This is a genomic window from Listeria cornellensis FSL F6-0969 (assembly GCF_000525855.1).
Lineage (GTDB): Bacteria > Bacillota > Bacilli > Lactobacillales > Listeriaceae > Listeria_A > Listeria_A cornellensis.
Window position 1 is genome coordinate 57,672 of sequence record NZ_AODE01000014.1, and the last position, 57,671, is coordinate 115,342.

Genomic DNA, 57,671 nt, shown 5'->3' on the forward strand with positions numbered 1-57,671 from the left:
ATGGATAAACATCGGCGTAATGAAACGCCACCATTCTCCTGCAAATATGAGTGGATTAAACTTAGCTCCCCACCTGACAAGGTTAAAGGTGTTCGTGCTCGTACCACCCGTGAATGTCATGATTAAAAATACAGCTATTTGGATTGCAAGCAAAACATATGTTACGTAGGGCTTTTCTTTACGGGCCTGCACCTGTTCATCGCTTACTTTTGTAGTGATGTAATTGATGACAACGCTACGCTCATTAGTAATGGTACTTTCGTCTAGTTCAGTCGGAACTTGGAATGTCTCGGCTGGTATGTTGAGGTCCGTTTCCAATTTTTTTAATTGCTCATCCGCATTTTCTGCATCGATTAATATATTGTTCAGGCTTATCTTCTCGTTTTCTGATTGTAGCGGTTTATCGAACCATTCTGAAGTATCCCCAACTGGCTTAAAGGGTGTGATGTACATATTGACTAGAGGTAATTTCAAACGTCCCATTTGCTTGCGTAAATCTTCGCATACACGCATTACTTGCTCAATATCTCGCTCAACGACACTAGACCAACTGAGCTCCTTCATCTGAATTCGAATAACTGGTCGCTTCTTTTGGGCTGGATTATCTAGCCATAGTTCTTGTTTCTTTTCATGAAGGTGGATGAGTCGATATCCTTCTTCAATTAGAAAATAGCTAGTTAAGCGCCAAAAAATATACTGTTCTTGGAGGCTCAAAAAATTCCCTGCTTTCTTTTTAAAATCCTATTTATAAGTACTACTATACGCAAAAAAGCGAACATTGTAAATCAATCTCCGCCAATTTTTTGCTATTATTTCAGATTATTTTCAATCACTAGTTTTTGAACGGGTAAATCGTGGGGTTCTGGCTTAAAAGCAGTTGTTATTTGCTCGGGATAACAGAGCGAAAGAGTACCCCCCTGATAGTCCTCTAAGTAGCGATCGTAAAAGCCGCCGCCAAAACCGATTCGATAGCCGTCTGTGCGGAATAAAACGCCTGGGACGATTAATAGGTCTATTTTTGTTTTCGGAAGAACGGGAGCGCTTTCTAAAGGCTCATAAAGACCCAATGCTTTTTTACAGAGTTCATCACCATCTTCGTAGACTCGAAATTGCATTGTTTTTGTCTTGTTATGTGTCTCGGGTATCGATACAATTTTTCCGTCTTGCCAAGCTCGCTTGATGATTGCTTGCGTTGCTATTTCTGGAAAGCGTGCAATTGTGATACCTATTGTCGTTGCGTTTTGCCATATTGCTTCTTGAAATAATTGTTCTGCGATAGCTTGTGAGCGTTGTTCGTATGTAGCTTTATCCATTTTATTCAATTGGGCTAGTATTTGTTCGCGTAGCATTGCTTTCGTTGCCATCTCGTTTCCCCCTTGACTTAGAATCTTTTCCATAAAAAAAGCAACAGGTGAAAATCCTGCTGCTTACTTAGTTTCGCGGTGCAAAGTGACACGGCGCAATCTTGGACAATATTTTTTTAGTTCAATACGTTCCGGGTTTTCACGTTTGTTTTTAGTAGTGATATAATTGCGATCGCCGCACTCCGTGCATTCTAAAGTGATATTAACACGCATTCTATTTCCCTCCAAACTATAATCAAACTGAATTATTTATCAGACCTGTATTATAATATCATTTTTAAGGGCTTTACGCAAGGATTCCTAAGCTTTTCTTTTTATTTTGTTTACAATATTCATTTTTGACTATGTTTTTGGCGTAATTTATGCTATAAATAGAAGTAGAGTTTAGGGAAAAGAGGTGTTATTAACACAATGACTGTTCTAATCATAATTCTTCTTGCCTGTTCTGTCGTCCTATTCTTGCTTTCATTTATGCAAAAAGGAAATAGCAAACAGATAGAAAGTGAGATGGAGGAAATCGCGTCTCAATTAATGCAAGAGAACTTCGAATTAAAAAAAACGTGTGTCTACTCTAGAAAATACATTGAAAATCGATGCTGACACTGTCACTCCTGTTCGCACATCCAGTAAAAAACTCCGTGACTTAAGAAAAAAAACAAATTATTACTTTGTATACGTCTGGTGTCACTATAGAGGAAATCGTTACACAATCGGAACTTTCAGAAGACCAAGTAAATGAAATAATTGCGGAATACGTAGCTCATTAAAATGGAGATATCACAAGGGAGGAAATAATACAATGAAACAATCACTTCGCATGCTGGCGCTAGGTTTCTTGATTTCAGCAGTGCTCTTGCTTGTCTTTGATACGTTCTTCTCATCAAGCGCACAAGCAGAAAAATCAGCGGAACCAAAAACCACAACGTCAACGAAAGCAGATGACAGCAAGAATTACCAAAAGAAATATGAAGACCTACTTGCATCTCAAGAATTAGCGAAATCACAAGCTGCAGAAGCTCAAAAAGCAGTAGCGGCTAAGAAAAAAGCAGAAGAAGAAAAAGCCAAACAAGTCAAGAAATTCACACTTGTTATCAAAAAAGGTGATCCTTCTTCTAAAGCAGGTAACGAGTTACAGTTTGCTGGCATCATCAAGTCCGGTGCTGAATTCGACAAGTTCCTACGTACGAACAACTATGAGAAGTATGTACGTGACGGTAGCTATCCTGTAGATAGTAACATGACTTCCGATCAAATCGCAAAAATCATTACGCATAAAAACTAATGCAAACAGGAAAGCTACTACCATTGCTTTCCTGTTTTTTGTTGGCTAAAGCGCCTAGTTATGTTATAATGGAGCGGAATTCCCATTATGAAAGGATGATGAATTATGGATATTGTAACAATTTCGAACACTAACAACAATCACATTTTGGGAGCGTTTGATTCGATTTAAAGCTCCCCTATTTTAAAGGAGCGAAAACATTGACTATTAATAATTATGGATTTACAGATTTTTTTTGAGGCGCAAACGTTGCAGGAAGGACTTATTCCCGCGCGTGTGACAGCTGTTTTTAAAGATTTTTTCAAGGTTGTATCCGGAGATGGCGAGCATTTGGCTAAGTTGAAATATGTTGCTTTTATGGGTGCGATGAATACGGAGCTTCCTGCGGTTGGTGATTTTGTGGCGTTGGAAAGTTATCCGCAAGATACGTCTCTCATTCATGGTGTGCTGGACCGGAAGACGGTGTTTAAGCGCAGTGACCCTGCTGGTGGCGAGCAATTAGTGGCCGCGAATTTTGATTATGTTTTTATTGTTAGCTCGCTGAATCATGATTTTAACATCAATCGGTTGGAGCGTTATTTAACGATTGCTTGGGATAGTGGCGCGAAACCTGTTGTTATTTTGACCAAGGCGGATCTTAGTGAAAATATAGCACAAATCGTTACGGAGATTGAACTTGTTGCTTACGGAGTACCGGTTTTTGCGGTGGATAATTTATCAAAAAGTGGTTTTGACACGATTGAGGCCTTTTTGGATCCTGGTGAAACGATTGTGTTGCTCGGTTCATCTGGTGTTGGGAAATCTTCTTTTATCAATGCCCTATCTGGAAAAACGTTGATGAAGACGAGTGGGATTCGGGAAGATGATTCGAAAGGTAAGCACACGACCACGCATCGTGAATTGCACTTGTTGCCAACCGGATTACTAGTGATTGATACGCCTGGGATGCGCGAACTTGGAATCGGGCAAGCGAATGATGGGCTTGGGGAAACGTTCCAAGATATCGAGTTGCTAGCTAATGATTGCAAATTCCGAAATTGCCAGCATGGTACCGAGCCAGGGTGCGCCGTACAAGCTGCTTTAACGGACGGTAGTCTATCGGAGGCTCATTATGCTAATTGGATTAAATTAAAGCGAGAACTGGCTTATTTTGAGCGTAAAAACGATCCTGTCTTGCAGCGTGCAGAGAAACAGAAATGGAAAGCTGTTCATAAGTCTTTGGAGACACAGTATAAGTCTAATTTAAAAGCAAGAAAAAAATAGTCTGATGATGATCCTGCTGGAAACGGCGGGATTTTTATTTGCGCAAAAAAACACCTACCGATGATGCTGGCAGGTGCTTCAATTACTTATTTCTTATCGTTGTTGTATGGCTTTTTGTAACCTTCTTTGCGTGGTGCGCGGTTTGCTTGCTCTGTATCGCCTTCTTTTTTCTCAATCAAAGCTTTACGAGATACGTTTACGCGACCGTGATCGTCAATTTCTGTTACTTTAACTTTCACGATATCACCCATTTTCAGGATGTCTTCCACTTTCCCAACGCGTTCGTGCGCTAGTTCAGAAATGTGAATCAAGCCATCTTTACCTTTGAACAATTCAACAAAAGCTCCGAATTTCTCAATACGACGAACTTTACCATCGTAGATTTCGCCAACTTGTACTTCGCGGACGATTTCTTCAATCATTGCTTTCGCTTTTTCAATCATAGCATCATCTTGAGAGGCGATGAAAACTGTACCGTCTTGTTCGATATCAATTTTAACCGTCGTTTCATCGATGATTTGGTTGATTTGTTTCCCACCAGGTCCGATAACATCCTTGATTTTATCAGGTTTGATGTTGATTGTGACGATCTTAGGCGCATATTCTGACAGCGTTTCGCGAGGTGTGTTGATTGTCGCTTCTAGATGTTCTAGAATGTGCAGACGGCCTGCTTTTGCTTGTGTTAAAGCTTCTTCTAAAATTTGGCGGCTAAGGCCATCGATTTTGATATCCATTTGTAAGGCAGTAATTCCGTCACGTGTTCCAGCTACTTTGAAATCCATGTCGCCGAAGTGATCTTCCATACCTTGAATATCGGAAAGAATCGTGTAGTCATCGCCAAGTTTGACAAGGCCCATTGCGATACCTGCAACCGGTGCTTTAATTGGCACACCTGCATCCATCATCGCAAGCGTCGAACCACAGATACTTGCTTGTGAGCTTGAACCGTTTGACTCTAAAACTTCAGATACAAGGCGAATCGTGTACGGGAAATCTTCTTCGCTTGGAATAACTTGTTGCAACGCGCGTTCGCCTAGTGCTCCGTGACCGATTTCACGTCGACCTGGTGCGCGACGAGGCCCTGTTTCCCCAACACTGAATTGTGGGAAGTTGTAATGATGCATGAAGCGTTTTGAATCTTCTAAGCCTAAACCGTCAATGATTTGGTGTTCGCGAAGTGGCGCTAATGTACATACGCTGAGCGCTTGCGTTTGCCCACGCGTGAATAGTCCTGAACCATGGACGCGCGGCAAGATACCAACCTCAGAGGATAGCGGACGAATTTCGTCTACTTTACGACCATCTGGACGGATTTTATCTTGGGAAATCAAGCGACGCATTTCATTTTTTTCAAGCATTTCTAGAATATGTTTTACTTCTGGCAGAACTTCTGCCGCATTTTCTAGTTCTTTCACTTCATATTCTGCAACAACCGTTTCTTTTAACACGTTAATGTTTTCTTCGCGTGCTAATTTCTCTTCGGTTTTAATTGCTACTTTCATATCTGCTTCTGCGCGGGCCGTTACTTCTGCAACAAGCTCTGCGTTTGGCACGAATAATTCGATTTCCATTTTTGCCTTACCAACTGCGGCAACGATTTCTTCTTGGAATGCGATTAAGCGTTTGATTTCCTCGTGGCCGAACATGATAGCTTCTAACATCGCTTCTTCAGGCACTTCTTTCGCCCCTGCTTCAACCATGTTGATTGCTTCTTTTGTTCCAGCAACCGTCAAGCTAATATCGCTCAATTCTTGTTGTTCAATAGTTGGATTGATGATGTACTCACCGTTCACACGACCGACATCAACCCCTGCAATTGGGCCTTCAAAAGGAATGTCCGAGATAGAAAGTGAAATTGAAGAACCAAGCATCGCAGCCATTTCTGGTGAGCAATCTTGATCTACACTAAGTACGGTCGATGTGATTTGAACATCATTACGATATCCTTCTGCAAAAAGCGGACGGATTGGACGGTCAATCAGACGCGCCGTTAATGTGGCACGGTCACTTGGACGACCTTCTCGTTTTAAGAAACCGCCTGGCACTTTACCAACGGCATACATTTTTTCTTCATAGTTCACAGTCAGTGGGAAAAAGTCACCTGGTCTTGGTTTACGTGATCCAACAGCTGCTGTTAAAACCACTGTATCCCCGTAACGAATCAGTGCTGCACCATTTGCTTGTTTTGCCATTTGACCAACTTCGATTGCTAGCTCTTTGCCTGCCCACGTGGATTTAAATACTTGTTTTTCAGTCATATTTCGATCTCCTTTTAGTTAGGAGCGTCCACTACCAAATAGAAACTTTACCATGCATAATTCTTCACGCACGCCTGAATTGGTATTCAGACACGCATGAATCCAAAAACCAACCATCTCTCTCATCGAGCCGAGAAGCACTCATCTGCGTCGTTGAAGTCTGCGCGCTGATGCTCTTCTACACGAAAGCGTTTCGCATAACTTCTCACATGGTCGAGGACACTACCCTCTCCCTGTTTTCAGTCAACATACCTCAAGTATGCTCCGCGTCTGTGCTCCACTTCGCCTAGCATCTGAGCGCTTCTCGGCTCGATAAGGCTTGGCGTCTGCGAAGACAGTGACTTTTAGTGAAATCATGTTTTTTTTATGTAAATGGCACGTTTTTGGATTCATGCGATAAAGCTTCTTTCTACCTTCTTAGGTAGCGGGACACTTCTTGTTTATTTTTTTTCAAAAAAAAAACGGGACAAAAATATCCCGTTTTCCTTGTGTTTATCGACGTAAACCTAAACGTCCGATAAGTTCGCGGTAACGTGCAACATCTTTCTTACGTAGGTAAGTTAAAAGGTTACGACGATGACCGACCATTTTCATCAAACCACGATAAGAATGGTGATCCTTCTTGTGCTCGCGAACGTGTTCATTCAAACTGTTGATTTCTGCAGTAAGAACAGCGATTTGAACTTCTGGTGAACCAGTGTCCGTATCATGTACACGATATTCAGCGATAATTTCATTTTTACGCTCTTGTGTCAATGCCATTTCTTACACACCTCCTTCTTTTCTAATCCCCACATACTGAGCCAAGCGTTGGTGACTCGCAAAAAGCCAAGTAAGGGTTCTATTTCGTACAGAGTTAAAGATACACTATTTTCGGTCAAAAAGCAAGAGATAGCCTAACTTTTTATGCGAAATATGCTCTCGTATCTGCTTCGTCTTGCTTCAATTGTTCAATCAAACCTTCTACACCATTAAATTTCAACTCTGGCCGGAAATAATGGAACCATTCGATTTCAATTTCCTCGCCATATATTTCTTGGTGGAAATCTAAAATATAGACTTCTATCGACATTGCTTGGTCATCCTTGAAGGTAATATTATACCCAATACTTGCCATGCCTAAATGTATTTCTCCGTTTACTTTAAATTTGACCGCATAAACGCCTAATTTGGGAATGAGGAAACCGTCATCAACTGCAATGTTCGCCGTCGGAAAACCGATTGTACGGCCACGTTTGTCACCATGGATAACGGTTCCTGTAAGCGTGTACGGATAGCCTAGCAGTTGGTTTGCCTCGTCTAGTTGACCTTCCGAAATATATTTCCGAATGTTAGTAGAGCTCACCTTATCATGCAAATCTTCTAGCTTCTGAACAATCGTTACGTCAAATTGCCCATCCGCATAGTTGGCGAGATCCGACATTTTACCAGCGCCCTGACGTCCGTAAGAATAATCGAAGCCGGCAACAACATGCTTCGCGTTTAGACCGACCAGATAATTTGCGACGAAATTTTCTGGGCTCAGATTCGAAAATGCCGTAGTAAAACGAACGATGTATAAAATATCAACGCCTAGCGCGGCCATCTTACGTTTTTTCTCTTCTAGCGGTGTCAAATATTTGACTTGTTTTCGCATTTGGCTTAGAACAACGGATGGATGTGGATCGAAAGTTAAGACCGCAGTTTTTATGCCGCGTTTTCCAGCTTCTTTTTTAGCTGTGTTGATGACTTCTTGATGCCCTCGGTGCAATCCATCGAAAAAACCAAGCGCTATCACTTTAGGATCGCGATCGATATGTTCTGGTGGATGATGCAAAAAATACGTTTCCATGAAATCCCCTTCTCTTCGCACTATGTTTTGCCCTGCTACTTTAAGGGTAAAATATAACGCGCAATCAATACGGAGTTACGAGGAGTTACCTTGTTTGACAAGAGGTAGCTTCTTTTCGTTTACCGTTTTTAGTTTAGTTTACCTTCACGTAGTTCAATCACTTTTTCTGGTTTCCAAAAATCGCGACGTTCTGGATGCTGTACATAGATGGCTGTTAATTTATTTTTATAGAGCAAGGCTACGCGTCCTTGGTTGCGTTCTTTGATGAACTGTTCTGGTAGTACAACGCCGTTTAGCACTTTCTCATGAATGAGTTCTGAAATGCCTTGTTGCGGCATGTCCGATAAGCCGTCTTCTAACGGATACAGGAAGCTCGCGCCTTCTTCTTTTGCTTGTAATGCTTCAATTTCGGATAACGTGAAGCATTGTTCTTCTGTGAAAATACCGCTTTGTGTGCGTTTTAGTTCTGACATATGTGCGGGATATCCTAGTTTTTCACCAATCATGACAGCGAGTGTGCGAATGTAAGTTCCTTTGCCACATTTAATTCGTATGTGAAATGTATTGTTATCTGGACTTATTGGTACGTAAGGCTTCAAGAGTTCAATTGTATAAATATTCACCGTACGTTTCGGACGTTCAATCTCTATGCCTTCTCTTGCATATTCATACAATTTGCGGCCATTTACCTTCACTGCAGAGTACATCGGCGGAATTTGCTCGATTTCCCCAACAAAAGATTTTGCAGCTTTTTCAACATCAATTGGCAAAATGGTTTCAGTGATATCTTTTTCAGCAACTACTTCTCCGCTCGCGTCTTCGGTCGTTGTGGCACTGCCTAGCGTAACCGTAGCTTCGTAAGTTTTACCTTCATCCGTAATATATTCGGCGAGTTTTGTTGCGCGACCAATACAAATCGGCAAAACACCTTCGACATCCGGATCAAGCGTTCCTGTATGTCCAACTTTTTTTTGTTTGGAGAATTTTTGCGCAATTTGAATACGCAGTCATGGCTCGTCATGCCTTTTTCTTTCCACAAGGGGATAATTCCGTCCATCTCGTAAATCACTCCTTTTCCTACACAACAGAATCTGTATCATAACCCAAATAAATCGGCGGCAAGCGCTCGCATTCAGGGGATTTTATGGGCTTCCGGTTCTTACATACATTAGTATGCTCCGCTTCCGGCTCCCACAAAATCCCCTGAATACAAACGCTTTCGCTCGATTTGTGTAAAGCAAAACTCTCGTCCTACCCAAATAATAGAATGGGCGATTTGTTTATGCCTTGAATTTTGTCCAAATTTCTTGCCTTGTTTATTATTCGTTATCGTTTAGACCACGTAATAGGTCGTCTATATGATTGCCGTAAGCTACAGAATGATCTATTTCGAAAAATAGTTCTGGTACTTTACGCAACCGAATGCGACTACCGATTTCGGAGCGAATAAAACCATGTGCTTTTTCCAAGGCAGCGAGGGCGTCTTGTTGCCCTTTTTCTTCGCCTAAAACGGAAACAAACACGGTTGCTTGTTGTAAATCACCTGTCACATCAACACCTGTAACGGTAATAAAACCAATGCGAGGATCTCTTAATTTACGGTTAAGGATGTCGCCAAGCTCTTTTTTTCATTTGCTCTGCTACACGATTAGCTCTAAGATTCATATTTTCACCTCATTTTACAAACTTTCCATTGTTGTTTTGCCGCGTTCCCACTCTGGAAATGAATCGAGAAATGCGAGAACAGTATCTGCTACTTTTTCGGCTTGTTCGTGGGATTCGGAGACGACAGCGAATCCGATTAAGGCTCGCTGCCATTTGTCTTGGAATCCAATTTCAGCAATGGAGATATTAAATTTTTGGCCGGCACGTGTTAGGACGCGCTTTATGATGGCTCGTTTTTCTTTTAGTGTCTGCGGGGTCTGCAAAAACCACTCGGACTCGACGTAACGAATCATTTACGTTCAATTTCCTCCATGATGTAAGCTTCAATCACGTCGTCTTCTTTAATATCGTTAAATTTATCAATCGTAATACCACATTCGAAGCCTTTTGCTACTTCTTTTGCGTCATCTTTAAAGCGTTTCAGCGTACCGATTTCGCCTTCGAAAACAACGATGCCGTCGCGGATAACACGAACGCCACTGTCACGTGTGATTTTGCCGTCTGTAACGTAACAACCCGCGATTGTTCCAACTTTGGATACGCTGATTGTTTGACGTACTTGGGCTTGACCGATAATTTTTTCTTGGAATTCTGGATCGAGCATCCCTTTCATCGCAGCTTCGATTTCGTCGATAGCTTTATAGATAACGCGATGTAAACGGATATCAACGCCTTCATTTTCAGCGCCTTCACGTGCTTGTGTTGTTGGGCGAACGTTGAATCCGATGACGATGGCGTTTGATGCAGAAGCCAAGGTAATATCAGATTCGTTGATAGCACCAACGGACGTGTGAATAATTTTAACGTTAACGCCTTCTACTTCAATTTTACGTAGGGATGCAGCCAAGGCTTCCACTGATCCTTGTACGTCGGCTTTGATGATAACGTTAACTTCTTTCATTTCGCCGGCTTTCATGTGTTCGAATAGATTTTCTAGACTCACACGGTTTGTCGCAGAACGTTGGGCTACAACAGCACGACTTGAACGAGCTTCCCCAACGGCGCGGGCTGTTTTTTCATCTTCAAAGACCACGAAACGGTCGCCAGCTTGTGGTACATCGCTAAGTCCAGTGATTTCAACCGGTGTACTTGGCCCAACTTTCTTCACGCGGCGTCCGATATCATTGACCATCGCACGAACACGTCCAAAGGTATGACCGACAACGATTGGATCGCCGACTTTCAGTGTACCATCTTGTACTAGAAGTGTCGCAACGGAACCGCGACCTTTATCTAGTTCTGCCTCGATAACGCTACCAATAGCTAGACGATCTGGGTTTGCTTTCAATTCTTCTACTTCGGAAACAAGGAGAATCATTTCAAGCAACGTGTCCAGTCCTTCGCCAAATTTCGCTGAGATTGGTACGAAAATCGTATCGCCGCCCCATGCTTCAGGAACTAATTCGTACTCGGTTAATTCTTGCATCACGCGATCTGCATTGGCTTGCGGTTTATCGATTTTGTTTACAGCAACAATGATTGGAACTTCCGCCGCTTTCGCATGGTTGATCGCCTCAATTGTTTGTGGCATAACGCCATCATCTGCTGCTACCACAAGAATGGTGATATCGGTAATTTTGGCACCACGCGCACGCATTGTTGTAAAGGCTGCGTGACCAGGTGTATCTAGGAATGTGATTTTTTTTGTTGTGTACTTCAAGTTGGTAGGCACCGATATGTTGTGTGATTCCGCCAGCTTCACCAAGTGTTACCTTCGTGTTACGCAGGGAATCAAGTAGCGTTGTTTTACCATGATCGACGTGACCCATGATGGTTACAACAGCTGGACGCTCGACTTCTTTACCTTTATCTTCTTCCGTTGCTTCTTCAAAATAAACATCTAAATCTGTGATATCGATTTTGATTTCTTCTTCTACTTCTACGCCGTACTCGCCACAGACAAGTTCAATTGCTTCTTTGTCCAAGCCTTGGTTAATCGTTGCTACGACGCCGAGTAGGAATAGTTTTTTGATGATTTCAGATGGCTCGCGGTATAATTTACGCGCTAATTCGCCAACGGTAAGTGATTCCGAGAAAACGATTTTTTCTGGAAGCTCTTTTGGCTTCGGCGGTGTTGGTGGTACGGTACTGTGATTGCGTTTTCCTTTGTATTTAGTGTTGTTTTTGCGACCGCGGTTTTGATTGTTGCGATTGCCACCTTGATTACGGTTTCCTCCGCCTTGTGCGTTGCCGCCAGGTCGGTTTGATCCACCGCTATTGTTTGGACGATTTTGTCCGCCTTGTGTTGTTCCACCAGCTGGTTTATTTCCACTTGCTGCTGGTTTCGCTGCGCCTTGTGAGGTTGGTTTATTGGTATTATTAGTTGGTTTGGATTGATTCGATTTATCATTCATATTTGGTTTATTAGACCCCTTACTTTGACCTGCTTCGTTTGATGCTTTAGGTTGGCTGCTTGGCGCGGCAGATTCTTTTTTCGGTCCAAGCAATGTTTTGTCGAGTTGTCTTAATGCATTGTCGTTAATAGTAGACATATGGTTGGCGACTTCAACGCCTAATTCTTGTAATGTCTCGATCACTTTTTTACTAGGTAATTGGTGTTCTTTTGCGTATTCATATACACGAACTTTACTCATGTGACACACCTCCGTTAAGATTTCACCCGAGTAATTCCGTTAGTTTTGCCGCAAATCCTTTATCCATTACCGCGATAATGGCTCTTGCATCTTTGCCGATCGCACCGCCTAGCTGTTCACGGGTGCCGGCTTTCACAAGCGGGACATCGTAATACTGGCATTTGTTACGGATTGTTTTCTCGGTTTTTTCTGATATATCTTCTGAAATGATGACTAGTCGTGCTTTTTGACGCCTCACTTCTTTTAAAACTAGTTCTTCGCCAGTCACGAGTTTGCGAGCGCTATAAGCGATTCCGAGTAAGGAATAGGCTTTGTTATGATCCATGATTTGCTCCTTCGATTGTCTTTACATAATCAATGAGTTGATCGTAAAAACCGTCTTGTTCTGGCATCTTCATCTGATGAAAAATACTGTTTTTCTTTTTGGCTTTTTCAGCGACCTTGCTGTCTATGACAATGTAAAAACCACGACCTGGCGCTTTTCCGCTAGGATCTATCGTCAGTACACCGTCTTTAGAATAGGCAATACGTAAAAGTTCGCCTTTTGGTTTGCGCTCGCCGGTTACAATACATTTTCTTAAAGGAATTTTCTTGTTACGCATCCGCATTGGTCACTCCTTTATTCTTCGTCTTCAGCGATTTCATCGGCCATGTCGATATCTACGCGCTCGATGACTGGGCCATCAGGGCGTGGATAAATACCAGCTTCTGTCGCCACGGTTTCGCTCTTAATATCAATTTTCCAGCCAGTTAATTTAGCGGCAAGACGCGCATTTTGACCACGTTTACCAATAGCTAGGGAAAGTTGATAATCTGGCACGATAACCGTTGTTGCTTGTTCGGCTTCATTGACGATAACGTCGAGTACCTTGGACGGGCTTAACGCATTTGCAACGAATGTAAACGGATCAGCTGACCATTCCACGATATCAATTTTTTCACCTTTTAGTTCGTTCACGATGGCTTGTACGCGGGCACCTTTTGGACCTACACAAGAACCAACTGGATCAACTTCTGGATTTTCTGTGTATACAGAGATTTTAGAACGATCTCCGGCTTCACGAGCAACAGATTTAATTTCTACAATGCCTTCATAGATTTCTGGAACTTCCATTTCAAAAAGTCGTTTTAAAAGACCTGGATGTGTGCGAGAAACATAGATTTGAGGTCCTTTGGTCGTTTTCTCGACTTTCGTCAAGTATACTTTGATACGATCATGGGCGCGGTATGTCTCATTTGGCATTTGCTCATTTTGCGATAGGATTGCTTCGATTTTACCAAGGTTCACATAAATAAAACGAGAATCTTGGCGTTCTACAATACCCGTCATAATGTCATCTTCGCGATCGATAAACTCGTCGTAAATGATGCCTCGTTCTGCTTCACGAACACGTTGCGTCACGACTTGTTTCGCTGTTTGTGCTGCGATTCGGCCGAAATCTTTTGGCGTTACTTCGAGTTCCACAATATCGCCGACTTTAAAAGTTGCGTTGATTTTGTGGGCTTCTTCCACAGAGATTTCTAAGCGGGAGTCAAATACTTGATCTACCACATCTTTGCGCGCTAACACATGCATCGTGCCCTTATCTAAGTTTAAATCTACTCGTACATTTTGTGCTTGGTTGAAATTTCGCTTGTAAGCAGAGACCAGTGCCGCCTCAATCGCTTCAATAATCACATCACGTGAAATTCCTTTATCATGTTCTAAAACATGAAGAGCATCTAATAGTTCTGAGCTCATTCTTTTTTCAGCTCCTTTAATTTACCGCTTTTAAAATTTAATCGCTAGTCTTGCTTTGGCCACTTTGTCTTTCGGAATTTCACAGACAATTTTACGTGTCTTATCCAAAATTTCAACAGTTAGCGCCTCGCCATCGTACTTCGTGAGTGTTCCTTCCCACATTTTACGGTCCGCGATTGGCTCGTAGCTTGTGATGTGGACCCATTTGTCAATAGCTGCTTCAAAATCTTTTTCCTTTTTTAATGGTCGTTCTGCGCCTGGTGATGATACTTCCAGAAAGTAATTTTGTGTAATCGGGTCATTTTTGTCCAAGATTTCACTTAGTTTCTCGCTAACCAAGGCACATTCATCGATATCAATGCCGCCTTCTTTATCTAAAAATACCCTCAAATACCAGTGCTTTCCTTCTTTTTCAAACGCTAAATCGACCAGTTCTAGTTGAAGTTCGGTTGTGATTGGCAACACGATTTCTTCGACTTGTTCAAGAACTTTACTCATTTTAGCCTCCTTTAATATATCTGACAAAGCTAGTATTGCCAGTGGTTTACGACAATCTAACCCTGCAAAGTTGCAAAAGGAAAGAGTGGGCATCGGCCCACTCTTGGTTGAGTTATCGTAATTTCATTATTAACTATAACACAAACATTCTTCCTTCGCAAACATTAGGCCCTGTGTTGCCTTGTGTAGAGCCATATCCTCAGAATAAAGAGAGTTGATTTTGATCTGGTAAGCCTTCTAAACAACCTTGATCATCCATATATTGAATGATGGTTTTCGAGACTTTTCCGCGTTGTTGCAAGTCTTCTTTTGATAAAAATTCGCCATCTTTACGCGCGGCTACAATTGCTTTCGCAACGTTGGTTCCAAGACTCGGAATCGCATTAAACGGCGGAATTAGCTGGTCACCTTCAATGATAAATTCGTCTGCGCTTGATTTATATAGGTCTACTTTTTGGAAAGAAAATCCGCGAGCTAGCATCTCGTTTGAAATCTCGAGAACCGTCAGTAAACTTTTTTCTTTCATCGATGCTTCGAGCCCTTTGGCGTTTATTTCTTGCATCTTCGCTTTTGTCGCTTCTTTTCCGTTGACCATCGCTGTCAGGTCAAAATCATCGGCACGAACAGTGAAATAGGTCGCATAGAAGAACAAAGGATGGTGTACTTTGAAATAAGCAATCCGAACGGCCATGAGTACATAGGCCGCGGCATGGGCTTTCGGGAACATGTACTTGATTTTTTTACACGAATCGATGTACCAATTCGGCACTTTATTTTCAATCATCGCGGCTTCCATTTCTTCGGTCAAGCCTTTCCCCTTACGCACAGACTCCATGATTTGGAAGGCAAGCGAGCTGTCGAGGCCCTGGTAGATAAGGAAAACCATGATATCATCACGACAACCAATAACTTCAGCGAGTGAGCAAATGTTGTTTTTGATAAGCTCCTCCGCATTTCCAAGCCAGACGTCGGTTCCGTGGGATAATCCAGAGATTTGAACAAGCTCAGAGAATGTTGTCGGTTTGGTTTGCTCAAGCATTTGACGTACAAAACGAGTTCCGAACTCTGGGATGCCGAGTGTGCCGGTTTTTGAATCGATATCTGCTGGTTTTACTCCGAGTGATTCTGTAGAACCGAACAGCTTCATCACTTCTTTGTCATCGGTCGGGATTGTTTTTGGATCGATACCGCTTAGGTCCTGAAGCATCCGAATTGCGGTCGGATCATCGTGTCCGAGTATATCGAGTTTTAATACATTATCGTGAATCGAGTGGAAATCAAAATGGGTTGTTTTCCATTCTGAATCCGTCGCGTCAGCTGGAAACTGGATTGGCGAGAAATCGTAGACGTCCATATAATCCGGGATAACGATAATCCCCCCTGGATGCTGACCAGTCGTTCTTTTTACGCCAGTACAGCCTTGCACGAGACGATCAATCTCCGCCCCGCGAATCGTCATATTCATGTCCCGCTCATAATTCCGCACATAACCGAACGCCGTCTTCTCAGCGACCGTACCAATCGTTCCAGCACGATATACATAATCCTCACCGAAAAGCTCCTTCGTGTAGGCATGGGCAATTGGCTGATACTCCCCAGAAAAGTTCAAATCGATATCGGGAACTTTATCTCCTTTAAAGCCAAGGAACGTTTCAAAAGGAATATCCTGACCTTCTTTCGTGAGCGCCGCCCCACATTCTGGACATTCTTTATCCGGCAAATCAAATCCGGAACCAACTGAACCATCATCGAAAAACTCGGAATGCTTACACTTCGAACAAACATAATGCGGTGGTAACGGGTTTACCTCGGTGATTTCCGTCATGGTAGCAACTAAGGAAGAACCAACCGAACCACGCGAACCTACGAGATAGCCTTCGTTGAGCGATTTTTTCACGAGTTTGTGTGAGATTAAATAAATAACCGCGAAACCGTGACCAATAATACTTTTCAGCTCTTTTTCAAGACGCGCTTCGACGATTTCTGGTAGCTCATCGCCGTAAATGCTACGTGCCATCGTATAGCTCATATTGCGGACTTCATCTTCGGCACCTTCGATTTTAGGCGTATACAGATCGTCTTTGATTGGTTTTAGATTTTCCACCCAATCCGCCACGAGATTGGAGTTTGTGACAACGATTTCTTTCGCTTTTTCAGCACCTAAAAAGGCAAATTCGGCAAGCATTTCATCGGTTGAACGGAAATGAACGTCTGGAAGTGACGCACGGTTCAGCGGATTTGCCCCTCCTTGTGAATGAATCAAGATTTTACGATAGATTTTATCGTTTGGATTCAAATAATGTACATTTCCAGTCGCCACAACAGGTTTGCCGATTTTTTCACCGACTTTCACTAAGTTACCGATAATTTCTTCGAGCGCTTTTTCATCACGAACTAGTTCTCTTTCGATAAGTGGCGCGTAGACTGGCTTCGGCTGTACTTCGATAAAATCATAAAAGGCAGCAACCCGCTCCGCATCTTCCATTCCTTTTTGCATCATCGCTTCAAAAATTTCGCCCTGATTGCAGGCTGAACCAACGATGAGCCCTTCGCGAAGTTTATTAAGCTCCGATCTAGGAATTCTAGGAACACGGAAAAAATAATTGATTTGCGACATCGACACGAGTTTGAATAAATTTTTCAGTCCGACATCGGTTTTCGCATAAATTGTAGCATGGAATGGACGCGCACGCTTATAGGCATCGCCTTCTCCCATGTAATTATTGAATTGGTCATGAAAGTCGATATCGCGCATTTCCTTCGCGTCTTTAATCAACTTCCAACCAAGATAAGCCGTCGCCTCTGCATCAAAAATAGCTCTGTGATGCTGTTCCAGGATAATATTGAATTTCTTCGTTAACGTATTCAAACGGTGATTTTTAAAATGGGGATAGAGAAAACGTGCCAATTCTAGCGTATCAATAACCGAGTTCTCTGCTTTTTCAATGCCGACTTTTCCGTAAGCCGTGTTGATAAAGCCCATATCAAAAGAGGCATTATGCGCAATCAGAATCGCGTCGCCAGACCAATCTTTGAAGTTTTGCAACACGACTTCGATTGGATCCGAGCCTTTCACCATATCATCCGTGATGCCCGTCAAGTTGATTGTCGTCGCGGATAATGGATGGCCTGGATCAATGAAGGCCTCGAATTTATCGATGATTTCGCCGTCTTTCATCATGACGCCAGCGAGCTCGATAATCGTGTCATACACGGCGGATAACCCTGTAGTCTCGACGTCAAACACGACATAGGTTGCATCTTTCAAACCCGTGTGGCGCTCATTATAAGCGATTGGTACACCATCATCGATCAAATTCGCCTCAATCCCGTACAGAATTTTGACACCATTTTTCTTACCGGCACCATAAGCTTCGGGGAAAGATTGCGCCACTGCATGATCCGTAATCGCGATCGCTGGATGACCCCAATCAGCCGCTTGTTTCACGAGATCCGCTACAGATGACGTCGCATCCATCTGACTCATCGGCGTATGCATATGAAGCTCTACACGCTTTTCCTCCGCCGTATCTAAACGCTTCACGCCCGCAATCTCATTCACATCTTGCGCCATCATGATCAAATCACGGACAAACGTATCCATCTGCACACTACCACGAACGCGGACCCACATGCCTTTTTTCATATTCTGGAACATGGCAGCATCGTCGTTATCGCGCGAGAACATCTTGATAATAATCGAACTCGTATAATCCGTAATCTTGAATTGTAACAAGCTCCGGCCACTGCGCAACTCCCGAATTTCCGATGCAAAAACATAACCTTCTACCGTAATGCGGCGTTCTTCGTCATAAATATCGCCAAGAGGCTTGCGTTCCTCATCATCCTTGATTTTATATCCAATTTGGAATGGTCCGGATGGTGCTGGTCCACCGCCACCTTCGCCATTCGCCTGCTGCTCCGCCCGTTTTTGCATCACCTGCACAGCTTCTAAGGCCTTCGCCTGATCCTCTTTTTCCTTCGCCTCCACAAAAGCCTTATAATGCTCTGTTTCCGACTGATCCAACAAGTTCGTGCGCAACACCATCGTCGGAAATCCTTTTTCACGTAGCTCTCAGCAATCGCCGGTTGAAAACGCTGGGCAATCGTCGTTTGCTCCATCTCATTATGTACACGAATCTCCATAAAATTTGGCGCAATAAACGTCGGCTTCTGCTCAATTAACAACTGCCCGATCATCGGTGACTGCTTCGCGAACGGTGTAATCGTATCGTTCCAATAGTCCTCCACTAAACGCTCGGTCACTGTCTCGTCCCGAACATGAATCCGCATCGTTGTCTGTGCTATCTGTTGAAACGCTTGATTCATCCCCACACGCATCATCTGAAACAATTCAAACGGCAAAATTTGAGCGACATCCAAATGGAATTCCCATATCTTATTCGCTTTATCTACAACCAATTTCTCGATTTTCCCATCTTTCGTAAAATCTTGAAATACGGCATCATTTCCTAATCCAATTTGCTGCAACAAAATTTGGAATCGTTCTTGTTTTTCTACATCTGTAATAGACAATCTCGACAACTCCTTTTCGTGACTTAACAAAAAAACGTCTTCCCAGTTTGAAATACAACACCTGACTGTATTTCACTCGTAAGACGGCTTCATTTTCAACTCTAGTATTTGGAATAATCCACTTAATCCAGATTTTACAAAATCAGGTGAATGCGAACGCTTGTCGCCGATTCACCTGATTCACTTGCTATACGTTACGCGTTTTCACCTAATAAAATCGGCAGTGTATTCATTAGTTCATCTTTTCGAACTTCGATCATTTCACCAGTTTTACGAATTTTCACTTCCACAATGCCTTCTGCTGCTTTCTTGCCAACTGTAACACGCATTGGTAATCCAATCAAATCGGCATCGGCAAATTTCACGCCCGCGCGTTCAGAACGGTCATCTAGTAAAACAGAGAATCCCATTTCTTGTAAAGAAGCATAGAGTTCTTCGGCAAACGTGACTTGCTCTTCACTCTTCATATTGACAGGAATTAAATGCAGATCAAGCGGGCTAATGCTACGATCCCAAACAAGGCCAGACTCATCGGCTTGTTGTTCGGCAATCGCTGAAAGCAAACGAGAAACGCCAATACCATAACAGCCCATGATAAACGGATTGCTGCGACCATTTTCATCTAAGAATGTCGCGTCCATCGCTTCACTATATTTTGTTCCCAGTTTAAAGATATGGCCCACTTCAATACCTTCCGCGAACTTGATTACGCCATGTCCATCCGGAGATAAATCACCCTCTTGAATCAGACGCAAATCAAAATACGTATGCACGTTGAAATCACGTTTTGGCTGCGCGTTAATCAAGTGATAGCCTTCTTCATTTGCACCAATCACTGCGTTCACAACATCTTGTACATCATTATCCGCAAAAATACGAACGTGTTCTGGTACGCCAATTGGACCTAGCGAACCAAATCCTGAACCGAGTAATTCGACCGCTTGTTCATTCGTCGTAAGTTCTACCGTCGTCGCTGATAACGCGTTTTTAATTTTGATGTCATTCACTTCATGGTCCCCACGAACAAGAACCATAATAATTTCCTCGTCATCTAACACGTAAAGCATAGACTTCACCGTTTTTTCAATTGCAACATCTAAAAAAGACACAACATCCGCAATCGATTTTTGATCAGGGGTTTCTACTTTTTCAAGTTCGCCCGCTTCTTCATGTGATTTCTTCTCCATATGCATAACTGGCGCCATTTCAACGTTTGCCGCATAATCAGAAGCGTCACTATAAGCAATCGTATCTTCACCGATATCCGATAATACCATGAATTCCTTCGTCTCACTGCCGCCGATAGAACCAGAATCCGCAATAACTGCACGGAAATCTAAGCCACAACGCGTGAAAATATTCGAATACGCTTGATACATTTTATCGTATGTCGCGTCCAAACTTGCTTCTGTCGCATGGAAAGAATACGCATCTTTCATAATAAACTCGCGACCACGCAATAAACCAAAACGCGGACGCAATTCATCACGGAACTTCGTCTGAATCTGATACATCGTCAATGGCAATCGCTTATAAGATTTAACCTCATCACGTAAAAGCGATGTGATAACCTCTTCATGTGTTGGGCCCAATGCAAAATCACGCGCATTGCGATCTTTCAAACGCATCAATTCCGAACCATAATCTTCCCAACGACCCGACTCTTGCCAAAGTTCTGCGGGTTGTAAAGCTGGTAATAATAATTCAACCGCATCGATTCGATTCAACTCTTCACGAATAATAGTCTCAATTTTTTGCAATGTTAATTTTGCGAGTGGTAAATAACTATAAATCCCACTTGCTGTTTGGCGGATAAATCCCGCGCGTAATAATAACTGGTGACTTTTCACCTCTGCATCAGCAGGTACTTCTTTCAATGTTGGAATAAAGCTCAATGTTTGACGCATCTTCAAATCACACCCCTATTTTTATCTTTAAACCTGTAAACGATCTTGCTTTCAGATTCTCCCTATTTATCTCAGAAAAACGCTCGCTGGATATCATTCCATGTTACGAGTAACATCAACACCATCAGCAATGCAAAGCCGATGAAATGTACCATGCCCTCTTTTTTCGGGTCCAGTGGTTTCCCGCGGATTAACTCGTATAAGAAGAACAATAAACGCCCACCATCCAGCGCTGGCAGTGGCAGTAAATTCACGATTCCTAAGTTAATACTTAGAACAGCCGTCCAATTGAGCAACGTCAAGAAACCATAACTCACCACTTCTTGTGTTGACGTGTAAATACCAACTGGTCCATTCAACATATTCAAGGAGAAGTCACCTGTCACCATTTGGCCAAGCACGTGACCGATTTGCGTTATCCAGAACCACGTCTGCGTAAAGCCATACGTTATTTTCGTCCAGAACGAATCCGATCCTGGTTGCGCGACACCAATTTTACCAACGCTTGTACCATCTTGCGCTTTTTCTGCTTTCGGCGTTACGTCGATATCTTGTATTTTTCCATCGCGCTCGACTTTGAAATCAAGCTCTTTATTCGGACTTTTCTCTACAGTAGAAAAAATATCCTGCCACGAATCCATCGCCTTACCATTAATGGAAATAACTTCGTCGCCCTGCTTCAAACCAGCTTCCTGCGCCGCACCATTATCGATTACTTGCCCGATTTCAGGATTATTCGACGGAACACTTCCTGATACAAAAGCAAGAATTGTAAAGATTATAATAGCTAAAATAAAGTTGAATAACGGTCCTGCAAAAATGGTCATCGCTCGTTTACCAAGTGATTTCGATTGGAAAACACGGTCATACGGTGCAATAATCGTTTCTAGCTTGCCATCCACGACAACCGCATCACTCGCGACTTGATAGCGAACAATTTTGTCCTCGTCGTATTCTTCATACCCCTCGATGAAAAGTTCTCTTTCAAGATCGCTTCCAGAAACTTCAAGCGGCTGCACATCTTGATATTGATCCTTTCCATTAATGATAATTTTTGTCACGACTTCATCATCGTTTAAAATCAAGCCAACACGGTAACCCGGTTTCAGCTCAACAACTTCTCCGTCTTCCCCCGCCATACGAACGTAACCGCCAATGGGAAGAAGTCTTAATGTGTACTGTGTTTCTTTCTTGCGGTAAGCAAATATTTTTGGACCAAAACCAATCGAAAAATCGCGAACTAGAATACCAGATCTTTTTGCAAATAAGAAATGTCCGAGTTCATGAAAGAAGACGATTAGGCCAAAAACAAATATAAACGCAATAATGGTTGTCATTGTTTCACCTCTATAAAAGTGTCTTCACGTATGCACGTGTTTCCTGATCTACTTGGAAAATAGTCTCCAAATCAGGGTTGGGTATTGTCTTATGGCGATTCATCGCATTTTCAACGAGTGCCTCGATATCTTGAAAAGCGACCTGACCATTTAAAAAGCCAGCAACAGCAATCTCATTCGCTGCATTCAAAACGGAAGGCATCGTTCCACCTATTTTACCAGCAGTGTACGCTAATTTCAATGCTGGGAAACGATGGAAGTCCATTTTATCGAAATGAAGCGTACCAAAATCCGTAATATCAAACGGTTTTTGGAAGGAAATACTTGAGCGCTCCGGATGTGTCAGCGCGTATTGAATCGGCACACGCATATCTGGCAAACCAAGTTGCGCGATATGGCTACCATCTTTAAATGCCACCATCGAATGAATAATACTTTCTCGATGAATCACAACATCAATTTTGTCGTAATCTAAGTCGAATAGCCAATGCGCCTCAATGACTTCTAAGCCTTTATTGAACATCGTCGCCGAATCGATTGTAATTTTGTTACCCATCGACCAGTTCGGATGTGCCAACGCTTCAGCGACCGTCACATCTTTCAACTGATCTCGCGTCTTATCCCGGAAGCTTCCGCCAGATGCCGTCACAATCAATTTATCAATATTCGCCGGATTTTCACCTTGTAAACACTGAAAAATCGCCGAATGTTCGCTATCGACTGGCACCAAGCTCACGCCTTTTTCTTTCGCAGCACGCATGACTAAATGTCCCGCCGTTACTAGTGTTTCTTTATTCGCAATTGCGATCTCTTTCCCAGCAGCGATCGCATCCAATGTTGGCTGCAAACCGACGCTACCCATTACTGCATTAATCAAAATGTCGCCATGACTAGACGTTGCAACCTCTTGCAAACCCATCGCGCCATAATAAACCTTAATTCCAGGAAACTCTAATTTTAATTTTTCATAGTCCCGACGAAGTTCCACCGATACAATTTCTGGTTGAAACTCGTGAATAATCGCCATTCCAAGCTTCATGTTGCGCCCAAACGAAAGCGCTACAACTTGAAATAAGTCCGGATGTTCCCTCACAATCGCAAGTGTCTGGCTTCCAACCGAACCCGTTGCGCCTAGTAAATTAATTTTTCTCATCAGTACACCTCTATTTTATAAAATTTGAAGTATATGTAGCAATGGCAAAAGAAGTGGTAAAACAAAGAGTAAATTATCGAACCGATCTAGTATTCCACCGTGTCCAGGTAACAATTTCCCAGAATCCTTCACGCCATAATAACGTTTCAATGCGGATTCCACCAAGTCCCCTAGTTGACCGAAAATGGAAAGTACAATAATTAAAGCTGCGATGACAAATGGGTTTCCATCCAATCCCATGTATAAATAATACCCGCCAGCGATTACTACTGCAAAAACAACACCGCCAACAAAGCCTTCTACCGTCTTATTCGGACTCACATTAGGCGCCAATTTATGCTTCCCAAGCGACCGACCAACAAAATAGGCCATCGTATCTGTCATCCAAACAATTAATAGCGCAAAAATAACATACTCTAGCCCCGCATTCCGCGTCTCGGCTAAATAATGGAAGCCCAACCCTGTATAAAAAGCCGCTAAAATACCAATTCCAACCTGATCAAAATGATAGCGATTCTTTGAAAATACCGTATAGGATAACAATAATGCCATACAAACAAAAATAATTTCCATTTGCGTGATATTATATTCCCGAAGCCAATCGATGAACCGTGTCGGCGCCGCAATCGTAAGTGTCAATACGAGCGTGATAATCCCGTTCACCGAAAACAGACTTTGCTTAGTCATCACTAAAATTTCATATAATGCGATCGCCGCTAGTAACATGCTAAGCAGTTCAAATGGCAATTTCCCATAGATCACAAATGGCAGGAACACCGCCAAAGCTACGATTGCTGTAATAATTCTTGTTTTCACAATATATCCTCCCTATAGGCCCCCGAAGCGTCTCGAGCGATTCTGATACTCCACAACCGCCTGCTTAAAATCACTTTCCGAAAAATCAGGCCAGTGCGTCTCTGTAAAATAAAACTCGCTATACGCAAGTTGCCATAACATAAAATTGCTGAGTCTAAGCTCGCCACTTGTGCGAATCAACAAATCTGGGTCCGACAAGTCCGCACTCATCAAGTGCTTCGCCAAACGCTCTTCCGTCAAATCCTCTGCAGTAAACCCAGCATCCAACAATTCCCGCATTGCCACCTGTGTCGCCGTAACAATCTCAGCCCGCGATCCATAATTCAGCGCAAAGTTCAAGACAAGCCCCGTATTACCTTTCGTTGCCTCCATCGCGCGCTCCACAGCATCCAGTGTATGTTTCGGCAACTCCTCTTTATAGCCCATCACATTCACGCGCACATTCTCTTCCATCAGCTCCGGAATAAACGTATCGAAAAACTCACCCGGCAACTTCATCAGAAAATCAACCTCATCATTCGGCCGCTTCCAATTCTCGGTAGAAAAAGCGTACAGCGTTAAAATATCAATACCTAGCGAATTCGCATAACGCGTCATACGTTTCACCACTTGCATCCCTTCACGGTGCCCAGCAACCCTAGGTAAGAAGCGTTTCTTCGCCCACCTTCCATTCCCATCCATAATAATCGCTACATGGCTCGGCAAAGGAAGTTCTGCTGAAATTTCATTATTTATCTCATTCTCATCTTGACGAAATATCTTCTTAAACATGTTCTTTCCTCCAATAGAATTACCAAGAGTCGGCACGTCTATACCTATAATAACAAAAATAACAGAAATTATGTACTATAACTTGCTCAAAGTAAATAAGAAATCCATGAGATTCGAGTTGTTAAAGCTTTTATGCGGTATTTCTTGCCGATTTAGAACTTCCATTTGCATGCGATGTAAACCACCGGTAGCTCTTATCAGACAATGCCCACCTCGAAATTTTAATAAAAATGAACGCATGACTCTTTCCCCCGAAATACTAAGAAATAACCGCTTCACGCATATTGAAAAAGCAATGTTTCGTGCCTCAATATGCGTGAAGCGGTGGTGGGATTCGGCAGGAATAGCGTCGCGTTTGACGCCTTTGTTGCGGCTCTTATGAGGCATCACTTGCCGATTTAGAGCCGCAATACGAGGGCGAATAAAGTGAGCATTCGTTCCTTGCCCTGCATCACGACTCGCATCTCCGATCCAGCTTCAAGAGCCAGACTCTCGAAATTTTCGTGCCCTCCACAAAAACCAAATGCGGGTTTTTACTGCGGCCCCTAACAAATAAATGGTTGTCAGTCTCGCGTTGCTCCACTGCCTATTGATTCACTAAATCAAACCAAACGACGGTTTGAAAGTTCATCAACATAAGCAGGCTCTTTCAGCACTTCTTTCTAGACCTCCATTATCTCTTCTTCTTTACTCTTCGCTATCTCATCAAGTTTCTTAATGCTTGCGTCTGTTAATTTTTGCACGTCTTCTGTGAAATTACGTAGATCGTCTTCTGTAATATCGCCAGACTTCTCTAATTTCTTCAAGTCATCATTTGCATCGCGACGTACGTTACGAATCGCAACTTTTGCATCTTCTGCTTTCTTTTTTCACTTCTTTTACGAGTTCTTTACGACGTTCTTCCGTTAATTGTGGAATCGCAATACGGATAACTTCACCGTCGTTATTTGGCATAATACCAAGATCTGCTTTTAAAATCGCTTTTTCGATGTCGCCTAGCGCTGTTTTATCATAAGGAGAAATCATTAGTAAGCGCGCTTCTGGAACGCTCACTCCTGCTACTTGGTTGATCGGTGTTGGTGCGCCATAATAGTCTACCGATACACGATCAAGTAGGGATGCATTGGCACGGCCTGCGCGAATCGATCCTAATTGATGTTGTAACGCTTGTTCTGATTTTGTCATTTTATCTTGTGCTTGTGCTAATACTTCTTTACTCATGTTTATTTCCTCCCTCTTACTATGGTTCCGATTTTTTCTCCTAAGATAACGCGTTTGATATTATTATCTGTTTCTTCAAACGAGAAGACAATCAATGGAATATCATTGTCCATACTTAGCGATGATGCCGTTGTATCCATGACTTGCAGATTATCTTTAATCACATCAAGATATGATAACTCCTCGTATTTCACTGCTGTATCATCCAATTTAGGATCAGCACTATAAACGCCATCGACATTGTTTTTGGCCATCAAAATAACCTCAGCCTCGATTTCAGCTGCGCGCAATGCCGCCGTTGTATCTGTTGAGAAATAAGGATTCCCTGTTCCCGCTGCAAAAATAACAACGCGACCTTTTTCCAAATGACGAATGGCTTTACGTCTAATATACGGCTCAGCAATTTGACGCATATCAATAGAAGTTTGAACACGTGTAGCTACACCAACGTTCTCCAGTGAATCTTGTAGTGACAAAGAGTTCATGACAGTTGCCAGCATGCCCATGTAATCCGCTGCTGCACGATCCATTCCCATTTCACTACCAAGCTTACCGCGCCAAATATTGCCGCCACCGACAACGATAGCAACCTCCACGCCAAGTTCTACTACTTCTTTTACTTGTTGCGAGATGGAGTTCACGACACGCGGGTTAATCCCAAACCCTTCCTTTCCTGCTAAAGCTTCACCACTAAGTTTCAATACTACTCGTTTATATTCTGGGGTATCCATATTGACCTCCATCTACTTTCTATTTGGCTCATTCCTAACACTCGGAATAATTCCATCATATTCTATAATACTAAAAAAAAAGCCTTAAGCAAAAGCATTTTCGTACAAATTTCAAAAATAATATTTTCCTACCCCTTTCAGACTACTAATTATTGTTAACTTATCGTATAATAAAAAGCAGAAATAAGGGGGAGAAATTGACATGAACACGATTAGAATTTGGCAAACCTTGAGGACTTCTTTGTTTTATACCCGTTTTAACTCATGGTACTACATAAAATTTGTATTTGTTTTACAAGCACTGATTCTTTTACTGGCCTTTCCGTTTTTGGCGCTGTTTTTCCACTTCATGACAACGTCACTTGGCTACGATAGTATTACCGATCAGAATATTTTAGAATTTTTAAGCAATCCGCTTGGGTTACTATTTGCTGTTATTTTTGGATTGTTGGCTTTGTTTTTTTATATACATTGAATTATCTGTTTTAATTCTTATCACCTACTACCATCAGCAACAGATTCCATTCACGATACGGATGATTCTACGCAAAATCTTAAGGCAGTCGAAATATTTATTATCTTACCAATTTATTATTTTCCTATTATATTTCGTATTGATTGTACCAATTGCAGGGATGGGATTGCATTCTGAATTAACTGACGGGATCTACATTCCCAATTTTATCGTGAACGAATTATTGAAATCCACGTCGGGCGCGATTCTTTATTTTAGTTTCATCGCCGTCGTGATTTACATTAATATCCGATTATTATTCTCGCTGGCGATTTTTCTCACTGGTGAATGCACGATTTTCCAAGCAATTAAGCGTAGCTGGGTCATAACTCGCTGGCAAACGTGGCGCATCGTAACAATTTTCGTTCTGATGTCGCTTGTAGCCACTGCCCTGATTTTCATCGCCTTTTTGATTTTCCTATTTCCGACTATTTTAACAGAACAGCTATGGGCGCCAGCAGCTCCAGTCGTTGCAGGAATTTCGTTGACGCTGAGTCAAATATTCTTTATTGTTGCTTTCACAATCGTACCTATTTACGTCGCACATGCTATCAATTTTATGTTTCTAACACGTGAAAATAGCATCATTCCGCGCTCGCAAAATAGAATTGTGAAGAAGCCACATCGGAAGTCTTTTTATTTCGTTATCACCGCTGGAATCATTGCCCTCATAACGATTAACGGTGTTTATCTGACTGAAGTCACGTACAGCGATAATACGCAAATAATCGCCCATCGCGGACTGAAAAGTGCAGGCGTCGAAAATTCGCTGGAGTCCCTTCATGGCGCCGCGAAAATCGGTGTCGATTTTGTCGAAATGGATATACTCGAAACAAAAGATCATCAGTTTGTCGTGTTTCACGATACGAATCTGAGGCGCTTGGCTGGTATAAACCGCAACGTTCGCGATATGACCTTAGCCGAACTGGAAAAAGTAACGATTCATCAGGATGGCTTCACATCAACGATTCCATCATTAGATGCGTATATTGAACATGCGAAAAAATGGAACGTGAATCTGAATATCGAGATTAAGACACACGGCGGTGAATCCAAAGATTTTCTTGCTAATTTTGAAAAAGTTGTTCAGAAATATGGCGTCGAGAATGATTATATTTATCAGTCGCTGGATCGTAATATTGTCGAAACCATTAAGAAACGTTATCCAGCGATGCGCGTCGGCTTTATTGTCCCGCTTAATTTCGGAAATCTGGTCAATGTCGATGCAGATTTTATCGTTATCGAGGAATTCTCCTTTAGCTCTAGCATGCAGAGACAGGCTCGTGAGCGTAATATGGACTTATTGGTGTGGACAATCACGACGCCAGAAGCAGCGCGTAAATACATGCTTGCAGACGTCGACGGGATCATCACGGAGATACCAGAAGAAGCTATGAAGGTACAAAATGATTTGCGAAACGACCAAGCAGTCAGTACGAAATTATCGGATGCGATTGATTTGTTGACTGGGAATTAGATAAAGCGAGGTATGATGGATTCTCATTGTATCTCGTCTTTTTGTGTAGCATCTTTATACATCATATCTAGACATTCAAAAAACCGCTATTCTATGCGAATAGCGGCCCATCTAAATCACTCAAAATATGACTTATTTTTTCACTTGATAAATAAGAAAATCATAAATTCGGCTTATTATCAACGGTTTTGTGCAACGAAAGGAAGATGTCCCCCATATGTCCCCCAGCAGGTTTTATTAAGGCATGTTCCTTCCTATTAAATATGAAATAGCAACGGCCTTTCAATAAATCTACTCATCTGAAACTAGTATGTCCCATATCTCCTGCTTTAATTCACCTAGTGGTTTATTTACTTTAGAACGTATCTCAAAATCATTATCCCAAAAATGAAATTCTGCCAATCCTGACTTTCCAGGAGACATGCTTTTATGCATTTGAAAAGTCTGTTTTATCATAGCATCTTCTGATTCATTCGCTGTATCTAAGTAAATTAGTATTTCTTTAATTGTACCTATCTGAGTACTCATTTCTACTGGCCCATACTTCTCTAAAATCCTTAACAATTCGAGATACATTTCCTTTAATCTTGCTGTTTTACTGTCCAATAAAACTTACTCCTTATCTTAGTCACTTAATTATCCCATAACGGGCAGGGATATTCAGGCGGCTCATTAGCTTGTACGTGTTCACGATTACTTAAAACTGTGAGTAGTATTTTATACATAAATTCTTTATATGCTTTCCAAAAATCTTCGAATTCACTCTTTCCAGAAACTGATGCACGTTCGCCGGTCATATAGACCTCAAATTTTCCATTCGTATACTCAATTCTAACCTGATATTCATCACGATGATTTTCTTGCCCGGCAAAAAGTGAATACTTTAATGCTGAGTACCCCAATAAGTTAATGTCACGCTGAATCATTTCTTTATATTCTTCAATTTTTGATTCCATCTCATTTTATCTCCTTCAAAAGACCTAATTTTTCATACCAATCTACAACTGTTCCAAGTTGTATTTGATTTCCTCCGCCTGCTCCAAATACTTCTGCTACTTTTCCTTGCTGTGGATTAGCTATATGTTCAAGAGTAAATTCAAATCTCTCCATACTTTTCTCTAGCTTTTGTCTATCCATAACATTCATATCATTATAAGCTTCTTTAACGCTGTCTAAGTTTATATCTTTCGTAACCTTATATTGATGATAAGGCTTCACACTCTCAGGATAAGGCAATCCTCTAGTATCATATTCTAATATTTTGCCGTTTTCAACTGGACTCGTAAATTTACCAAATGAATCGCCATATCTGTCAATAACCTGTCCAGCTTTCAATTTCGCATCAAACGTAATAGCTTTTCCAGTACTATCAACAACAAACCCATCTGCTCTTGGCCATTTTATATCGCCTGACTCATCTAGGTATTTAGGTGAGCGAACCAAGGCTCCCCATTTGGATTCATATGCTATTTCTCCATTTTCTAAAACGATTTTCTTAGGAGAGAAAGGCTTTACAACCGCTCCAACTTCTTCACTTACATTATTGACTTTAGAGCTAGCACTGACATCTTTCACATTTTTTATCTTACTGAAATCGTTAATACCTTTCGTAATACCGAACATACTAGCCAAAAAGATAGTAGTACTAGCTAATCCATAGGCATCTCCCTTTTTATAGGGTTCTAGATAGCTAGACACGATACCATCCCAGAACATGCCCATTGTTCCTGATGGGTCACTTCGCAAGTTTTTCATTAACATAGCGATGCTCTCTAAATGCTTTTCTGGATGTTTCAAGCTATCAAGCGCACTTTTCCCAAATCCAAAAATAGAATCCTTCGTAGACGCACCGATTTGACGTACTTTATTTCGATCATATTGGCGATAATCTTTTTCAATGATAGAGGCATGTGCGTGATCCATTTCCATGAGGCGTCGCATGTCTTGGCTAATTCGGTGCATCGCTTCGCCTTCATTTTGCTGTAATTGCGTCAACTTTTGCCTCAGGTAATCATCTAAGTCTTCCATCAAACCTTGGTTATGGCGCATCACCCACAATTCATCCGGATCATCTGGTACGCTTTCAATGCTTGACCGCGGTACGCGAAACACGTCGCTTTTTGCATCATCTAAGGCGTAGCCCTGCATTTCAGCCGCCTTTTTAAGCCCTCGAGCATCAATTAACATGTCCTGATTACGATAGGTTGGATTATCAATTGATTTAACATCGCCTACATATTTCTCCAAATAGGTGAAGAGCTTTGTCACGGTTCCTTTTTGTCTAGATATATCATCTCGGTGGGCGCCAAATTCAATAGTAAGCGCATCCGCTAATTTCCCTTTTTGCTTAGACACGGCATCCTGAACATTCACTAGGACACTATCCAGCGTTTCCAAGCTTGCTTTCATTTTATGCAGGGACGTCAGCGCTTCTTCTAATTCTCCCATATTTAGTTTAAAATCCATCAGCCTTTGCCTCCCAACTTTGCATCGGTTTCGATGAAAGCTCGCACCGCGGCTTGACTATCAACCAAGGATTGCTTTAGTTTCGTGAACTGGTCGGCTCTTATTTCTTGCACTAACCCTTCTTTTACTTCGATATAACGACTCATGAAATTGGGAGAAACCTGTTTATTTAGCTTATCCAATATGTGCTGAATCGTTGTCGCTTCGGCTTTAAACTCTGCTACTGCTTGTTCCCCGACTTTTAATTGCTTTAAAATCCAAGCGGTATCGATATCAATTTGTGTCGGCATCCTTATATCTCCCTCCGTAAAGCATTTTCTGTCTGCTCACAGTAAGAAATCATCTCTTTTGCTTCCGCTTCCATTTGATTAAGCCTATGTATCATTTTTTCCTCGGCTGCGTGATTTTCATCTTGAATCCCGTTTTTTTCTACTCCTAATCCCATCTACAATGCTCTCTAAACTGTGCTTTCTAGCAGATATCGCATGTCGAACTTGTTCGTAATGTGGCATAGGGCACTTCCTCTCGCGTTAGTATCTTCCACTATTTATTATAGCAAAGTTTTCTTATTTTGAAACCGGTGTTATTAAATTTTTTTACAATCAAATATTTCTTGACAAAAAAAGAAGCTATTGGATGGCTGAGAATAAGTAGCAAAAACAGAACTGGACAAAATTTTCTAGCAGAAATGCCCACGATCCAATGAATCTAAATGATTTTAGTTAAAATCTAAAAAACCGCTATTCAACGCGAATAGCGGCCCATCTAAATCACTCAAAATATGACTTATTTTTTCACTTGATTCATAACTTCCTCAACAAAGTTATCTTCTTTTTTCTCTAACCCTTCGCCGACTTCAAAGCGAACGAATGATTTGATTGTAGCGCCCTTTTCTTTAACGAATTGGCCTACAGTTACGTCTGGATTTTTAACGAATGGTTGATCTTCTAGGCTAATTTCGCTAAGGTATTTCGTTAAGCGACCTTCGACCATTTTCTCAACGATGTTCGCTGGTTTGCCTTCGTTAAGTGCTTGCTCTGTAAGGATTTTTCTTTCGTGCGCAATTTCGTCTTGAGAAACGTCATTACGTGAAATGTATTTAGGATTAATCGCTGCAACATGCATCGCAACATCTTTTGCAATCGCATCATCAGAAGTTCCTTCAAGAACAACTAATACACCGATACGTCCGCCCATGTGAATGTATTCGCCAAATGCATGATCCGCAACTTTTTCTTTAATTTCAAAACGACGAAGAGAAATTCTTTCACCGATTTTTTGAATTGCTTCATTGATGTAATCTTGTAAAGACTGACCATTGGGCATTTCTGTTTTTAATGCTTCGTCTAAATTATCTGGACGAACCGTTAAAATTTGGTTCGAAATATCTTTCACTAATTGAATGAATTGGTCATTTTTAGCTACGAAATCTGTTTCTGCATTGATTTCAAGTACTACTGCATGTTTATCATTGCTGACAACGCTTGTCATACCTTCTGTAGCGATACGATCGGATTTCTTAGCAGCTTTCGCAATACCTTTTTCGCGTAGGTAGTCGATTGCTAAATCCATATCTCCATCTACTTCTACTAATGCTTTTTTACAATCCATCATGCCTGCACCAGTTTTTTCGCGTAGTTCTTTTACCATTTGAGCTGTAACGTTAGCCATTTACAATTCCTCCTAATATAAAAATCTTTGAAAAAAGGTGATAAGAGATTGCCACTTATCACCTTGTTAGTTGTAAATCGTTTTTATGCTTCTGTAGTTGGTTCTTCAGCAACAGGAGCCGGAGCTGCTGCAACAGTTTCTTCAACAACTGGAGCTTTAACTTCTTCTACAGGAACTTCTTGCTCTTCACCTTGGTTTACTTCGATGATAGCATCAGCCATTCTAGCAGTCAAAAGTTTAACCGCACGGATAGCATCGTCATTTGCAGGAATTACGTAATCAATTTCATCTGGATCACAGTTTGTATCTACAATACCGATAATCGGGATGTGTAATTTACGAGCTTCTGCAACAGCAATACGTTCTTTACGAGGGTCAACGATGAACAAAGCATCTGGAAGACCTTTCATATCTTTAATACCGCCTAGGAATCTTTCAAGTTTTTCTTGTTCTTTCTTAAGTAGAACAACTTCTTTTTTAGGAAGGACTTCGAAAGTACCGTCTTCTTCCATTTTTTCGATTTTCTTAAGATGTTTAATACGTTTTTGGATTGTTTCAAAGTTTGTCAATGTTCCACCTAACCAACGATGGTTAACGAAGTATTGACCTGAACGAATCGCTTCATCACGAACGGAATCTTGCGCTTGTTTCTTAGTTCCTACAAAAAGGATTGTTCCACCGTCAGCAGATACTTCTTTCATAAAATTGAAAGCTTCATCTACTTTCTTAACAGTTTTTTTGTAAATCGATAATGTAGATACCATTTCTTTCTGTGAAGATATATTTCTTCATTTTCGGGTTCCAGCGACGTGTTTGGTGGCCGAAATGTACCCCAGCTTCTAGCAATTGTTTCATTGAAATAACAGGCATGTTATTCCCTCCTATGGTTTTATTTTTTGCGGACTTTTCCGCCCTCCACATGAATCAACCAGACAAAGACTTGTAAACAAGCACCCTTTGCACTGTCCTCAATGTGTGTGTGATGTTTTAACACCGTTTATTATGATATCACAGAATACCGCCTATGACAAGTGATTTGCAGTGTTTTATCTCGTTTATACAACAATGGAGAAGGTTACAGATTCCTACTAAATTTTTCACTTGCAAAATTGTTTGGCGTTTGTCACATAATTCAAGTGGACATTGACCTCATTTATCTATTCTATCCATTTCAGTAGTGTCATTCATGCGTGTGCCCAGAAAACGGCGTGTATACATTATCGTATTGCAGATGCATCATCATCCCATTGGTCGCGTGGTCAAGGTTATGACAATGATCCATCCAAATACCAGGGTTATCCGCCTTAAAAGCAACCTCATACGTCTCACCAGGTTTCACATTCAGCGTATCCGTCCACCACGGGCTTCCCGTTGTAGCAACTCCATTACGCGTCATTACCAACATCTTATGTCCATGTAAATGCATGGGATGATGACTGTAACTACGATTGACAAAAGTTGTTTTTACGATATCGCCCTCGCTGACCATCAACATTGGCGTATTCGGATACAGCTCGCCGTTAATCGTCCACAAATGATGCACCATACCATCAAAGAAAGCGAGTTTACTATCAAAAACCATCTCAAATTCACGGTCAAAACCAGCTGACATATCTAACTGACCCGCATGCTGTTCCCCATATTCCTCTGGCTTGAAAACTTCATCAGGAACTTCCATCGATGCTTTCGTTGTCGCCGTCGTAGATTGGAAAACCCAACCACCATTCTCATCTTTTGCATCAAATAAGCGCACCGCATGATTTGGCATCGTAAACGTGATATCCATCCGACCACCAGCTGGAATTTGTAAATACGTTTCTTTCAAATCAGTAGGTTTATGAATGGCGTTCCCATCTATTGCTGCGACTTGAAACGCGGTACCGTTCAAAATCAGTTTTTGCGGCTTATTGTGTGCATTCCCAAGACGGATTCGTACATCAGTACCCGGTTTGATTTTTTTCGGTATCGCCCCATCTCCAGAAAGAATCGCACCAGATGCATCAATGTATTTCGGCGCCACAAACCCAACAAACTCTAACTCCTCTTTCGCCTGTATCTTCGGTTCTACAATGAGTGAACCAAATAAACCATGACCCACCTGCTCCGATGACTGATTATGCGAGTGGTACCAGAACGTTCCAGCCGTATCCGCTTTAAATCGATACGTATAGCTCTCGCCAACCGCCACAGCTTTTTGCGAAATATCAGGTACACCATCCTCGGCGATAGGAACATCGTAACCATGCCAATGAATCGTGACACCGTCCACAATATTTTTATTAGTCAACGTTACTTCGACAACATCGCCTTGTGTCACTCGAATTGCTGGCCCTGTCAACTCCCCATTAAAAAGCCACAATTCTTTCTTTGTCCCATCAGGAACTTCCATCCTCTTTTTCGCCGCTGTAAAATGATAACGTTTCGTAACAGCTGTCGCATCAGGTCCAGTCAGCGTCGTCACGTCAATCGGCTCCTTCACGCTCGTTATTTTTCCACCGCCCCAATCCATACTCGCCTCGTGCCCATTCACCTGCATCGCGGTCGCATTATATACCAAGGAGCCAAAAATAAACCCAGCAATAACAAGAATGCTCCCCAAAACAATCCATCGCATTAGGAAACGCCCACCAAGCCACCTATCCCAAACACATAATAGGAAGAAAATCAGAATTGGCAACCCAAAACACTCAAAATACATCCATCTATCTGGAAAAGAAGGAATTTGAAAAGCGATCATGAATACCGCAAACCAACCCACAAAAATAGCATAGCGTTTAACTAGGCGATCCCACATTTCCTGCTTCCTAAAAATCGCTAACAAAATAAACGGCGAAAAAACCATCGGCGCGAGCATCCCAAAAAATTGACCGTATAAATTCCCAACCAATACTCACACTAGTAGCTAATGCCACGGCAAACCAAACAAACAAAAGAAGTACATTCACCATAATAAGCCAACGCCCACCTCTAAAAGGAAGAATCGACCATAGGATAGCCATCCCCACTAAAAACAATACTGAACTCCCAAAAAAACATCATATACATCGTTATGTAACCCCTTTTTCTCTATTAGTGCCACTCCTCATCAAGTATACTATATAATGCACAATCTTTCTTGGAAAGCTCTGTTCCTTTTCTGAGAAACCGCTAAGAAACATATTAAGGGAAACTTCTCCTTTTCTTAACTCATCTAAGTCAAATCTATCACGCCCATCTTGTTTAGATATGCCTATTTTCCTATTTTAATAACCAAGTGAATGTTTTCACAATAAACACTGGACAAAGAGTTTGTGAAGTGTTACACTTACTTTGTAAATAAGAAATCCAAAAAGATGACGGCGAGTCGACCGCCGCAATTTTTTTTGAAATAAGAGGGACGTTAAATGTCACTAAAGGACGTTTTTAGTCCCAATACTATTGGAGGGTTCACAAATGGCAATGAAAGAAAAAGCTGTTAATGAAGAATTAGAGGTTCAAAAAGTAATTGATACACTAGCAAGTAACGGGCAAAGCGCACTAAAAGCGTTCGCCGATTTTGACCAAGAAAAAGTAGATCATATCGTTCATGCAATGGCTCTAGCTGGTCTTGACCAACATATGCCACTTGCTAAATTAGCGATTGAAGAAACTGGTCGCGGAATCTACGAAGATAAGTGTATTAAAAACATTTTCGCAACAGAATATATTTGGAATAGTATCAAAGCAGACAAAACAGTCGGCATTATCCATGAAGATAAACAAACTGGTGTGGTTGAAATCGCAGAACCAGTCGGTGTTATCGCTGGGGTAACTCCGGTTACGAATCCAACATCGACAACACTTTTCAAAGCGATTATTGCCATCAAAACGCGTAACCCAATCATTTTTGCCTTCCACCCAAGCGCTCAAAAATGTTCTTCTGAAGCCGCTCGCGTTGTATACGAAGCAGCAGTTGCAGCCGGCGCTCCTGAACATTGTATCCAGTGGGTAGAAAAACCATCCCTAGAAGCGACAAAACTATTGATGAACCATAAAGATGTAGCGCTCGTTCTTGCTACAGGTGGTGCGGCAATGGTTAAATCAGCGTACTCTACCGGTAAACCTGCACTTGGCGTTGGTCCTGGTAACGTTCCAGCTTACATCGATAAAACAGCGAAAATCAAACGCGCAGTGAACGACTTAATCCTATCTAAAACGTTTGACCACGGTATGATTTGTGCTTCTGAACAAGCGGTAATCGTCGACAAAGAAGTCGCAAAAGCCGTAAAAGATGAAATGGAAGCGAACAAATGCTACTTCGTTAAAGGCGCTGAGTTCAAAAAACTAGAAAGCTATGTCATCAATCCTGAAACACACGCGTTAAATCCAAATGTAGTCGGTAAATCCCCTGCTTGGATTGCAAACGAAGCTGGTTTCAAGGTTCCAGAAGATACAAAAATGCTCGTAGCTGAAATTACAGGCGTGGGCGATGCTTACCCTCTATCTCATGAAAAACTAAGCCCAGTCCTAGCTTTTATTGAAGCAAAAGACCAAGCACAAGCCTTCGATCGTTGTGAAGAAATGCTCGTATACGGTGGTTTAGGTCACTCAGCTGTTATTCATTCTACAGATCGCGAAGCACAACTTGCATTCGGTTTACGCATGAAAGCTTGCCGTATCATTGTGAACGCACCATCTGCTCAAGGCGGAATCGGCGACCTTTACAATGGCTTCATTCCTTCCCTAACACTTGGTTGCGGATCTTATGGTAAAAACTCTGTATCACAAAACGTTAGCGCAACAAACCTTTTTAAATGTGAAACGTATCGCAGAACGGAGAAATAATATGCAATGGTTCAAACTGCCACCAAAAGTATTCTTTGAAAAATATTCTACACAATACTTGCAAAAAAATGCCTAACATCGAACGCGTATTCATCGTAACTGACCCAGGCATGGTTCAATTTAAATACGTTGACGTTGTTATCGAACACTTGAAAAAGCGTGGTAATGACGTGTCCTACCAAGTATTTGCAGATGTAGAACCAGATCCTTCTGACGTAACAGTTTACAAAGGCGCAGAATTAATGAAAGACTTCAAACCAGATTGCATTATCGCACTTGGCGGTGGTTCGGCAATGGATGCTGCCAAAGGAATGTGGTTATTCTATGAACACCCAGAAGCTTCATTCTTCGGCTTGAAACAAAAATTCTTAGATATTCGCAAACGTACGTTCAAATATCCTAAACTTGGTGAAAAAGCGCAATTTGTTGCCATTCCTACTACATCTGGTACAGGATCTGAGGTTACTCCTTTTGCGGTAATTACAGATAAAGAAAATAACATTAAATATCCACTTGCAGATTACGAGCTAACTCCGGACGTAGCAATTGTCGATGCACAATATGTTATGACAGTTCCTGCTCACATCACTGCTGATACAGGTATGGACGTATTAACACATGCGATTGAGTCTTACGTTTCCGTTATGGCAAGCGACTATACACGCGGATTATCTCTACGTGCGATCGAAATGGTTTTTGAATCATTACGCGCTTCTGTACTTGATGCGGACGAAGATGCTCGTGAAAAAATGCATAACGCGTCTGCTATGGCTGGTATGGCCTTTGCCAATGCTTTCCTAGGAATTAACCACAGTTTAGCACATAAAATCGGACCTGAATTCCACATTCCTCATGGCCGTGCGAATGCAATCCTTATGCCACACGTTATTCGTTACAATGCAACAAAACCTAGAAAACATGCGTTGTTCCCAAGATATGAATCTTACCGTGCAGACCAAGACTACGCACAAATCGCTCGCGTGATGGGCTTCCCTGCTGCGACAACAGAAGAAGGCGTGAAATCACTCGTTGACGCGATCATCAGCCTTGGTAAAGATTGCGGAATCGACATGAGCTTGAAAGGTCAAAATGTTGATAAGAAAGCATTTGACGCAGTGGTTGATACACTTGCTGATCGCGCGTTCATGGATCAATGTACAACTGCAAATCCAGTTCAACCGCTCGTTTCTGAGTTGAAAGAAGTTTATATGAACGCTTATAAAGGTGTTTAAGTTATAAATAGTTGAAAAGAGCAGCCCTGCCTTCAGGGTTGTTCTTTTTTCGGCTACAATAAGTTTACATAATAATATTATTGTAACCTTATTTATCGATATTCCCTCAATTAATTGCGAAAACGAACCATTTAAACTATACTATTGACTTATCATGTAGCAGAGGATGCGATAGAAATGGAAGAGAACATTTTTGAAACAATAGCCAAGAAATATGATAGTCCAGAGCGAATCGAACTCGCGAATATTATTGCCCGCAAAGTTAGCGAAGAACTGATACAATCCAAGGATAAGACCCTGATTGATTACGGTAGTGGAACAGGTTTAATAGGTTTACAAATTGCCGACTCTGTTAAAACCGCTATTTTAGTTGACTCCTCCGAGAACATGGTCGAGATAATAAATAATAAAGTAGCGGCAAATAAGACTCCAAACGTCAAAGCATTCGTTGCGGATTTCACCAAAGATATGATTGAAATAAAGGCGGATATAATACTGGTATCTCTCGTTCTTTTACACATTCCGGATACTAAAGTCATTTTAGAAGAACTTTACGAAACACTCAATACGGATGGCAACCTTATCATCATCGATTTCGATAAAAATCCTAATGTTTACCATCCAAAAGTTCACAACGGTTTTGTGGCGGACGAATTAGAGGCACTACTAACTAGCGTAGGATTTAAATCGACAGATATCCAGCCATTTCACCATGGCGAGAAATTATTTATGAAACATGATGCCACACTTTTTATCGCGGTTAGCAAGAAATAAAATGTGTATATTAGTAGATTTCTACATTCATTTATTCTATACTGTCCCTATCACCTCGCGTGAAAAACGTTTTTAGGAGGAAGTAATATGCCAAATACGATACCTTATTTACAGTTCAACGGGAATGCCAAAGAAGCGTTAGATTTTTATGGTGAGGCTTTCGGAGCTACATCCACAATGGTGCAAACATACGGCGAAATGGGAGATTCTCGCGGTGACGAAGTACTGGCTAACCGCCTTGTTCATGCACGATTAGAGAAAGATGGTGTTGAATTACTATATTTCTCTGATTCTTATGTTGATGAGACATTAGTACCTGGTAATGTGCTTTCTGTCGCATACATGTTTGATGATGAAGCCTCGCTAAAAAGCACATATGAGCTATTGAAAAATGGTGGTCACATTTCTATCGAGCTACAGGAAATGCCATGGGGTGGCGTTTACGCAAAAGTAACCGATAAACTCGGCGTTGAATGGCAACTTAACTGGCAAAAAAATTAATTCGAGCCAACATAAAACCACCAAATAACAAATTTTCTATGAAGGATAGAGAATACGTCATTCGGTGGTTTTTCATTATAATTTGTGTCTTAATCAAAAAATGATTTCTTGAATATTACTTTAAATGTTGTCATGGGCTCATTTGAAGCTATAACCTCGCCACCAAGTTTACCTATAATTTCTTTGCTTAAAAACAAGCCCATTCCAGTTGACTTCCCAAACTCTCTCGTTTTACCAGTGTAGCCACGTTCAAAAATTCTCGGTAAATCACTACTCGCAATTGGATTCCCAGTATTTTTAATTTCAATCCCAACAACCGTTTCGGATTCAAAGGTCGTAATAAAAATACACTCCCCATCGCCAGCATACTTCAAGGCGTTCGATATAATTTGCTCTATTACGAAAGAGGCCCAAAGTTTGTCTGTTAAAACAGGTCCCATATCCGCAAAATTTAGATCCACTTCTAACTTCTGACTTATAAATAAATTAGCATACTGTTTCAAAAGCCTCTCAATCAACATCCGCATATCCACGTTTTCCAAATGAAGATCCTCATAAAAACTTGTATATTTCGCATAAAAAAGCATCTGATTAATTTTACTTTCTATTTGCACTACTTGCTGTTTTTGCTTACCGTCAACTGAAAGAGCTAGAACAGTCAAAGGAGTCTTAATATCATGCACCCAACTCGTCATAAAATCAATAAATTGCTGATTATTAAGCTCTTGATCCAATATTTTTTCCCGATATGTTTTTTGTTCGTTCTCGAGTTGTTCCTTAAACCGTTCTGCTTGCATGCTTACTGGTACATCCCCTTTTTCCTGGAAAAAGCGGTATACTAAATACGAACCGAAGAGTATCATTGGCAAAATCATGGCATATAAAAAATCTAGACTGAATGCTGTCCCTAGCAAAAGCCAAACTACGCCTACCCCTACCATAATACAGAAAATAAACACAGTGATGATTCCAAGCTGTTTCCGTATAAAATTCATAGCCGGTAGCCCATGCCGCGCACCGACTCAATGTATGATTTCCCCGTTAAATCTTCTAGCTTTTTTCGCAGACGGCTCACGTTTTGCGTCAACGTATTTTCACTAATGAAGGCTGCATTTTCCCACAATATCTCCATCAACTGCTCTCGTGAGTGGACTTTTTCTGGTGCCTGCATGAATGTTCTTAAAAGTAAGCCCTCATTCTTAGTTAGAGCTACCGTCTTATCATTGCATGTGACCGCCCAATTATCTATATCTAGAGTGACATTTTGGTATACTAAATCCGTTTGTCCATTATAATCATAACTTCTTCTCAGTAAAGCTTGGACGTTCGAGACTAAAACATCGAGGTTAAATGGCTTTTCTATAAATAAATCTCCACCTACTGTAACGCTCGTAATCTTACTCATTGGCTCATTTTGCGAACTTAGGAACAAAATCGGCATCTTTGAAAACTTTCGAATCTCTTGTGCCCAATAAAATCCATCATATGCCGGCAATTTAATATCTAGAATGATTAAATCAGGTATATTTTCCTTCACCTGGTTGGCAATTTCTGTATAGTTGTCGTAAATAACCGCTTCATATTGCCATGCTTCAAGCTTTTCTGCTATTTTTTCAGCAATAGCCCGTTCGTCTTCTACAATTCCCACCTTAAATTTCTTCATTATTTCAAATCCTTCAATTCATTTTTTTCATTATACCATGGGAGGTGACAAATTTGTCATGTAAAAGTCATCTCTTTCGGTTTCTTCATTGCGATAAAAAAGCTATGATTAGTCTATAAATAACGAATAAAGGAGTTAAACAATGATTACAGTACAAAATTTACAGAAATCCTACAATCATCAACTTATTTTACGCAATTTATCCTTTCAAGTTCAAACAGGAGAATTCATTGCCATTATGGGCCCAAGTGGTTCAGGTAAGACAACCCTACTTAACACGATGTCGACATTAGATACGTTTGATGCAGGAAGAGTCTTGATTGACGAATCCGATATTACCGTCATGAAACAAGCAGAACGCCGACTTTTGCGACGAGACAAAATCGCTTTTATTTTCCAACATTATAACCTGTTAGATACATTTACCGTGAAAGAAAATATTTATCTTCCATTCACACTAGCTGGTAAAGTCACACCTGAGCTAGATGGCCGTTTCCATGAACTTGCTGAGAAATTAAAAATTTTACCACTAATCGATAAATTTCCTGCCGAGCTTTCTGGTGGTGAAAAACAGCGTGTAGCTGCTACACGAGCTTTCTTGGGAAACCCAAAAGTTCTTTTTGCAGATGAACCCACTGGTGCACTTGATACAAGAAGTGCTACTGCTATGTTGGAAATTCTTGCAGAGCTCAACCAAGTAATGGGGACTACCTTATTGATGGTGACACATGACGGACGCGCAGCAAGCTTTGCCAATCGTGTCATCTTTATGGTTGATGGCGTCATTGTCAATGAGTTTTATCGCGGAGATAAGAAACAAAGTGAATTTTTTGATGAAATTGCAGAAGTTTCACATCGTTTAGGTGCGATAGAAAGTGCAGGTACCCCATGAATTTGCTGAAGCTATCTTGGAAAAGTATTTTGAGAAGACCAATGAACCACTTTATTTATGCTTTATCGCTACTAATAACCGCATTTATTAGCAACACTTACTGGTCGATTCAAACAAATAAATCAGTAAATGAAGTGATTCAAAGTAAAGAATCTTTCGGAACAGCTTTGACTATTGGCGGAATCATCGTCTTCATTTTCTTAATAATACTCGTTCTCTACACCAATCGCTTTTATATTACTGTGCGTGAAAATGAACTTGGAACATACCTTCTATTTGGAGAAAGTAATTTTTCATTACTTAAATTGCTTTTTACAGAACAACTACTCTTTGTTTTTACTGCTGGAGTGGTCGGAAATTTATTGGGAACACTCTTTTCAAAACTATTCGGTACCATCCTTGTCCGGATGATGGGCTATGAGAATCAAGTAGCTATTAATATATCACCGGAGCCAATCTTAGTTAGTTTTGCATTGCTTATTATCGCTGCTATTTTGGTCACTCTATTTAATATTCGTCGTTTCTCTAAAATATCGTTAGTATCTCTTTTTACAGGGAACTCTGATGTTCCAAAAGTGAGAAAGGGCAATGCTTTTCTGGCATTTTTAGGTGTGTTTTTAATTATCGGTTCGCTAGTTTACTCCACTCAGACATCCTTAGATTCCACCATCCTGATTTTATTTGCTTCATTCACGCTTGGTGTTATTCTCTTTATAAACCAGACCTTGACATGGTACATCCATTACAAAACAAGGAGTAAGGGTTATTTTATCAAGTTAGACATGATTTCCACTGCTTCTTTACGGAGCAAATTACCAAGAAATACGTTTCAACTAACAATGATTACACTTTTATCCAGTATGACACTATTTTTAGTAACCTTTTCTTTGATTAATTTGGAAACGCAAAAAGTAGTGCCCAGGACGCATTTACCCGATGATTTCTTGTATAGCTATGTAGATAAAGCAACGGAAAACAAAATACAACAAACGTTTGGAGGAGAGATAAAAAATCATAAACTGTTTGATACGATCGCAATAAAAGCTAGATCTCCCATTGATTCAGCCTTCACTAATTCCTTACAATTCGGAAATAGCGGTTATATTATGAGTTTATCTGCTTACAATAAATTGCGGGAGTTTCGTGGGGAGGAGAAATTAACTACTTCGCTTCAGAATAACGAGGCCCTTTCCTTCTCTAGAGGCTCCGACACCGTAAATTTAAATGTCGATTTTAATATCCAAATTGGAGCAACACAAAAAACATTGCACGTTATCGAACGGTTAGATGCGACTATGATTGGTTGGCGAAGTGACATCGTGCATACTGATGGGGAAAAACCACCTACATTTGTAGTAAGTGATATTTATTATTCGCAGGCAAAGTCCTATGACCACATTCAGAAGTTCTCAACCTTTCTCTTGAAAGAACCTACGAAACAATTGGAACGTATAAAAATCGCTGTTTCGCACTTACCAAAGAATACCTACTACTCGGCGTATGTCATTCCGTATACTATTAATGTCGAGAGCGGCGCCCTTCTTCTTTTCGTATCCACCTTTTTTTGCTATTATTTCATTTATGGCTTTGGGGGCAACGATTTATTTCAAACAATTACAAGAAGCCTATGCTGATAGACCTCGGTTTAAGCTATTGAAAGAGCTTGGTGCAGATGAAGCAGTATTGCATAAAAACATTAGAAAGCAACTAGCGATTCTTTTTATAGCTCCTAGTCTATTAGGTACTGCAGAAGCATTCGCGCTAACAGTCCCGATAATAAATGAAGTAGATTCTATTAATGTAATTGGCTTCGTTTCTGGTTTAATTGGCGTTTTTCTACTCATTTATCTTTTATTTTACTTTAGCAGTGTGGCCATATACAAACGTATTACATCTTGATAAAATGAAGGGGCTATCAATCAACATTACGTAGCCCCTCATTCTTATCGATTCTCTGTGTGATACGGACAAGTAATCACGTGATCATCAATCATCCCAATAGCTTGCAAATACGAATAAATAATGACTGGTCCGACAAAGATAAAACCGCGTTTCTTCAAGTCTTTACTAATTCGCTCAGATAACTCGTTTTTAGCTGGCATTTGCGACATATCCGTCCAATGATTTATAATTGGCTCTCCATCAGAATATCCCCAAATATAATTAGCAAAAGAACCAAATTCCGCTTGCACCTTTAAAAAAAGCAATGGCATTTTTGCGGACTCCACCAATTTTAAGTTTATTTCTGACAATTTCTGCGGTTTCGCGTATCTGTTCTAGCTCTTCATCTGTCATCAGTGCACATTTATCTGGATCAAATTGATGAAAGGCTTCTTTGTACGCAGCTCGCTTATTTAAAATTAGCCGCCATGAAAGACCCGCCTGCGCCCCTTCTAAATTCAGCATTTCAAATAAATAGTGCTCGTCACGACTTGGCACGCACCACTCATTATCGTGGTAAACTTGCTCGACACTATCATTCATCGCCCATCCACATCGTTCATGCTGCATCTTGCATCCTTCTTTCTATCTGTTATTTGAATAAAGCCCGAACTCGCTCTACTTCTTCATGCATCAAATCCGCGTCTAACGTTTTCATGTTGGCTCTAACTTGTTCTGGGCTCTTAGCTCCTGGAATCACAACATCAATACCGTCAATACCGAGCGTGGTCGCCAAAACAATATTGGCAATGGAGACGTGGTGCTTATCAGCTAACGCTTGGAGGCTGTTTACTTTTGCAATGGTATCAAGATATGCTTGTCCCTGGAAATGTGGGCGTTCTTTTCGGAAATCTTGAGGTGGATTATTCGCTGTGAATTTCCCTGTTAAAAGACCACTTGCGAGCGGTGTGTAGGGTATGAAAGATATTCCATGCTCCTTGCAATAAGGAATCATATCGTCCTCTAGTTCAGGATAAATGAGCGAATATTTATCTTGCACGACATCAATGAACCCATCTTTATTCGCTAACTCCAAAGCTTCCATACTAAAATTAGACACGCCTATCGCGCGAATTTTGCCCGCCTCTTTTAATCGTTGTAAAGCCCCAACCGCTTCATCGGGTGGCGTCACTCCATCCGGGAAATGAATATAAAATAAGTCAATATAATCTGTTTGAAGACGCTTCAACGCGATATCTACCGCTTCTATTAAGAACACCGGAGAATTATCTAATTTAATCCCACTATCCGTCACGACATGGGCGGCTTTCGTTGCAAGAACAACATCTGAACGACGACCTGTCTCGGCTAAGATTTCACCAATTAGCTCTTCCGAACGCCCTAATCCATACATGAACGCACTATCAAAAAAAATCTGCACCTTCCGCCAACGCCACGCGTATCGTTTCTCGACTCACCTCTTCATCGATATTTTGAAATAAATTGTGCGCCCCAATCGTATTTGCTCCAAAGCCAATCGGTGTGACGCGCAGCCCAGTTTTACCAATCTCTACCCGTTTCGCCATTCTCCAACAACCTCCCTAATCTATCGCTATATCTCATGATAACATAAAAAAACATCGAACGCACGTTCTAGTTCGATGTTTTTTTTATTTCTTTTATTTCTTCAGTTTTCCACGTAAAACCATTGGCAAAATTCCGCCATGACGGTAATAATCAATTTCTACATCCGAGTCAAAACGAACAAGTGCCTCAAATGTTTTGCGTGTGCCATCTTCTGCAACCGCCGTTACTGTGACGAAATCGAGTGGAGAAACCGTTTCATCAATAGCAACACTAATCGTTTCCCGACCAGTTAAGCCAAGTGAATCTGCGCTTTCGCCATCTTTAAACTGTAATGGTAATACACCCATCATCGCAAGGTTAGAGCGGTGAATCCGTTCGTAGCTTTTCGCAATGACTGTTTTAATACCGAGTAAATTCGTTCCTTTTGCAGCCCAGTCACGAGAAGATCCCATTCCGTAATCATCACCAGTCAGAACAACCAAACCAGTTCCAGCCTCTTGATATTTCATCGATGCATCATAAATTGGCATAATTTCTTCCGTTGGCCAATACGTCGTATAACCGCCTTCTGTTCCTGGTGCCACTTGGTTTCTAATCCGAATATTCGCGAATGTTCCGCGCATCATCACATCATGATGTCCACGACGCGAGCCATACGAGTTAAAGTCACGAATCGCTACACCATGCGCTTGTAAATACTTCCCAGCAGGCGTATCTTTTCCAATCGCCCCAGCTGGAGAAATATGATCCGTCGTAACAGAATCACCAAACTTACCGATCACACGAAGCCCGTCTAACGCTTCAACCGTTCCCGCTTCTGGTGACAAATTCTCAAAAAATGGTGGATTGGCAATATACGTCGAGTCAGCATCCCAGTCGTATAGTGCTTGTTCCGACGTCGCAATCGCATTCCATTCCTCATTTTGACTGAAGACATTCGCATATTCTTCGCGGAATAATTCAGGCGTTACCGTTCTTTCTACGAGCGCCTTGACTTCCTCTTGCGCCGGCCAAATATCGCTTAAAAAGACATCTTGACCATGTTCGCCTTTTCCGATTGGTTCGTGTAACATATCGATATTCGTCGTCCCAGCGAGTGCATACGCCACGACAAGTGGTGGTGAAGCTAAGAAGTTCGCTTTTACTAACGCATGGATTCGCCCTTCAAAATTACGATTTCCACTCAAGACAGCGGAAACAAGCATATCATTGTCCACAATTGCCTGTTCAATCTCATCTTTTAGCGGTCCTGAATTCCCGATACATGTGGTACAGCCGTAACCAACAAGATCAAAACCTAATTTATCAAGGTATGGTAGCAAACCTGCATCTTCCAAATAACCCGTCACAACTTTCGAACCTGGCGCGAGCGATGTCTTCACGAATTTCGGCACTTCAAGACCTAGTTCCACCGCTTTTTTCGCGAGAAGTCCAGCGCTTAGCATCACGTAAGGATTCGACGTATTAGTACAGCTTGTAATCGCTGCAATCGCCACAGAACCCGTCTTCATTGTCGATTGGTCACCATTGCCAAACGTTACTTTTGCTTCCTTATGCAAGTCTTTTTTCGATAAGCCAAATCCCTGGTTGCCGTTTGGCGCACTGATCGAGGCTTGGAAGCTCTCTTTCATTTTCGATAATGGAATCAAGTCTTGCGGACGTTTCGGTCCTGCTAAGTTCGGCTCGATCAAGCTTAAATCAAGTTCCACAACCGACGTATAGCTTGGTTCTACGTTTTCCGGTGTGAAAAACAACTCATTTTTTTGCAAGTATTCTTTCACAAGCGCAACTTGTTTTTCTTCACGGCCTGTTAAACGTAAGTACGTCAACGATTCCTCATCTACTGGGAAAAAGCCACATGTTGCGCCGTATTCTGGTGCCATATTTGCAATCGTTGCACGGTCAGCAAGCGGCAATGTCGCCACACCTTTACCGAAGAACTCAACGAATTTGCCGACCACTTTCTTTTCACGCAGAACTTGTGTTACTTTTAATGCCAAATCAGTTGCTGTTGCACCATTTGGTAAGGCGTTGATTAATTTAACACCAATAACTTCTGGAATTGGGAAATACGATGGTTGGCCGAGCATTCCTGCTTCTGCCTCGATTCCGCCAACGCCCCAGCCAAGTACTCCGATTCCATTGATCATCGTTGTATGCGAGTCGGTTCCGACCAAGCTATCTGGAAACGCTGTATATTCATTCTCAGCCACTTGATTCGCGATTACAACGCTTGCCAAATACTCCAAATTCACTTGATGGACAATTCCCGTTGCTGGTGGTACTGCGCGATAATTATCAAACGATTTCTGCGCCCAGTTTAAGAATTGGTAGCGCTCCATATTACGCTCAAACTCCAGTTTCATATTGATTTCTAGCGCTTCTGGATTCGCGTAACTATCGACTTGTACCGAGTGGTCGACCACAAGATCCACTGGAATTTCTGGATTAATATCTTCCGGATTTCCACCCAGATCTGCCATCGCTTTACGAAGAGAGGCTAAGTCAACTACAGCTGGAACCCCTGTAAAATCTTGCAAAATAACACGCGCTGGTTTGAATGGAACTTCCCCGTCATTTTTCTTTGTCGCATCCCAGTGCGCTAAGTCTTCAATGTGCTTATCCGTGATGATGCGTCCGTCCGCTTGACGCAATACCGATTCAAGTAGTACGCGGATCGAGTAAGGCAGTTTTTTTAATGGATGTTTGACCATCCGCCTCAAGTGTTTTTAATTGATAATAATGATACGTGTCGTCGCCAATTTGAAACGACTGCTTTGCTTTCTCATTCCAATTTTTCATTAGTTTTTCCTCCCACTGTGATACCCTTCGCTCTCGTTGCAATCTTCTACTACTCTATTGTACGAAAAAAAGCGTGATAAGTAAACTAAGATAAATCGATGCTTTGCGATAAGTAAAGATTATCGATAAAACTACGTCAAAAAAGCCGAACGTAAACGCTCGACTTCTTCTCATTTTGAGGCTACATCGTTGTTCCACGCCTTTTTAAACTGATCGCGGTAGAACAAAATATCCTTCACATAAATATCGCTGTGATTATACTTAAAAATCGCTTGCTTCTCCTTGCCTTCCTTCGCACCATTGTCCGCTAAAAAGTTCGCGGTAGAAAAAACAGCATCTTCCAAATCCCATGGATCCGCTTTTCCATCCTGATTCGCATCCACACCGTACCCACCGTAAGCCTTAATCACGCTCGGATCAACTAGATCATTATCAGTGAAATCACCAATGCCCCCAGTTGCTGGACACCCTTTTGCACTCCACCCCACAAATGTACACGGCATAAACTGCATCGGGCCAATCGCGCCAACATCAGAAATCATCGGTTCTACCGTTGAAAATTTCGTCTCCACACGATGCACAGCAGCCAGCAGAAACCAATCAATACCATATTCCTTCGCCGCTGCTTGATAAATCGAAACAAACTGCTCCGGAATGTCTTGCATATACGGTTTTGGCTTTTCCTCCGCTCGAAATTGCATCAGGACAATAAGAGCCAAGCCTAATACGAACAAGGCTAAAATCGCCAAAAACATGCTGCGTCTCTGTTTGACTTTACGTAGTTGCGCCTTTGTCGGCTTTTTCTTCACCAATTTATCTCGCCAAAATCAAGATTTGACCACTGTGAAGCGCACGAACGAATTCATCGATTTGTGCATCATCTAAATCGAAATCTGAAAGCAGGCGTTTTACTGATTTATCACTCGTATTCGAAAACCATTTCGCAAAAGGACCAGCTGCATAAAGCGCGCCGTATTTTGGATTATACACTTGCGGAATCACCAATCCACCACTAAGCGACTGCAAAATACCAGAGATTACACCAAATGCTTCTTCATTAACTGGATGCTCTTCCTCCACATTTGTCGACTCCATAATCTCTTTTACTTCATCCTCTTGGTCTGACTTTGCTAAAATCGAGATATTCTTCTTTTTTTGTAACCTCTAACTTCAAGTTCCGTAATTTTATCCACGGCTTCTGCTTCATTTCCTGCGATAAATACTTCCCAATTATCCATAAACACTCGCGTCCCTTCTATAATCAACTCAATGTCAAAATCTCTTTTATCTCTTCTGTTGTTAAACGATGGAGCATTTGTTCCCCAGGCTGGATTAGCGCATCCATCAATGCCTGTTTTTGCTTCTGTAAATTATAGATTTTCTCTTCAATTGTGCCTTTTGTAATCATTCGAATCACTTGTACCACGTTTTTCTGCCCGATTCGATGCGCTCGACTCGCAGCTTGTTCTTCCACCGCGGGATTCCACCATAAATCATACAAAATAACCGTGTCGGCACCTGTCAAATTCAGCCCAGTTCCACCAGCTTTCAGAGAAATAAAGAATAAATCGGCATCTCCTGCATTAAAAGCGTTCACCAGATCCATCCGACTCTTCGAAGGCGTGCCACCATCCATATAAAAATAACGATAGCCAGCATCTTCTGCTTGTGTTTTCATGATTTGTAACATCGACGTGAACTGAGAAAAAATCAAGATTCGCTTGCCGCTTTCACGTGCTGTTTGTATTGTATCAAACAATTGTACCAGTTTACCAGAACCACCATCGTAATTTTCAACAAAAAGCGCTGGATCGCAACAAATTTGGCGTAACCGCGTCAAACCTGCTAACAATTTAATCCGATTTTCTTGATCATTCCCATCTTTAGCAGCCAATTCTTGTTGTATTTTTTCCAAATAAGCGAGGTAAATTGTTTTTTGTGGTTCGGTTAGTTCAGAATAAAGATTTGTCTCGATTTTATCTGGTAATTCTTTGACAACATCCCGTTTGAGACGGCGCATCAAGAACGGTCGAATCATCTGTGCCACGCGCTCATGCGATAATTCTTTAAACTTACGTAGCGATGGGAAAAAACCTGGCATAATCGTTTGAAACATCGTCCATAATTCATCGATACTATTTTCTAACGGCGTGCCACTAAGCGCAAAAACATTCGTCGTTTTGAGTGCCCGAACAGCTTGCGATGCCTTTGTATTGTAGTTTTTAATCGCTTGCGCTTCATCTAAAATAATCGTTTGGAAACGCGTCGTTAAGAATTCCTGCTCATCTTGACGCAAGGACGGATAGGATATTAAATAGACATGCCCCGGCTCGATTTTTTGAATCAGTTCCAGTCGAATTTGTGATGTCCCGTGAATCACCGTCACTGGAATATCAGGCGCAAACTTTTCAAATTCGCTCGACCAGTTATACAAAAGAGAAGCCGGCGTCACGATTAAAACAGGTTTCATATCCGGGTTTTCTTCGATAGTCGAGGCAATATACGTAATTGCCTGTAGCGTCTTTCCGAGCCCCATATCATCCGCCAAAACGCCGCCTAAATGATATTTTCCAAGTGATTTCATCCATTCAAAACCCGTCACTTGATACTCGCGAAGCTCTGCATTCAAATTCGTAGGCAACGGGTAGGACGTATCCTCTTGATTCACAATCTCGTGCAATAAATCGCGGAACGTCCGGCTGAACTTATTGTGCTCATTTTGCGCACTGCCCATCGCCTCATAGATTTGCATCCCACGATAAAGCGGTACTGCCATCTGTTTCCCAACTTCTTTTTTACGAACATCTAAAATATCAAAAATCGCTTCCATTTGCTGATAACTCTCGTCTTCAAGCGACAAGAAACGCCCACTGTTCAAGCGATGATACTTCCGCTTTTCCCGCAAAGATTGCAATACTTCTTGAATTTCATCCTCATCAATACCTTGAAAATCAAATGCCACCGATAAATAATCATTATCATGCGACACATCGATGGTCGTCGTTGGCTTCACATGTTCCTCTACCATCTCTTCCAAACCATCTTCTAAATAAATCGCCACATCTGTTGCCAAACTCGGAACGACCCGATAGTAAAATTCATAAAAGGCTCGCCTCATCTGAATTCACAACCATTTGCGTCTCCGAAAAATGAACAGGAGCTGCCTCAATGCGGTGCATAATTTTTGCTTCGGTTTCCATATCCCGAATCATAATCCTGCCATCCGGATCCACGCTTTCCGTTAATGCAAACGGGTCAAAAACCTGCGAACCATAGTGATATTCCAGTTTTAGCACATGCTCGTCGTTTTTTTTGCGATATCCACATCTTCGAAACGAGCGGTTGCTGAATCACCCGATCCTCAATCGACGGATCAATCTGAACGTGCCCACTTTTTTGTAGCGATGGCAATACGTAAGACATCACTTCACTAAGTTGCGCTTCCGAAAACTGTACCACTTCATTTTCCGTCACACTATGAAAATGAATCAGTGGCGTCAACTGCTCCCAAACCGCGTCACTCGGCCGATAAAAGACACCATTTAAAAACAACAACTGATAGCTTTCCAAGTAACTCGCTTGTTGCAATTCCTCCATCACAAGCTGGTACATATCGCCGTTATCATTTTTACGAAACACGAACGAAAACGGTAACGTTCCTTTTTTAAAAAGCAAACCGCTATATTTAATATCATCATGAATACAAATCGTGTTCTGCCCCATCAAGTCAGCCAAAATCGTCTCCGCTAAACTTGGAGGAATAATCAGCACCTTTTCCTCCGCATACGACTTGTTCCAATAGACGCTATCCGTATCATACATCTTCGCGATTTCATTGATTTTCGTCAGCTCATTGAAAACAGCAATATCACGCTCACCGAAATAATATTCGTTCGGATCAAAACTGAAATTTTTCGTGAAGAAATAGCTCGTATGTTGCTTTATCGCTTGCAAAAAGTCCCCGATATTTTTCACGACATACGTACGATCTTGTCCAACCTTCAAATCCAGCGTCAACATATTTTTATCATGATTTTCCTGCATCCGTAGAATGTACTCCACCTTCAGTGGCGTTTTGGCCGTTGTATCAAATGTATCGAAATGGCGGTCCATATTTTCTTGAAACAGAGAAAGTAACGTGGTAGCCTCTTGCGCCAGAATACGCTGCTTAAAATTAGCCTTCTCCATTTTTGTTTGATGCGCCTCGTGTTCTAGCTCAACTGCATAAATATGCGCGCAGATACTATTTTCTTGGAAGTAAATGCAATCACACTGATAATTCCCGCTCGCCACATGCTTCACTTCATACGAAACCCGATCATCTACAACGACAGAACGGAACATATTCGCATATGTCGTCTTCTCTTCAAAAACAGTGATTGCTCCATCTTCCAGTAATTCGCGCCCCTTTTTCTTAATCGAAACAGGAATCATTGTGTTTTTTGGATCTGTTAACAATTCACTCAACTCCTGACATTTTGGGTCATGTGATAATAATCATGACCTGATAAAACCAAATCATACTCCGATTCGTAACCTAATTTTTTATATAAATTTAGCGCACCTTCATTTGCTTTTTCAACATTAAGCGCGATAATCTCGCAATTTTTAGCGACAGCCAATTCTTTAAACGCATGAAGTAATTCTTTTCCAATCCCTTGACCACGATACGCCGAGTCTACCACAAGAGAATCCAGATAATACTCGCCCATCCATGTTTCTTGCTCTGTAAACAGCGGTATTTTGTTGACAATCCCAAACATATCTTGAATGCCTTCCCACTCATCATCCATGTTTTCCGCATGCTCCCCATGATAACTCACAAGGATTCCTGCAACGACGCCATCGATTTCCTTGACCATCACATTCTCTTTACTAAACCGATAATCCGGTCGTAAAAAGCTCGCCTCAATCATTTCCAGCATCATTTCTTTACTCACACCTTCTAAAAACGGCAACTCCATATCCTCTAAAATTATATAAATAAGTGGTGCGACTTGTTCCGCATCTTCCGCTTTCGCTTGTCGTATCATCACAATTCCTCCATTCGTTTCATCAGGAAAAAATGTTCCCCTTTTTCAGTCAACAGTTCATTATATCGAAAAAAGTCCAATGTTTCAAACTAGGAAACTATTTTCACTCCAAGTCTGCACCTCCACATCCAGTTATTATAGTCCTTGTGCGAAAAATTTCGTCGTACTTCCGTGGTTTGTTGCCGTTACTTCCAGCCGTGACGGAATTCGTTCTTTCAGTTCTGGCACATGTGAAATAATACCGACAAGCCGTCCCGATTCCTGCGTTTCAAGCAGACATTCCACCGCCATTTCCAGCGATTCTGGATCCAGCGTACCAAATCCTTCATCAATAAACATCGTCTCTAGTGAAATCCCGCCAGACATTTCCTGCACAACTTCGGCCAAGGCTAGCGCCAAAGATAGCGACGTTTTGAAGCTTTCCCCACCAGATAATGTTTTAACATGCCGTTCCAAGCCAGTATACTCATCGTAAACTTCAAGCTCCAAACCACTTTGCACGTTTCCTTTTGACTTTTCCTTTTTGCGGTTCAGTTGAAACCTACCATTCGTCATTTTTTTCAAGCGCCCGTTTGCCCGAAGTAGAATGGTATCTAAGAAAGTGGCTAAAACAAAGCGTTCAAACGTTAGGCGTCGGTCATTTTTCCCGCGTGCCATATCCGCCAAATAGCCAATATCCGCGTATGCCTTCTCCGCCTCGCTCGTCTCCACCAGATATTTCAAAAACCGTTCGGACAACTCCGACAACTTGCGAGCAGCGTCTTTTTGCCCCATCCAGAGCTCCGCTTTTTCATGGTACGCCCGCTTTGCCTCATCATCCAATCGTTGTAGTTCTTTTAAATCCGGCTGTTCGATTCCCGCAAGTCTTGCCTCCATCTCTTTCAAACGCTCCGATACAAAATGATATCGCTGCTCAAAATCACGAATAAAGCGCTCCTTCTCGTCCAAAAGTTCCGGACTCAAAATAGCTCGCTGATAGGAAACATAATCCGCAAAACCATTCGCCGCCATGATATCTTTAAAAATCGTGCGTTGCACTATCAAAGCATCATCTGCCTTCAAAACTGCTTTCCCCGCCATATCACTCACCGAAACAGTCTTGTAATGTCCTTCTTTCGCCGCATTATACGCCGATTCCGAGTGTCCCTTCTTCTCTTCAAAATCAGTAATTTTCGTCGTCAACGTTTTCTGTTGTTCATAAAAGACAGCCGGATTTTGAAACTCCTCTGGTACGTCCTCCAAAAGCAAAGCATATGTCGTTTTAGCAGCGTCAACACTTTTGCTAACTTCCTCATAAACCGTCTGCAACTTCCCTTTTTCCTCGCCTAGCTTGATCATGTCCTGTTTATTCCTTTCCAGCTGTTCCTCTACACCGCTCTCTTCCGCCAGAAAATCATCCATTTCTGTGAGTTTCTTCTCTTTTTCCGCTAATTCCTCGCCATACAATACTTGTCTGTCCTTCAAAACCTGCAATGATTCCTCCGAAGCAAATACAATTTGTTCGATCTGCCATTTTTTCTGTTCCACTTTTACCGCAATCGCTTTTAAAGCATCCTGTCTAGCGCTCTGCCCCTCTCTTGCCGTATCTACTTCCGTTTTCGTCACGCCCGAAGTTTCTAGCGCCACATTCGGATGCTCCATCGAACCACAAACAGGGCACGCATCGCCGTCTACAAGCGTTAACGCCAATATCGCCGCTTGTTCATGTTGCCACATCGCATCCAATTCCTCGTAGTTTGTTTGCGCTTCGCTAAACTGTTTCTCTGCAGCTCTCAACTCTCCACCTAACATAACAAATTCCGCTTCCCATGCATTCTTCTGTTCGCCTTTTCTTATTTCAGCTAAAACAAACGCTTCTTCTTGCTTCAACTCGGTTAGCCGTTGCTTTATTTCTGCATATTTCAGCCGCGAATCCTGCACCCATCGCGCACGTTCAGCTAATTTTTCCGATTGTTCCAACAACCCTTTTTTCCTGCAAGGTAAACCGTTCTAGTTTCTGTGCTAAATCTTGTTGTCGTCCACTTTCCTGCGCTAATTCTTGTTGCACTGCCAAAGCTCGCGTCACTTTCGCCTCCATCGAATGGAGCAAATCTCGCTTTTTAACCCAAGCCACATATTCTAACTCGATTTCCTTCACTTTCTCTATTTCCAAATGAGCTTTTTCAAGTGCTACTTCCTGATTTTCCAGCGTTTTCAAAGCCTGCTGCTCTTCCAATTTCACCTCGTCTAGTTGTTGCTTTAAACGCAAGCACAAGGCATCTTGATCAATCAATGTCCCAGCTTTTCGCGCTAAGCCCACAGCTTCTTGTTCTTGATTTCGCTTGCCCGATTGCTCATCCAATGCCGCTTTTTCTGCCCGCAATTTCGCTAATTGTACCCATTCCGCGATTTTTTCCTCCGCCAACGTCACATTTTTAGACGTGATTTCGGCTTTCCCCTTCGCTAAATCCATCTGTTCCTGAAGCCCATTCATCGTTTCCCGCTCTACAATCAACCGTTCTGCAAACATCAGCTCAATATCCAGCGCCGTTTTTCCCGCCAGCGCCTCCGCGTCAAAAGCCTCCTGCGTAATGCCCGTCACTTTTTCACGCAACAATCGCACTTGTTGCTCCTGCTCCTTCTGCTGACTCCACAACTGATTTTCAATAAGCTGATAGAAATGCGTATGTGCCAACCGCTGCAAAATCGCTTCCTTCTCCTTACTCTCTGCCACAAGCAATTCCCGAAATTCGCCCTGCGGAATCATCAAAATCTGGCGAAACTGATCCACATTCAACTGGATAATCTCTTCCATTTTCGCCCCAACATCCCGAACCGAACTCGCAAGTAGCGTCTCCTCTTTCCCATCCATTTCATATAGCTCCGCCTTCGCAGTAACTGTGGTCATCCCTTCCCCACGCTGCTTTGGAACCTCCTGCTGTGGCACACGACGAACCAAATAACGCACATCCCGAAGCAAAAATTCAAGCGATACTTCCGTCAAATCCTCCGCTTTGGCAAAATGACTCCGCAATGAAAAACCTTCCCGATCATTCGTGTTCGCCTTTCCAAAAATTGCAAAACTAATCGCATCAAAAATCGTCGACTTCCCAGCGCCCGTTTTCCCAGAAATCACGAAAATCCGTTCCTGACCTAGCTCCGTAAAATCAATCGTCTCCGCCTTCGCATAAGCACCAAAAGCCTGCATCGTCAGCTTCAAAGGCCTCATTGATCCGCACCTCCCTTCACACTATCCATCGTCTCGCGCATAATCTCCACCTGCCGATTCGACAATTCCTTCCCACTCACATGTTCAAAAAACTGCGCAAACAGCTCCAAATCATCTTTTTTAATCACATCTTCAAATCGTTCAAACTGACTATCTGTCAATTTTCCCTGCACCCGCTCCAAATGCAACACATTCGGAT

General features: G+C 41.8%; 36 protein-coding genes and 15 pseudogenes (2 of these 51 cut by a window edge). 9 read left to right on the top strand and 42 right to left on the bottom strand.

Translation table 11 applies throughout. The features are described from left to right. From PCORN_RS06475 to rpmG, 3 genes and pseudogenes are all read right to left on the bottom strand, one after another. A pseudogene (locus PCORN_RS06475) lies at window positions 1-714 on the bottom strand (rhomboid family intramembrane serine protease) (it extends 835 nt beyond the left edge of the window). Between the two features lie 95 nt (window positions 715-809). Beyond that, the gene (locus PCORN_RS06480) at window positions 810-1,364 is read right to left on the bottom strand and encodes a 5-formyltetrahydrofolate cyclo-ligase (RefSeq protein WP_036078645.1); all 555 of its coding nucleotides are present in this window, start codon (window positions 1,362-1,364) and stop codon (window positions 810-812) included. 63 nt (window positions 1,365-1,427) lie between these two features. Next, window positions 1,428-1,577 (bottom strand): 50S ribosomal protein L33, encoded by a 150-nt coding sequence (rpmG, locus tag PCORN_RS18270; RefSeq protein ID WP_003719608.1) that lies wholly within the window; start codon window positions 1,575-1,577, stop codon window positions 1,428-1,430. A 586-nt stretch (window positions 1,578-2,163) separates the two neighbouring features. On the opposite strand from rpmG, the gene PCORN_RS06490 reads away from it, so the two are divergent. Both PCORN_RS06490 and rsgA read left to right on the top strand, forming a co-directional pair. Beyond that, entirely contained in the window at window positions 2,164-2,646 is a 483-nt protein-coding gene (locus tag PCORN_RS06490; RefSeq protein ID WP_036078647.1) for an MltG/YceG/YrrL family protein, read from the top strand. Window positions 2,647-2,846: 200 nt separating this feature from the next. After that, window positions 2,847-3,909 (top strand): annotated as a pseudogene (gene rsgA, locus PCORN_RS06495) (ribosome small subunit-dependent GTPase A). Window positions 3,910-3,995: 86 nt separating this feature from the next. On the opposite strand, the gene pnp reads toward rsgA, so the two are convergent. The 19 genes and pseudogenes from pnp to pyrH all read right to left on the bottom strand — a co-directional run bounded on the left by pnp (window position 3,996) and on the right by pyrH (window position 26,968). After that, window positions 3,996-6,167, bottom strand: a complete 2,172-nt coding sequence (pnp, locus tag PCORN_RS06500) for a polyribonucleotide nucleotidyltransferase (RefSeq protein WP_036078655.1) — start codon at window positions 6,165-6,167, stop codon at window positions 3,996-3,998. Window positions 6,168-6,659: 492 nt separating this feature from the next. After that, window positions 6,660-6,929 carry a 30S ribosomal protein S15 gene (gene rpsO / locus PCORN_RS06505; RefSeq protein WP_036062005.1) on the bottom strand — a complete coding sequence of 90 codons (270 nt, stop codon included), beginning with the start codon at window positions 6,927-6,929 and terminating at the stop codon, window positions 6,660-6,662. 142 nt (window positions 6,930-7,071) lie between these two features. Further along, the gene (locus tag PCORN_RS06510; RefSeq protein WP_036078660.1) at window positions 7,072-7,998 is read right to left on the bottom strand and encodes a bifunctional riboflavin kinase/FAD synthetase; all 927 of its coding nucleotides are present in this window, start codon (window positions 7,996-7,998) and stop codon (window positions 7,072-7,074) included. 128 nt (window positions 7,999-8,126) lie between these two features. After that, window positions 8,127-9,055 (bottom strand): annotated as a pseudogene (gene truB, locus PCORN_RS06515) (tRNA pseudouridine(55) synthase TruB). A 262-nt stretch (window positions 9,056-9,317) separates the two neighbouring features. Next, window positions 9,318-9,663 (bottom strand): annotated as a pseudogene (gene rbfA / locus PCORN_RS06520) (30S ribosome-binding factor RbfA). Between the two features lie 14 nt (window positions 9,664-9,677). Beyond that, window positions 9,678-9,956 (bottom strand): DUF503 domain-containing protein, encoded by a 279-nt coding sequence (locus PCORN_RS06525; RefSeq protein WP_036078663.1) that lies wholly within the window; start codon window positions 9,954-9,956, stop codon window positions 9,678-9,680. Beyond that, a pseudogene (gene infB, locus PCORN_RS06530) lies at window positions 9,953-12,257 on the bottom strand (translation initiation factor IF-2). Before infB ends, PCORN_RS06525 begins: the two are co-directional and overlap by 4 nt. Before the next feature lie 22 nt (window positions 12,258-12,279). After that, a complete protein-coding gene (locus tag PCORN_RS06535; RefSeq protein ID WP_036078666.1) occupies window positions 12,280-12,582 on the bottom strand; it encodes a YlxQ family RNA-binding protein in 303 nt (100 codons plus the stop codon). After that, window positions 12,572-12,859, bottom strand: coding sequence for an RNase P modulator RnpM (rnpM, locus tag PCORN_RS06540; RefSeq protein WP_036078772.1), 288 nt, complete (start codon window positions 12,857-12,859; stop codon window positions 12,572-12,574). Before rnpM ends, PCORN_RS06535 begins: the two co-directional genes overlap by 11 nt. Window positions 12,860-12,876: 17 nt before the next feature. Next, window positions 12,877-13,998 (bottom strand): transcription termination factor NusA, encoded by a 1,122-nt coding sequence (gene nusA, locus PCORN_RS06545; protein WP_036078668.1) that lies wholly within the window; start codon window positions 13,996-13,998, stop codon window positions 12,877-12,879. A gap of 30 nt (window positions 13,999-14,028) precedes the next feature. Further along, window positions 14,029-14,496 carry a ribosome maturation factor RimP gene (gene rimP / locus PCORN_RS06550; protein ID WP_036078670.1) on the bottom strand — a complete coding sequence of 156 codons (468 nt, stop codon included), beginning with the start codon at window positions 14,494-14,496 and terminating at the stop codon, window positions 14,029-14,031. Between the two features lie 199 nt (window positions 14,497-14,695). Next, window positions 14,696-19,032 (bottom strand): annotated as a pseudogene (locus PCORN_RS06555) (PolC-type DNA polymerase III). A gap of 194 nt (window positions 19,033-19,226) precedes the next feature. Then, window positions 19,227-20,939 (bottom strand): proline--tRNA ligase, encoded by a 1,713-nt coding sequence (locus PCORN_RS06560; RefSeq protein WP_036078672.1) that lies wholly within the window; start codon window positions 20,937-20,939, stop codon window positions 19,227-19,229. A gap of 71 nt (window positions 20,940-21,010) precedes the next feature. Further along, window positions 21,011-22,276: an RIP metalloprotease RseP gene (rseP, locus tag PCORN_RS06565; protein ID WP_036078674.1), complete on the bottom strand. Its 1,266-nt coding sequence runs from the start codon at window positions 22,274-22,276 to the stop codon at window positions 21,011-21,013. Between the two features lie 10 nt (window positions 22,277-22,286). Then, window positions 22,287-23,429 carry a 1-deoxy-D-xylulose-5-phosphate reductoisomerase gene (locus PCORN_RS06570; protein ID WP_036078676.1) on the bottom strand — a complete coding sequence of 381 codons (1,143 nt, stop codon included), beginning with the start codon at window positions 23,427-23,429 and terminating at the stop codon, window positions 22,287-22,289. A gap of 15 nt (window positions 23,430-23,444) precedes the next feature. Further along, window positions 23,445-24,245 (bottom strand): phosphatidate cytidylyltransferase, encoded by an 801-nt coding sequence (locus PCORN_RS06575; protein WP_036078678.1) that lies wholly within the window; start codon window positions 24,243-24,245, stop codon window positions 23,445-23,447. A gap of 12 nt (window positions 24,246-24,257) precedes the next feature. Then, window positions 24,258-25,016, bottom strand: coding sequence for an isoprenyl transferase (locus PCORN_RS06580; RefSeq protein WP_036078681.1), 759 nt, complete (start codon window positions 25,014-25,016; stop codon window positions 24,258-24,260). 662 nt (window positions 25,017-25,678) lie between these two features. Next, window positions 25,679-26,237 (bottom strand): annotated as a pseudogene (gene frr / locus PCORN_RS06585) (ribosome recycling factor). Between the two features lie 2 nt (window positions 26,238-26,239). Continuing rightward, window positions 26,240-26,968 (bottom strand): UMP kinase, encoded by a 729-nt coding sequence (gene pyrH, locus PCORN_RS06590; protein ID WP_036078683.1) that lies wholly within the window; start codon window positions 26,966-26,968, stop codon window positions 26,240-26,242. Window positions 26,969-27,170: 202 nt separating this feature from the next. Here pyrH and PCORN_RS20765 point away from each other — a divergent pair, with 202 nt between their 5' ends. Together PCORN_RS20765 and PCORN_RS20770 are read left to right on the top strand one after the other, a co-directional pair. Then, entirely contained in the window at window positions 27,171-27,443 is a 273-nt protein-coding gene (locus PCORN_RS20765) for a glycerophosphoryl diester phosphodiesterase membrane domain-containing protein (protein ID WP_036078685.1), read from the top strand. After that, window positions 27,409-28,959, top strand: coding sequence for a glycerophosphodiester phosphodiesterase (locus PCORN_RS20770; protein ID WP_277620170.1), 1,551 nt, complete (start codon window positions 27,409-27,411; stop codon window positions 28,957-28,959). Before PCORN_RS20765 ends, PCORN_RS20770 begins: the two co-directional genes overlap by 35 nt. Window positions 28,960-29,250: 291 nt before the next feature. Here PCORN_RS20770 and PCORN_RS06605 read toward each other — a convergent pair whose 3' ends face one another. The 8 genes and pseudogenes from PCORN_RS06605 to PCORN_RS06635 all read right to left on the bottom strand — a co-directional run bounded on the left by PCORN_RS06605 (window position 29,251) and on the right by PCORN_RS06635 (window position 35,983). After that, entirely contained in the window at window positions 29,251-29,565 is a 315-nt protein-coding gene (locus PCORN_RS06605; protein WP_036078690.1) for a hypothetical protein, read from the bottom strand. Window positions 29,566-29,591: 26 nt separating this feature from the next. Next, window positions 29,592-29,915, bottom strand: a complete 324-nt coding sequence (locus PCORN_RS06610; RefSeq protein WP_036078693.1) for an Imm59 family immunity protein — start codon at window positions 29,913-29,915, stop codon at window positions 29,592-29,594. Window position 29,916: 1 nt separating this feature from the next. Beyond that, window positions 29,917-31,425, bottom strand: a complete 1,509-nt coding sequence (locus PCORN_RS20170) for a TNT domain-containing protein (protein WP_241433100.1) — start codon at window positions 31,423-31,425, stop codon at window positions 29,917-29,919. Then, window positions 31,425-31,715, bottom strand: a complete 291-nt coding sequence (locus PCORN_RS06620) for a hypothetical protein (protein WP_036078695.1) — start codon at window positions 31,713-31,715, stop codon at window positions 31,425-31,427. Before PCORN_RS06620 ends, PCORN_RS20170 begins: the two co-directional genes overlap by 1 nt. 2 nt (window positions 31,716-31,717) lie before the next feature. Further along, window positions 31,718-31,870, bottom strand: coding sequence for a hypothetical protein (locus PCORN_RS19280; protein ID WP_159102544.1), 153 nt, complete (start codon window positions 31,868-31,870; stop codon window positions 31,718-31,720). A 341-nt stretch (window positions 31,871-32,211) separates the two neighbouring features. Continuing rightward, window positions 32,212-33,096 (bottom strand): translation elongation factor Ts, encoded by an 885-nt coding sequence (gene tsf, locus PCORN_RS06625; RefSeq protein ID WP_036078697.1) that lies wholly within the window; start codon window positions 33,094-33,096, stop codon window positions 32,212-32,214. An 83-nt stretch (window positions 33,097-33,179) separates the two neighbouring features. After that, a pseudogene (gene rpsB, locus PCORN_RS06630) lies at window positions 33,180-33,966 on the bottom strand (30S ribosomal protein S2). A gap of 310 nt (window positions 33,967-34,276) precedes the next feature. Further along, window positions 34,277-35,983, bottom strand: a complete 1,707-nt coding sequence (locus PCORN_RS06635; protein ID WP_077913809.1) for a multicopper oxidase domain-containing protein — start codon at window positions 35,981-35,983, stop codon at window positions 34,277-34,279. A 545-nt stretch (window positions 35,984-36,528) separates the two neighbouring features. Here PCORN_RS06635 and adhE point away from each other — a divergent pair. The 3 genes and pseudogenes from adhE (at window position 36,529) to PCORN_RS06650 (ending at window position 40,406) form a co-directional block, all read left to right on the top strand. After that, a pseudogene (adhE, locus tag PCORN_RS06640) lies at window positions 36,529-39,131 on the top strand (bifunctional acetaldehyde-CoA/alcohol dehydrogenase). A 177-nt stretch (window positions 39,132-39,308) separates the two neighbouring features. Next, window positions 39,309-39,905, top strand: a complete 597-nt coding sequence (locus tag PCORN_RS06645) for a class I SAM-dependent methyltransferase (RefSeq protein ID WP_036078700.1) — start codon at window positions 39,309-39,311, stop codon at window positions 39,903-39,905. 87 nt (window positions 39,906-39,992) lie between these two features. Further along, complete coding sequence (locus tag PCORN_RS06650) at window positions 39,993-40,406, top strand: VOC family protein (protein WP_036078702.1); 414 nt, start codon at window positions 39,993-39,995, stop codon at window positions 40,404-40,406. Window positions 40,407-40,495: 89 nt separating this feature from the next. Here PCORN_RS06650 and PCORN_RS06655 read toward each other — a convergent pair whose 3' ends face one another. Together PCORN_RS06655 and PCORN_RS06660 are read right to left on the bottom strand one after the other, a co-directional pair. After that, a complete protein-coding gene (locus tag PCORN_RS06655; protein WP_036078704.1) occupies window positions 40,496-41,401 on the bottom strand; it encodes a sensor histidine kinase in 906 nt (301 codons plus the stop codon). Next, complete coding sequence (locus PCORN_RS06660; RefSeq protein ID WP_036078706.1) at window positions 41,398-42,069, bottom strand: response regulator transcription factor; 672 nt, start codon at window positions 42,067-42,069, stop codon at window positions 41,398-41,400. The genes PCORN_RS06655 and PCORN_RS06660 overlap by 4 nt, the downstream gene beginning before the upstream one ends. A gap of 142 nt (window positions 42,070-42,211) precedes the next feature. Between PCORN_RS06660 and PCORN_RS06665 the strand changes: the two genes are divergently transcribed. Both PCORN_RS06665 and PCORN_RS06670 read left to right on the top strand, forming a co-directional pair. After that, complete coding sequence (locus PCORN_RS06665) at window positions 42,212-42,961, top strand: ABC transporter ATP-binding protein (protein WP_036078709.1); 750 nt, start codon at window positions 42,212-42,214, stop codon at window positions 42,959-42,961. Further along, a complete protein-coding gene (locus PCORN_RS06670; RefSeq protein WP_036078711.1) occupies window positions 42,958-44,595 on the top strand; it encodes an ABC transporter permease in 1,638 nt (545 codons plus the stop codon). Before PCORN_RS06665 ends, PCORN_RS06670 begins: the two co-directional genes overlap by 4 nt. A gap of 309 nt (window positions 44,596-44,904) precedes the next feature. Here the strand turns inward: PCORN_RS06670 and PCORN_RS06680 are convergent. The 10 genes and pseudogenes from PCORN_RS06680 to PCORN_RS06725 all read right to left on the bottom strand — a co-directional run. Beyond that, window positions 44,905-45,472: pseudogene (locus tag PCORN_RS06680) on the bottom strand (DNA-3-methyladenine glycosylase I). Window positions 45,473-45,494: 22 nt separating this feature from the next. Then, window positions 45,495-46,428 (bottom strand): annotated as a pseudogene (locus tag PCORN_RS06685) (aldo/keto reductase). 93 nt (window positions 46,429-46,521) lie between these two features. Then, window positions 46,522-49,231 (bottom strand): annotated as a pseudogene (gene acnA / locus PCORN_RS06690) (aconitate hydratase AcnA). Window positions 49,232-49,401: 170 nt separating this feature from the next. Further along, entirely contained in the window at window positions 49,402-50,040 is a 639-nt protein-coding gene (locus PCORN_RS06695; protein ID WP_241433105.1) for a lytic transglycosylase domain-containing protein, read from the bottom strand. Between the two features lie 4 nt (window positions 50,041-50,044). Next, window positions 50,045-50,469, bottom strand: a pseudogene (locus tag PCORN_RS06700) (general stress protein). Between the two features lie 23 nt (window positions 50,470-50,492). Beyond that, window positions 50,493-53,665 (bottom strand): annotated as a pseudogene (locus tag PCORN_RS06705) (DEAD/DEAH box helicase). A gap of 29 nt (window positions 53,666-53,694) precedes the next feature. Beyond that, complete coding sequence (locus PCORN_RS06710; RefSeq protein ID WP_036078717.1) at window positions 53,695-54,264, bottom strand: GNAT family N-acetyltransferase; 570 nt, start codon at window positions 54,262-54,264, stop codon at window positions 53,695-53,697. 135 nt (window positions 54,265-54,399) lie between these two features. Beyond that, window positions 54,400-54,960 (bottom strand): annotated as a pseudogene (locus PCORN_RS21250) (SbcC/MukB-like Walker B domain-containing protein); the annotation flags it as partial. 1,237 nt (window positions 54,961-56,197) lie between these two features. Further along, the gene (locus PCORN_RS18285; RefSeq protein WP_051999299.1) at window positions 56,198-57,472 is read right to left on the bottom strand and encodes an AAA family ATPase; all 1,275 of its coding nucleotides are present in this window, start codon (window positions 57,470-57,472) and stop codon (window positions 56,198-56,200) included. Further along, on the bottom strand, window positions 57,469-57,671 hold the end of the coding sequence (locus PCORN_RS06725; RefSeq protein WP_036078719.1) for an exonuclease SbcCD subunit D. Its footprint extends 925 nt past the window's final position; 203 of the gene's 1,128 nt are visible here — the last part of the coding sequence; the start codon falls outside the window, past its right edge; the stop codon is at window positions 57,469-57,471. Before PCORN_RS06725 ends, PCORN_RS18285 begins: the two co-directional genes overlap by 4 nt.

Bases quoted from the DNA above. Each gene is read 5' to 3' on its own strand.
- PCORN_RS06665 (WP_036078709.1), top strand. From the start codon at position 42,212: ATGATTACAGTACAAAATTTACAGAAATCCTACAATCATCAACTTATT.
- PCORN_RS06535 (WP_036078666.1), bottom strand. From the start codon at position 12,582: ATGGATCATAACAAAGCCTATTCCTTACTCGGAATCGCTTATAGCGCT.
- tsf (WP_036078697.1), bottom strand. From the start codon at position 33,096: ATGGCTAACGTTACAGCTCAAATGGTAAAAGAACTACGCGAAAAAACT.
- PCORN_RS06570 (WP_036078676.1), bottom strand. From the start codon at position 23,429: ATGAGAAAAATTAATTTACTAGGCGCAACGGGTTCGGTTGGAAGCCAG.
- PCORN_RS06480 (WP_036078645.1), bottom strand. From the start codon at position 1,364: ATGGCAACGAAAGCAATGCTACGCGAACAAATACTAGCCCAATTGAAT.
- rnpM (WP_036078772.1), bottom strand. From the start codon at position 12,859: ATGCGTAACAAGAAAATTCCTTTAAGAAAATGTATTGTAACCGGCGAG.
- PCORN_RS06710 (WP_036078717.1), bottom strand. From the start codon at position 54,264: ATGATACGACAAGCGAAAGCGGAAGATGCGGAACAAGTCGCACCACTT.
- PCORN_RS06610 (WP_036078693.1), bottom strand. From the start codon at position 29,915: ATGGAATCAAAAATTGAAGAATATAAAGAAATGATTCAGCGTGACATT.
- PCORN_RS06490 (WP_036078647.1), top strand. From the start codon at position 2,164: ATGAAACAATCACTTCGCATGCTGGCGCTAGGTTTCTTGATTTCAGCA.
- rpmG (WP_003719608.1), bottom strand. From the start codon at position 1,577: ATGCGTGTTAATATCACTTTAGAATGCACGGAGTGCGGCGATCGCAAT.
- PCORN_RS06660 (WP_036078706.1), bottom strand. From the start codon at position 42,069: ATGAAGAAATTTAAGGTGGGAATTGTAGAAGACGAACGGGCTATTGCT.
- PCORN_RS06645 (WP_036078700.1), top strand. From the start codon at position 39,309: ATGGAAGAGAACATTTTTGAAACAATAGCCAAGAAATATGATAGTCCA.
- rimP (WP_036078670.1), bottom strand. From the start codon at position 14,496: ATGAGTAAAGTTCTTGAACAAGTCGAAGAAATCGTGTTGCCAATCACA.
- rpsO (WP_036062005.1), bottom strand. From the start codon at position 6,929: ATGGCATTGACACAAGAGCGTAAAAATGAAATTATCGCTGAATATCGT.
- PCORN_RS18285 (WP_051999299.1), bottom strand. From the start codon at position 57,472: ATGAGGCCTTTGAAGCTGACGATGCAGGCTTTTGGTGCTTATGCGAAG.
- rseP (WP_036078674.1), bottom strand. From the start codon at position 22,276: ATGACAACCATTATTGCGTTTATATTTGTTTTTGGCCTAATCGTCTTC.
- PCORN_RS06670 (WP_036078711.1), top strand. From the start codon at position 42,958: ATGAATTTGCTGAAGCTATCTTGGAAAAGTATTTTGAGAAGACCAATG.
- PCORN_RS06580 (WP_036078681.1), bottom strand. From the start codon at position 25,016: ATGTTTAAGAAGATATTTCGTCAAGATGAGAATGAGATAAATAATGAA.
- PCORN_RS06655 (WP_036078704.1), bottom strand. From the start codon at position 41,401: ATGAATTTTATACGGAAACAGCTTGGAATCATCACTGTGTTTATTTTC.
- pyrH (WP_036078683.1), bottom strand. From the start codon at position 26,968: ATGGATACCCCAGAATATAAACGAGTAGTATTGAAACTTAGTGGTGAA.
- PCORN_RS20170 (WP_241433100.1), bottom strand. From the start codon at position 31,425: ATGGATTTTAAACTAAATATGGGAGAATTAGAAGAAGCGCTGACGTCC.
- pnp (WP_036078655.1), bottom strand. From the start codon at position 6,167: ATGACTGAAAAACAAGTATTTAAATCCACGTGGGCAGGCAAAGAGCTA.
- PCORN_RS20765 (WP_036078685.1), top strand. From the start codon at position 27,171: ATGAACACGATTAGAATTTGGCAAACCTTGAGGACTTCTTTGTTTTAT.
- PCORN_RS19280 (WP_159102544.1), bottom strand. From the start codon at position 31,870: ATGGGATTAGGAGTAGAAAAAAACGGGATTCAAGATGAAAATCACGCA.
- PCORN_RS06620 (WP_036078695.1), bottom strand. From the start codon at position 31,715: ATGCCGACACAAATTGATATCGATACCGCTTGGATTTTAAAGCAATTA.
- nusA (WP_036078668.1), bottom strand. From the start codon at position 13,998: ATGAGCTCAGAACTATTAGATGCTCTTCATGTTTTAGAACATGATAAA.
- PCORN_RS06560 (WP_036078672.1), bottom strand. From the start codon at position 20,939: ATGCGTCAAACATTGAGCTTTATTCCAACATTGAAAGAAGTACCTGCT.
- PCORN_RS06525 (WP_036078663.1), bottom strand. From the start codon at position 9,956: ATGATTCGTTACGTCGAGTCCGAGTGGTTTTTGCAGACCCCGCAGACA.
- PCORN_RS06650 (WP_036078702.1), top strand. From the start codon at position 39,993: ATGCCAAATACGATACCTTATTTACAGTTCAACGGGAATGCCAAAGAA.
- PCORN_RS06510 (WP_036078660.1), bottom strand. From the start codon at position 7,998: ATGGAAACGTATTTTTTGCATCATCCACCAGAACATATCGATCGCGAT.